Genomic DNA, 57671 nt, shown 5'->3' with positions numbered 1-57671 from the left:
TCCTCGCTCTTCACGGAGAGCTCCCCGATCAGCGCCGACAGCCGGGGATCGTCCGGGTGACAGCCCGCGGACATGCGCAGGCTGCTGACGACGTCGTACGCCTTCTGCTCCCACGGCACGAACAGCTCGCGGTACTCGGGCCTGAGAAAGACCAGCCGCGCCCAGTTCCGCTCCTGCACCGGCAGCTCCGACCAGTCCCCGAACACCGCCGCCGCCATCCGGTTCCAGGCCAGGATGTCCGCGTGCCGGCCACTGATGTACGCGGGGACCTCGATCGAGTCCACCAGCTGCCGCACGGTCCCGCGCACCTGCTCGGTCCGCGCCGTCGCCTTCTTCTTGCGCTGCTTGGGCCTGGCCAGATGGGTGAGATGCGCGTGCTCGGCGTCGGTCAGCCGCAGCGCGCGGGCGATGGCGTCCAGGACCTCCGACGAGACGTTCCGTCCGTTGCCCTGCTCCAGACGGGTGTAGTACGCCACGGACACGCCCGCCAGCTGCGCCAGCTCCTCGCGCCTGAGCCCCGGCACTCTGCGGTGCCGCCCGAAGTCCGGCAGCCCCACGTCCTCCGGCTTCAGCCGGGCCCGCCGGGTGCGCAGAAACTCGCTGAGCTCGGCACGCCGGTCCAGTGAGCCGCTTCCGGGCAGTTCCTCGGCCATCTCGGCCCTCTCGTCCATACGTCAAGTATTCATGGTCGTACGCCTGCGATCCTGTCCCCGCCAGTAGTAGGACCAGCGGACGTACGCAGAGCCGTGACCTGGGTGGATCGCGATTCATGGGGCAGGCTGGTGACCGTGCCCGGACGGATGGACAGACAGAAGGCAGCCGGGCACGGACCCCCCGCTAGGAGAACCCCCGGCATGACCACTGTCGCCGCATACGCCGCACCCGCCGCGAAGGCCCCCCTGGAGCGCACCACCATCGAGCGCCGTGCGGTCCGCGAGCACGACGTGCTGATCGACATCAAGTTCGCGGGCATCTGCCACTCCGACATCCACCAGGCCCGTGAGGGCTGGGGCGAGGCCATCTTCCCGATGGTCCCGGGCCACGAGATCGCAGGCGTCGTCTCCGAGGTCGGCCCCGGCGTCACCAAGTACAAGGTCGGCGACCGCGTGGGCGTCGGCTGCCTCGTCGACTCCTGCCGTGAGTGCGAGAACTGCAAGGCCGGCCAGGAGCAGCACTGCACCGGCGGTGGCGTCGGCACGTACAACGCCATCGGCAAGGACGGCGAGCCCACCTACGGCGGCTACTCCGAGAAGGTCGTCGTCGACGAGAACTACGTCGTCCGCATCCCGGACGGCCTCTCCCTCGACGTGGCCGCCCCGCTGCTGTGCGCCGGCATCACCACGTACTCCCCGCTCAAGCGCTGGGGCGCCGCCCCCGGCAAGAAGGTCGCCGTGATCGGCCTGGGCGGCCTTGGCCACATGGGCGTCAAGATCGCGCACGCGCTGGGCGCCGAGGTCACCGTCCTCTCCCAGTCGCTGCGCAAGAAGGACGACGGCCTCAAGCTGGGCGCCGACCACTACTACGCGACCAGCGACGAGAACACGTTCAAGGAGCTGGCCGGCTCCTTCGACCTGATCCTCTCCACGGTCTCCGCGCCCCTCGACTTCGGCGGCTACCTCGGCCTGCTCAAGGCGGGCGGCGCCCTGGTGAACGTCGGCGCCCCCGAGGAGCCGGTCTCCCTGAACCTCTTCTCCCTCATCGGCGGCAGCAAGACCCTCGCCGGTTCGGCCATCGGCGGCATCGCCGAGACCCAGGAGATGCTGGACTTCTGCGCGGGGCACGGCATCGGCGCGGAGATCGAGCTGATCGCCGCGTCCGAGATCAACGACGCGTACGAGCGCGTGGTCAACAGCGACGTGCGCTACCGCTTCGTGATCGACACGGCGACGATCTGATCCGACACCGATCGCTCAAGACGAAGGGCCCCGGCCGCGCGCCGGGGCCCTTCGGCGTACGACGGCGACCTGCGTCCCCGCCGTGACCGGTGCCGGTGGCTACGGCTGTCCGTGAGCCCTTCGGCCACGCCCCCCCTTCCGCTAGGGCCCCCCGCGCCCCCTCTCCGCTACGACCCTCCCGTCCCCGTCCCCGCCCAAGTCAGCGCACAGCCCCCCGCCGCCCCAGCAGCCACAGCAGATACGGCCCCCCGACCAGCGAGGTCAGCGCGCCCACCGGGATCTCCAGCGGAGGCAGCAGGGTCCGGGCCGCGAGATCGGCGGCGACCAGTACCACCGCGCCCGTCAACGCCGAGCACAGAAGGGGCAGTTGAGGCGTCCGGGTGAGTCGTCGGGCCAGCTGCGGTGAGGTCAGTGCGACGAACCCGATCGGTCCGGCCGCCCCGGTCGCGGTGGCGGCGAGCACGACCCCCAGCACGGTCAGCCCGAGCCGCGCCCGGTCCACCCGCACCCCGAGCGCGGCGGCGGTGTCCGGGTCCAGCCCGAGCGGTCGCGCCGCCCTGCTCGCCCACACCAGCGCGGGCAGACACAGCAGGAGTACGACGGTGAGGGGCGCCGCCTGCTCCCAGCCCCGCCCGTTGAGGCTGCCGGTGAGCCACAGCTTGACCTGCTCGGCGGCCTCCAGCTCGGAGTCGGTGAGATACAGCTGCACCACGGCCGACAGCGCGACTCCGATCCCGACCCCGGTGAGCACGAACCGGCTCGCCTGCATCCCGCGCCGCCAGGCCAGCACGTACACGAGGGCCGCCGCGAGGAGTCCGCCCACGACGGAGACGGCCGGCAGCGCGCCGGGCGAGGACACGACCCCGGTCGAGAGCGCGAGCACGGTGGCAGCGGCGGCACCGTGCCCCACGCCGATCACGTCAGGACTGGCCAGCGGATTCCGGGTGACGGTCTGGATCAGCGCCCCGGCCAGCCCGAGGGCGGCGCCCAGCAGGGCGCCGAGCGCGATGCGGGGGACACGGAGTTCGCCCACGACGAGGTCGTAGGGGCCGGTGCCGGTACGGAGGGTGTGCCACACGTCCGCGGGCGCGATGTAGGTCTGGCCGAGGGAGGCGGAGGCGGTCATGGCGGTGAGGAGGAGGCCGATGAGGGCCAGGGCGACGGCCACGGAACGACGATGCACGAGGAGGGAGACGCGGGGGTGAGGGCGGAGGACGGTCGTGGTGCGAGCACGGGCCGGTGGGGGTTGACCCTGACCGGGTGCAGTCGAAGAAAGTCCAGCCGTACCCACCCAGGGGCGCGGGGAACTGCGCGGCCGGCCACGACGCACCCGCAGCCGCGAGACCACCTGAAGTGGCACCTCCGTACGCGCACCCTCACGCCGAGCCCCCTTCACGAAACAGCCCCCCGACGCCGTACGAGAAACACCAGCACCGGCACCCCCACCAACGCCGTCATCACACCCGCCGGCACCTCCGCGGGGGCCCGCACCACCCGTCCCGCCACATCCGCCGCCACCAGCAACGCCGCCCCGAACAGCGCGGACAGCGGCAGTACCGCCCGATGCCCGCCCGACACGACCCGCCGGGCCAGATGCGGCACCGCGAGGCCCACGAACGCGATCGGTCCCGCCGCGGCCACCGCCGCCGCGGTCAGCAGCGTCGCGCCGAGCGCCGCGGACCCCCGTACCAGCGAAACCCGGTGCCCCAGCGCCCGGGCCGTCTCGTCGCCGAGGGCCAGCGCGTCGAGACCCCGGGCGCACGCCAGCACCAGCAGGGCTCCGACCAGCAGAAACGGCAGCATGCGTACGACGGTCCCGGCGTCGCGTCCGCTGAGGGAACCGACCTGCCAGAACCGGAACTGGTCCAGCGTGGCCGAACTGGACGTCAGCACCACGGTCGTCCCGCCCGCGGTCATCGCCGACAAGGCGGTTCCGGCCAGCGCCAGCTTCACCGGCGACGCCCCGCCCCGCCCGCGCGCGGCGATGCCGTACACCAGGCAGGCGGCGGCCACCGCACCGGCGAAGGCGTACCAGACGTACCCGGAGAAGCCGTCGGCGAGCCCGAGGCCGATGGCGAGTACGACGCCCGCCGCCGCGCCCTGGCTCAGCCCGAGGATGCCGGGGTCGGGGCGGGGGTTGCGGGTGACGGCCTGGAGCGCGGCGCCCGCGACACCGAGGGCGGCCCCGGCGGTGAGCCCGATCTCGGTGCGGGGCAGGCGCAGGGACCGTACGACGAGCGCGTCCGGCGAACCGCCGCCGTGCAGCAGGGCGTCCACGACGGCGGACAGCGGCACCGCGCGCGTGCCCACGGCGAGGCTGAGCACGCCGGCGGCGGCCACCGCGAGGACGGCCGCCGGCCAGGCGAGGCTTCTCGGGCTCACGCGCCGAGGTGCTCGGCGAGTTCCGAGATCACCAGACGTGCGGCGGTCGGACCGGCGTTGAGGTACCAGGGGTCGTCGTCGACCTTCACCGCCTGTCCGGCCCGCACCGCCTTCATCGACTTCCACAGCGGCCCGGCCACCACACTCGCCGCGTCAGTCCTGGACGCGTCGCCCTGCACGGAGTAGAAGATCCAGTCGCCGTCCGCGGTGTCGATGCTCTCCGCGCCGACATCCTCCGAAATGGCCTTGAACTGCTGGGACTTGGGCCGTGCGAGGCCCATGTCGACGGCGATGGACCCGGTGAAGGAGGAGACGCCGAACATCCGGGTGCGGTCCGGGGTGAAGCGGACCATGGAGACGGTCGGGTCGCCCTGGACCCGCTGCCCCTTCGTCCCGGCGTCGGCCACGATGCCGTCGAGGAGCTTCTGCGCCGCCCGGCCCTTGCCGAGCGCGTCGCCGACGAGCAGCAGGTCGCGCTTCCAGTTGATGCCGTTGCCCGCGGTGATCACGGTGGGCGCGATCTTCGAGAGCTTGGGGTAGAGGTCGCCGAGGGAGTCGTTGGCGAGGATGAGGTCGGGCTTCGCGGCGGCGAGGGTCTCCAGGTTGGGGGCCTGCCGGGTGCCCGCGTCGGTCATGCCGGCGAGCCGCTTCTTGTCCGCAGGGAAGGCGTCCGCGAGGTAGTCGGGCACGAGTCCGGCGTTGTCGGCGCGGGTGGTGGCGGTGGGGACGACACCGAGGGAGAGCAGGTCGTCGATCTGACCCGTGCTGAGCACGGCGATCCTCTTCGGCTCGCTCTTGAGCGTGGTGCTTCCCTCGAAGTGGGTGACCGTCCGCGGGAAGGTGCCGTCGGTGTCCTGGTCGGAGCCCATGCCGGCGGCGAGGGTGCTCGGGGCGGCGGAGGGGCCGGTGGAGGCGCCCATCACCGGGTTGCGGTCACCGGCGGCCTTCTTCTCGGCGCCGCTGCTGCCGCTGCCGCTGTCGGACGACGAACAGCCGGACAGCAGCCCTCCGACGACGGTCGCGGCCACGAGGGCCTTCACTGCTGCTGTACGCACTGCTGCTCCGGGAGGTACTGGTTCGCTGAGGTATTGATGCACTGCCGTCGCTTTGCTAAGGCAAGGCTTACCTTAACCGGTCCCGGAGTATCGTCGGGACGAGGAGGTCACGATGACCGTTCAGCTGAACCACACCATCGTCGCCGCACACGACAAGCACGCCTCGGCCCGCTTCCTGGCCGACATCCTGGGCCTGGAGGTGAGCCCGGAGTACGGCCCCTTCGTCCCCGTGGAGATCCCGAACGGCGTGACCCTCGACTTCGCCGACGCCTCCGGCGACATCACACCGCAGCACTACGCGTTCCTCGTCTCCGAGGGCGAGTTCGACACGATCTTCGGGCGTATCGAGGAGGCGGGGCTGACGTACTGGGCGGACCCCTTCCACCGCCGCCCCGGCGAGATCAACCGCAACGACGGCGGCCGGGGCACCTACTTCGACGACCCGAGCGGACACCGCCTGGAGATCCTCACGAGGCCGTACGGCAGCGGGAGTTGACACCCGCCCGCTCCCGCAGCCGTACGGCGTCCTGACCCGGCGGCCGGCCGAACGCGCGCCGGTACTCGCGGCTGAACTGCGACGCGCTGTCGTACCCCACCGCGAAGCCGACGGAGGCCACGTCGTCCGCACTGCTCATCAGCAGCAGCCGGGCCTCCTGGAGGCGGATGCGCTTCTGGTACTGGATCGGTGTCATCGCGGTCACCGCGCGGAAGTGCCGGTGGAAGGGCGAGACGCTCATCCCGGCCAGCCGGGCGAGATCCTCCACGCGCAGCGCGTCCGCGTGGTGGTCGCGGATCCAGTGGATCGCCCGTCCGATGTGCCGCAGCCGGCTGTCGGCCAGCCCGATCTGCCGTACCAGCGTGCCCTGTTCACCGGTGACCAGCCGCCACAGGATCTCCTTCTCGATCATCGGCGCGAGCACCGGGAGGTCGGCGGGGCGGTCGACGAGCCGCAGCATCCGCACGGTCGCGTCGACGAGTTCGGCGGGGGAGTCGCTGACGGCCAGGCCGGGAGGGGCAGTTGTGGCGGGCCTTCCCGAACCCCCGCTCTCCAGCAGCAGCGAGGCGATCCTCGACGGCTCCAGCGTCAGCCCGAACGCCAGAAACGGCTCCTCGGCACTCGCCTCGGTGTAGTGCCCGGTGACCGGCAGGTCCACCGAGACGACCAGGTACTGCCCGGTGCCGTAGTCATGGATGCGGTCCCCGAGCGTCAGCCGCTTCGAGCCCTGCGCGACCAGCGCCATCACCGGGTCGGCCATGGAGGCGGTCGGCGGGGTGGGGGCGTCGACCCGGGAGAGCAGGACGCGGTCGATGCCGGTCGGCCGGCCGGCATGGCGGGAGATCAGGTGGCGCAGCTCGTCGAGAGACACGTCTCCGATCCTGGTGAATCGAGCAGGATCGTGCAAGAGGTCGATGCGATCGCACTAACAACTGACCAGCTCACAGTGGTTCCCTCGAAGAGTCCGCGATTCCTGCGATCCCCTCCGGGAGCACTCCATGACACTCGACTCGTACGTCGGACTCGGCCGCTCCGGCCTCAAGGTGAGCCCCTTCTGCCTGGGCGCGATGAACTTCGGCGAGGACGGCGGCTTCGGCTGCGGGGTCGAGGACTCCGAGAAGATCCTCCAGACCTACCTCGACCACGGCGGCAACTTCCTCGACACCGCGAACTTCTACACCAACGGCCACTCGGAGGCGATCCTCGGCGACTTCCTCGCCGCCCGTCCCGGCCTGCGCGACCGGCTGGTCCTCGCGACCAAGTTCTACGGCAACCTCCACCTCGGCGACCCCAACGGCGGCGGCGCCGGACGCAAGGCGATCCTCGGCCAGCTGCACGAGTCGCTGCGCCGCCTGCGCACCGACCACGTCGACCTGTACTGGCTGCACAACCACGACCGCACCACCCCGGTCGAGGAGACCCTGCGCACCCTGGACGACCTGGTCACCGCGGGCAAGATCCGTCACGTCGGCTTCTCCGACACCCCGGCCTGGTTCACCGCCAAGGCCCACACCATGGCCCTGCTGCGCGGCTGGACCCCGGTCACCGCGCTCCAGATGGAGTACTCCCTGCTGGAACGCACCATCGAGGGCGAGCTGATCCCGCTCGCCCAGGACGCCGGGATGGGCGTACTGCCCTGGAGCCCCCTCAAGAGCGGCTTCCTCTCCGGGAAGTACCGCCGTGACACCGCCGTCCCCGCGGACACCCGGCGTTCGGCGGTGCTGGGCGGGCCGACCGAGGCCCAGTTCACGGTGATCGACGCGCTGATCGCCGTAGCGGAGGAGGTGGGGGCGAGCCCCGCCGCGGTGGCCCTCGCCTGGGTCCAGGCCCGCCCGGGCGTCACGTCCACCCTGATCGGCCCGCGGACCCCGGCCCACCTGGAGGCGAACCTGGCCGGCCTGTCGGTGCGCCTGACGCCGGCCCAGACCGCCGTACTGGACGAGGTCTCGACCCCCACCCTCAACTTCCCCCACGACCTCAACCAGCAGGTCGGCGCCATGCTCAAGTACGCGGGCGCCACGGTCGACGGTGTGCCGAGCGCGGTGTACCCGCCGTTGTTGCAGAGCGCGGCGCGCTACTGAGGGGCGGCTACGGAGTGCCGTTCCCGGCGAACGTCCACACGGCACGGCTGCCCGGGCCGACGGTCAGCGTCGAGTTGCCGATCCGCTCCACGTGCCGGTCCTTCACGGGCCGGTTGAGGGACATCTCTACCCGCTGGTACCCGGCTCGTTCGCGCGCGACGGCGTCGAGGCGGATCGTGGTGCCGCCGCCCTCGGCGACCACCCCACCGCCGGCCGTGTCCTTGACGGCGAATCCGCCCGCGCGCAGCAGCGGCACGGTGTCGGCGAGGTCGCCCTCGGTGAGCGCGATGCGGACCGAGGTCACGTCCCGCATCTGGTGTGTGCGGTAGTCGTCGGACAGGTAGCGTTCCCGGCCCACGTCACCGGGGAAGCTCGCCGGCTCGGTGTTGCCGCGCGGATCGGCGAAGTACTCCGGCCGGTACTCCATCGCCCACGCGCTGAAGGCGTCGTACTCGGTGGCGGTCAGGAGGGCGTCGAACCACGGCACGGGCACCCCGTCGCCGAAGTCCCGCGTCTGGAGGAACTCGATGGGGTCGGCCCCTGCGGCCTTCATCCGCTCCTCGACCGTCGCGAGATCCCCGTCCCGCTCGGTCGACACCCCCAGCCCGGCGGCCCCGAGCGTGCCGTCCGCCCCCGGAAGATCACCGACCCCGAACAACTCCAGATAGGTCTCCCGCCCCATCAGATACCGTCCGGTCCAGGTCTGCCCACCGCTGCCGGTAGTGGTGCGCACCTGGAAATTGGCGAACTCCCGCAAATACGCGGAGTGTTCGATGGCATCCGCGGTCTCCCGATCGAGAACCCCGTACGAGTGGTTGTAGAACAACAACTGCCGCCCGTACGACCCCCCACCCCCCTCTCCGGCCTGCGCCACCCCCACAGCCCCTCCGAACGCTCCGACGAGAGCCAGAGCGAACACGACGATCATCCGTAATGTCCGACGAATCAGCATGCCGGTGATCGTAGGGCGGGGTGACGGGGGGTGCGATTCGTTTTCGGTGTGGCTGAAATGGGGCTGAAATGCTTGACAGGGGGCGGGGGTTGGGGGTGCGGGCGGTGGCCCGGCGACAGCGGCTGGTTGCCCGCCGACCGTCGTCTCAAAGACCGGCGGGGTTTCGAGGCAGCCAGTCTTGATGGCTGTCACGCATCCGGTCGCGTTCCGCGGAACTCGTCGCGATGACGTCCGCGCCGCCGTCGTACGGATGGTGGATGCGGCTGAGTTCGCTGTCGGTGATGATCACTCCACTGAGTACGTCGTCCGCCACTTTGCGGAGGACACCGTCGACCGTGCCTTTCCGCCAGGGGCGGCGGTCGGCGTAGAGGTGCGTGTAGCTGTGGAGTTCGGGGTCGGGATCATCGTCGAAAGCGAGCGTCGTCCATCGGGTGCCTTGAGGGTGAGCCTGGTGCCGCTCCGGCGGGCTTTCCGGTCCGCCTCGTTCCCAGGACCAGGCCACGGTCACGACGTAGATCTCGGTGCCTGCGAAGAGTTCGTCCAGGACCGTGTTGTACCGGTGGAGAGCGATGGCGTACTCGCCCTCTGTCTGCGGGTAGCGCTTCGAGCCCGGCAGGCTGTGGAAGCGCACCCAGCGGTCACCGTAGGCAGCGCGCAGTTCGTGGGCGATGGGAGGCCCTTTCGGATACCGGCGCTGCCACAGTGCGGACAGGTGGTCCCTGTCGAGGCCGCTGCTCATCCCTCAGCCGGCGCCACACCGATCGGGCAGGAGACCCCCGTGCCGCCGATCCCGCAGTAGCCCGCCGGGTTCTTGTCCAGGTACTGCTGGTGGTACGCCTCGGCCGGGTAGAAGGTGCGGCCCTCCGCCGGCAGGATCTCGGTGCTGATCGTGCCGTGGCCGGAGGCGGTGAGGACCTGCTGGTAGGCGGCCCGGGAGGACTCGGCGATCGCGGCCTGCTCCGGGGTGTGGGTGTAGATCGCCGAGCGGTACTGCGTGCCGACGTCGTTGCCCTGGCGGAAGCCCTGCGTCGGGTCGTGGGACTCCCAGAAGGTCTTCAGGAGGCGCTCGTACGAGATGAGGGCGGGGTCGAACACCACGCGGACCGCCTCCGTGTGGCCGGTGAGGCCCGAGCAGACCTCCTCGTAGGTGGGGTTCTCGGTGTGGCCGCCCTGGTAGCCGACCAGGGTCGTCCAGACACCCGCGGGGAGCTGCCAGAACTTGCGCTCGGCGCCCCAGAAGCAGCCGAGGCCGAAGTCGGCGGTCTGGTAGCCCTCCGGGTACGGGCCGAGCAGCGGGGTGCCGAGGACGGTGTGGCGGTCGGGGACCGTGAAGATCGGCTCGGGGCGGCCCTTCAGCGCCTGCTCGGGGGTGGGCAGGACGGGCGTACGGCCGAACATCATGACGCGGACTCCTTCGTTCGTGCGCGCGTGCCGGGCATGGATGCCTGGGCGCACCGAGAACAACGTTTCCGCCCCGTCCGGCATTCCGGCAAGCCTGGAGGCAGGGGCAGGGGCAGGGGCAGGGGCAGCGCGGCAGGGGCTGGGCCTGCGTCCGGCGCCGGTCGTCGTCGCCGTGCCGGTGTCACCGCGTGGGCGCCATCGCACCCGCGTCCCCCGCACCCACGTCCCTCACACCCGCGTCCCCCTCACTGCGTCAACGTCGCCGGACTCCCCCCGTTCGCCTCGTACCCCGCCACCGCGAGCGCCCGGTATACCGCGAACTCCGCGGCCGGGTCGGCGGACAGGGTCCAGGGGAGGGCTCCGACGTGGCCGTCGATGTGGACGAGCTGGTTCATCGCCTCGGCCCAGCGCTCTCCGCGGACCAGGAAGAAGACCAGCAGATGGCGGACGTGGGCCAGCATCGGGTCGTCCGCGCGGGCCGAGTGGACCGCGTGCAGCGCGCCGTGGATCGCCTTGGTGACGACCTCGCTCTGGTAGAAGCCACTGACCAGGTTCACCTCGGGCAGGTGCTCGAAGACTGCGAACAGAGGCATCGCGGCGAGCAGCGAGCCGTGCGGGGCGCGGGCGGCGGCCGCCTCGGCGAAGCCGTACGCCAGCTCCCGCGAGCCGTGCCACTTCTCGCACCAGTAGTGCAGCGCGGCCAGATGCGCGCCCATGTGGGCCGGGGCGCGGTCCAGGATCTTCAGCCACAGCTGCTCGAACTCCGGCTGCGAATAGGCCAGTCCACGCGCGACGGAGAGTTCGACGATGTACGGGATCGGGTCGCCGGGGGCGAGCAGGGCCGCCGCGCCGCAGGCCGCCTTGGCCTCCTCCATGATGATCCGGAACTCGTCCGTGCCCGGCGTCGAGGTCCGCCACGCCTGCTGCACCAGGAACTCCGCGTGCACGGCCGCGCCGCCCGCGTCCTTGGGCTGCTCGGCCCGCCACACCCGCAGCCACTGCCCGCCCGGCGAGTCGCTGACCCCGCCCGGCCGCTGCTGGAGCTCCAGCGAGGCCGCCCCGGCGAAGGCCTGCACCCGCTGCCAGCGCGGCTCGCCCTCCCGCTCGGTGCCGGCGAGCAGCTGCGAGGCCGCCTTGTAGTCCTGGGTGCGCTGCACCAGGTCCAGCACGTCCAGCAGGTCCTGGTCGGGACCGGGCATCCGGACGTCCAGCTCCTCCTGGCGTACGAAGCCGTAGTCCGCCGGGTCCGCGGCGTCCGGGTGGCCCGCCGGCACCTGTTCGATCCCGCCCCGCCTGCGCCGCAGGAACGGGAGCAGGACGAAGCCCAGCAGGAGCACCGCCATCAGGACCCAGAGAATTTCCATGCCTCAAGGGTTCCAGACGCCGCCGACAATTGACCAACCCGCCCACCCGCCCTGTGGAAAACTCCCGCGACGGCCCCGCTCCGCCTGTGGAAAACCCGCCGAAGCGGTGCGCACGGCCATGTGGATATGTGCCGCTCCGGCCCGCACGCCTTGGGGAAAACCCTTCCGTCCGGCCCTCTGACGCCCGCCGGCCGTCATCGGTCCCCCGAGCGGACTACCCTCGGAGCCCATGAGCGACAGGCACATCAGTCAGCACTTCGAGACTCTCGCGATCCACGCGGGCAACACCGCGGACCCCCTCACCGGTGCGGTGGTCCCCCCGATCTACCAGGTCTCGACCTACAAGCAGGACGGCGTCGGCGGCCTGCGCGGCGGTTACGAGTACAGCCGCAGCGCCAACCCGACCCGCACCGCCCTGGAGGAGAACCTCGCCGCCCTCGAAGGCGGCCGCCGGGGCCTCGCGTTCGCGTCCGGACTGGCGGCCGAGGACTGCCTGCTGCGTACGCTGCTCAGCCCCGGCGACCATGTGGTCATCCCCAACGACGCGTACGGCGGCACCTTCCGGCTGTTCGCGAAGGTCGTCGCCCGGTGGGGCGTCGAGTGGTCGGTCGCCGACACCAGCGACCCGGCCGCCGTACGGGCCGCGATCACCCCGAAGACCAAGGCCGTGTGGGTGGAGACCCCCTCCAACCCGCTGCTCGGCATCACCGACATCGCCGCCGTCGCCCAGGTCTCCCGGGACGCCGGCGCGAAGCTCGTCGTCGACAACACCTTCGCCACGCCCTACCTCCAGCAGCCGCTGTCGCTCGGCGCCGACGTCGTCGTCCACTCGCTGACCAAGTACATGGGCGGGCACTCCGACGTCGTGGGCGGCGCCCTGGTCACCGCCGACGAGGCGCTCGGCGAGGAACTGGCGTACCACCAGAACGCGATGGGCGCGGTCGCCGGGCCCTTCGACTCCTGGCTGGTGCTGCGCGGCGCCAAGACGCTGTCGGTGCGCATGGACCGGCACAGCGAGAACGCCACCAAGGTCGCCGACATGCTGACCCGGCACGCGCGCGTGACGAAGGTGCTCTACCCGGGTCTGGAGGAGCACCCCGGCCACGAGGTCGCCGCCAAGCAGATGCGGTCCTTCGGCGGCATGGTCTCCTTCCGCGTGGAGGGCGGCGAGGAGGCGGCCGTGGAGGTCTGCAACCGCGCCAAGATCTTCACGCTGGGCGAGTCCCTCGGCGGTGTCGAGTCGCTGATCGAGCACCCCGGCCGGATGACGCACGCGTCCGTGGCGGGCTCGGCGCTCGAGGTCCCCGGTGACCTCGTCCGCCTGTCCGTGGGCATCGAGAACGTCGACGACCTGCTGGAGGACCTCCAGCAGGCGCTGGCCAAGTAGGACCGGCCGGGCTCACCAGCCCGTCAGGGGTGGGGTCGTCTCCGAGGGCGGCTCCACCCAGGGGCGTGCCGTCAGCGCCCACACCACGAAGGCCACGCTCGCGGCGAACAGCAGCAGCCACATGATCCGGCGGGCCGCCGTCCGGCGCCGCAGCATGCGCGAGCCGCGCCGCACCACGTCGCCGTAGAGCTCGGGTGGCACCTGGGGCGTGGCGCCCTCCATGACCTGCCGTACGGCGGCCTCCCGCTGCGCCCGATTCATCCGCGCCTCCCGGATCCGGGCGACTCGGCCACGAGCCGACCCGCCTCGCCGCACCGCCCCATGACGGGGCCCGTCCCGCCCATGACGGGGCCGGTCCCCCTCACGACGCCGCCACCTTCGCCCCCACCACCGCCGGTGCGGGCCCCCGCGGCGGATGCAGCAGGGTCGCCGTCGCCCGGTCGCAGATGGTGTGGACGCGTTCCGTGGGCAGGCCCAGGAGAGCCGCCGCCTGCTCCTCGGCGACCCCCTCGTACAGGCGCAGCACCAGGATCAGACGCTCCTGCGGGGCGAGCCGGGCCAGCGGCCCGACGGGGTGCTGGCGGCCGGGGAGGAGGCCGTGGCGGCGCCAGGCCCCGTGCGCGAAACGCAGCGCCAGATACTGCCGGGCACGGTCGTAGGGGTCCTCACCGCGCAGCCGGTCCCAGCACGCGTACGTGTGGGCGAGCGAGAGCGTCAGCAGGCGCCGCGCGCGGGGGTTGTCGTCCGGCGCCTCCGCCGTCAGCAGTGTCGCGGCGTGCAGCAGTCGCCCCGCCGCTCCCGCGACGAACGCCTCGAACTCCCGGGCGCGACGCGTGCCCTGGGACGCCTGTCGTTGCCGCACCGCACCTCCCCGTCTGCGGATGGCCGTACGACGGCTTCGTACGACCGCGAGGACCCGGTCTCATATGAGGCCCGGCACGGCCGTCCGGTCAAGAGGCGGGGCGGCACACGCGTGTGGACCGTGCTACGAGGACTGCACTGCAAGGACTGCACTGCAAGGACTGCACTACAAGGACCGCGCTACGAGGACTGCGCCTCCGGGCCCGGTACGCCCTGTACCGCCATCCGGGAGGAGAGCGCGGTGTTGAAGCGTGTGAGGAGCGTACAGAAGGCCTCGCGCTCCTCGGGCGCCCAGTCGTCCGTCAGCTCGGCCATCAACTGACGCCTGGAGGAACGCACTTCCTCCAGACGGGCCTGCCCGCGCGGGGACAGCTGGAGCACCACCGCGCGCCCGTCCTCGGGGTGCGAGGTCCGCTTGACCAGTCCGGTGTCGACGAGCGGCGCCACCTGCCGGGTGACGGTCGACGAGTCGATCCCCATGCTCGCCGCGAGCGCCTTGACGCCCATCGGGCCTTCCTTGTCCAGCCGGTTGAGCAGCAGGTACGCGGCGCGGTCCATGGAGTTGCGCACCTGCCCCACCCCGCCGAGCCGGGTCTGTTCGGCACGACGGGCGAAGACCGCCACCTCGTGCTGGAGCGTGTCGAGAAGACCGGTGTCACCGACGGTCGTCATGTCCATCGACATTTCTGGTGTTGTGGGCATGGCCGGGGGCTCACTTCATGAAGGGCTGCAAGGTTGGGGGACAGGGTACGCGGCCGGAAGGCGAGCCGTACCAGCGCTGCGCAAACCCGTCTCGGACGTTGGTCACAGCGCGAGCGCGCGCGTGTGAACTGCGAGACTTGAGTCATGAACTACCGCAAGGCCCGCCCCGTGCCGCCGGTGACGCTCGACGACGTGCGCGGCGCGCAGAAGATGCTGACGGGCGTGGCGCGGGTGACGGCGATGGAGGGCAGCCGCCATCTCACCCACCTGGTGGGCGCGCCGGTGCACTTCAAGTGCGAGAACCTCCAGCGGACCGGGTCGTTCAAACTCCGCGGCGCCTACGTGCGGATCGCCGGACTGCTCCCCGAGGAGCGGGCCGCGGGCGTGGTCGCCGCTAGCGCCGGCAACCACGCGCAGGGCGTCGCGCTGGCGTCCACCCTGCTCGGCGTGCGCTCCACGGTGTTCATGCCCAAGGGCGCCCCGCTGCCGAAGATCAGCGCCACCCGGGAGTACGGCGCCGAGGTGCGCCTGCACGGCCAGGTGGTCGACGAGACGCTGGCCGCCGCCCAGGAGTACGCGGCCGAGACGGGCGCGGTGTTCATCCACCCCTTCGACCACCCGGACGTCATCGCCGGCCAGGGCACGGTGGGCCTGGAGATCCTGGACCAGTGCCCCGAGGTGCGCACGGTCGTCCTCGGCATCGGCGGCGGCGGACTCGCGGCCGGGGTCGCCATCGCGGTGAAGGCGCTGCGGCCCGACGTGCGGATCATCGGCGTCCAGGCGGCGGGCGCCGCCGCGTACCCGCCCTCGCTGGCGGCCGGGCGCCCGGTGTCGGTCGACAACCCCGTGACGATGGCCGACGGCATGAAGGTCGGGCGGCCGGGCGACGTGCCGTTCGCGATCGTGGAGGAACTCGTCGACGAGGTCCGCACGGTCTCGGAGGACGAGCTGTCCGCCGCCCTGCTGCTCTGCCTGGAGCGGGCCAAGCTGGTCGTCGAACCGGCCGGGGCGAGCCCGGTCGCGGCTCTGCTGAGCGACCCCGGCTCCTTCGAGGGACCGGTGGTCGCGCTGCTCTCCGGCGGCAACGTCGACCCGGTGCTGCTCCAGCGGGTGCTGCGCCACGGCATGGCCGCGCAGGGCCGCTACCTGGCCGTCCGGCTCCGGCTGACGGACCGCCCGGGCGCCCTCGCGACGCTTCTCGGGGTGTTGTCAGTGGTCGACGCTAATGTCCTGGACGTGAGCCACGTCCGGACCGATCCACGGCTCGGGCTCGCGGAGGCGGAGGTCGAGCTGCACCTGGAGACGAAGGGCCCGGAGCACTGTGCCGAGGTCGGCCGCGCCCTGCGCGAGGCGGGTTACACGGTCATCGACTGAGGTCGGGACCCGGTTCGGAACTCAGGCGTCACTCGTTCGGGTAAGTCCGTTGAGAGACGCGATACATCGCGTTATGGTGTGTCGCATGCCGATCCCCGCTCCGCCCTTCGCCGGGCGGAGGAAATCGCACAAACCTAGGCTTTCCAGAGAATCCCCGACGACGTGGAGACTTATATGCCAGGCGCCATCTATGCCGAAGGTCTGGTCAAGACCTTCGGTGACGTACGAGCTCTGGACGGCGTCGACCTCGACGTCCCGGAGGGCACCGTCCTGGGCCTCCTCGGACCGAACGGCGCGGGCAAGACGACAGCCGTCCGCTGTCTGACGACCCTCCTGCGCCCCGACAGCGGCAGGGCCGTGGTCGCCGGACTCGACGTGCTCAAGCAGCCCGACGAGGTACGGCGCTCCATCGGACTGTCCGGCCAGTTCGCGGCGGTCGACGAATACCTCACCGGCCGCGAGAACCTCCAGATGGTCGGACAGCTCTACCAGATGAAGGCCCAGGCGGCGAAGGCCCGCGCGGCCGAGCTGCTGGAGCAGTTCGACCTCGTGGACGCGGCCGACCGCCCCACCAAGACCTACTCCGGCGGTATGCGCCGCCGCCTCGACCTCGCGGCCGCCCTCGTGGTCTCACCGCCCGTGATGTTCATGGACGAACCGACCACCGGCCTCGACCCCCGCAACCGGCAGCTGCTGTGGGAGGTCATCAAGCGGCTGGTCTCGGGCGGCACCACCCTCCTCTTGACCACCCAGTACTTGGAGGAGGCCGACCACCTCGCCCATGACATCGCCGTCGTCGACCACGGCCATGTCATCGCCCAGGGCACCTCCGACCAGCTCAAGGCCCGCACCGGCGGCGAGCGCGTCGAGGTCGTGGTGCACGAGCGCGCTCACATCCAGGCCGCCTCCGAGGTGCTGCGCGGCTTCGGCAAGGGCGACACCACCGTCGAGGACCACATGCGCAAGCTCACCGTGCCCGTCACCGGTGGCGCCAAGCTCCTCGCCGAGGTCATCCGCGAACTCGACAGCCGCGGCATCGAGATCGACGACATCGGCCTGCGCCGCCCCACCCTCGACGACGTCTTCCTGTCCCTGACAGGTCACGCGGCCGAGGTCAAGGACGAGGAGAGCGACAAGGAGACCACCAAGTGAGCAGCGTGAACGACTCCCTGGTCATCGCCCGCCGGAACCTGATCAGGATGACCCGGATCCCCGAGATGATCCTGTTCGGCCTGGTCCAGCCCATCATGTTCGTGGTGCTGTTCACATACGTCTTCGGCGGCTCGATGAAGATCGGCGACAGCACCGACCCGGACGTCTACAAGAACTTCCTGATGGCGGGCATCTTCGCGCAGACCGTCACGTTCGCCACCGCGGGCGCCGGCGCGGGCATCGCCGACGACATGCACAAGGGGCTCATCGACCGGTTCCGGTCGCTGCCGATGGCGCGCGGCGCGGTGCTGACCGGCCGTACCGTCGCCGACCTCGTGCAGACGGCCCTGACGCTCCTGGTCCTCGCCCTGGTCGCACTGCTCGTGGGCTGGCGCCCCGGCTCCGTGGACTCGACCAACATCGGCAAGATCCTGGGCGGCTTCGGCCTGCTGCTCCTGCTCGGATACGCCTTCACCTGGATCGGCGCGCTGATCGGCCTGTCCGTGCGCACCCCGGAGGCGGCCACCTCGGGAGGACTGATCTGGCTGTTCCCGGTGACGTTCATCTCGAACGCCTTCGTGGACACCGGCCAGATGACGCCCTGGCTGCGGCATGTCGCCGAGTGGAACCCGTTCAGCGCGACCGTCCAGGCCTCCCGCAAGCTCTTCGGCGACCCCGGTCTGTCCGAGTCCGGCGCCTGGCCCATGCAGCACCCGGTCTGGGCCTCGCTGATCTACTCGGTCCTGATCATCGTCGTCTTCCGCACCCTCGCGGTCCGCAAGTACCGCTCGGCCACCGCATGACGAGACCCCCGGCGCCACGAGGGCGCCGGGGGTCCGGCAAGGGCGAAGGGGTCGGCCGGGGTCAGCCGCTGTAGGCCTCGGCCTTGAGGATGGTGACGGAGGCCTTCCTGCCGTTCGGCAGTTCGTACTCCGCGTCCTCGCCGACCTTGTGTCCGATCACGCCGGAGCCCAGCGGGGACTGCGGCGAGTAGGTCTCGACGTCCGCGCTCGCGTATTCGCGCGAGGCGAGCAGGAAGGTCATGGTGTCGTCCTTGTCGCCGTCGAAGGCGATCGTCACGACCATGCCCGGCGCCACCGCGCCGTCCGCCGATGCCGGAGCCTCGCCGACCTTGGCCTTCTCCAGGAGCTGGGTCAGCTGGCGGATGCGGAGCTCCTGCTTGCCCTGCTCTTCCTTGGCCGCGTGGTACCCGCCGTTCTCGCGCAGGTCGCCCTCCTCGCGCGCGGCCGCGATCTTCGCGGTCACTTCCTCGCGCGCGGGACCAGACAGGTACGCCAGCTCTTCCTTGAGCTTGGTGTACGCCTCCTGCGTAAGCCAGGTGACGTCTTCGCTGGTCTGGGTCACAGGTGCTCCTCGTAGGTACTGGGAATACAAAGCATCGCCCTACCCAGAAGAATGTTCCTTCAGGGGTGGGCGAAACCACGAGCCTAACAATTCAGCGGCCGAAGGGGGAGGACATAAGCCATCAGAAAAACGTCGGCGCAGGTCAGCCGCCGGGTATCGAGGGTGATGTCAGTCGGCGTGACAGCCGAGCAGCTCGGCCGTGGTGCCCGGGGCCGTCGTACGGAGGGTGACGAGCCGGTCGATGCGGGTGGAGTCCCCGTCGAAGCGGAAGTCGGCCCGGCCGACCTCGGCGCCGTCCGCGGCCTGGGAGCGGACCGTGCAGTACCCGGAGGTGCCGGAGTCCTTGCGGACCTCCAGATGCACCTCGACCACGGACTTCTTCGCGTCGAAGGCGATCACCTCGCCGCTGATCTTGTTCTGGCCCACGTAGTGATAGGCGAAGTAGCCGATCAGCACCACCACGAGGGCGCCGAGCACGGCACCGGCGATCTTGAGCTTGTGGTCGGCGCGCTCGTCCGAGGAGCGGCCGTAGCGGCCCTCGGGCAGTCGTGTGCTCGCCGTACTCATGATCGTCTCCCTGGGAAACCAGGCCGTGGAATTAATCGCCCCCCGATTCGGTCACTATAGAAGCCGCCGTTCGCGCCCGAAGACACCGGGGGCGCCGACTTACGAGGATTGAGTCTTGACTGACCAGCTGCGACTGATGGCCGTGCACGCCCACCCCGACGACGAGTCGAGCAAGGGCGCGGCCACCATGGCGAAGTACGTGTCCGAGGGGGTGGACGTGCTGGTCGTGACCTGCACGGGCGGGGAGCGCGGATCCATCCTCAATCCGAAGCTTCAGGGCGACAAGTACATCGAGGAGCACATCCACGAGGTACGCAAGAAGGAGATGGACGAGGCCCGCGAGATCCTCGGCGTCAAGCAGGAGTGGCTCGGCTTCGTCGACTCGGGCCTGCCCGAGGGCGACCCGCTGCCGCCGCTGCCCGAGGGCTGCTTCGCACTCGAGGACGTCGACAAGGCGGCCGGCGAGCTGGTGAAGCAGATCCGCTCCTTCCGTCCGCAGGTGATCACCACCTACGACGAGAACGGCGGCTACCCGCACCCCGACCACATCATGACCCACAAGATCTCGATGGTGGCCTTCGAGGGCGCGGCCGACACCGAGAAGTACCCGGAGTCGGAGTACGGCCCGGCGTACCAGCCGCAGAAGCTCTACTACAACCAGGGCTTCAACCGTCCGCGCACCGAGGCGCTGCACCACGCCCTGATCGCGCGGGGCCTGGACTCGCCGTACGGGGACTGGCTCAAGCGCTGGGACGACTCGCCGATCAGCGACCGCACCCTGACCACGCATGTTCCGTGCGCCGACTTCTACGAGATCCGCGACAAGGCCCTGATCGCGCACGCCACCCAGATCGACCCCGACGGCGGCTGGTTCAAGGTCCCGCTGGACCTCCAGAAGGAGGTCTGGCCGACGGAGGAGTACGAGCTGGCGAAGTCGCTCGTCGATACCTCCCTCCCCGAGGACGACCTCTTCGCGGGCGTCCGGGACAATGCCTGACATGAGCGCAAGCGCAAGCCTGGCAATGACGCACTTCGTGACCTTCGCCAAGGAGGTCGACGAGGACAAGGTCACCCCCGGCGTCCTCGGCTTCATCGTCTTCGCGGCGATGGCCCTGGCGGTGTGGGTCCTGATGAAGTCCATGAGCAAGCACATGGGCAAGGTCGACTTCAAGGAGACCCCGGACGAGGACACCTCCGCCAAGGAGACCGCGGAGACCTCCTCGGGCACGGCGTCGTCCGCCAAGGGCTGACCCAGAGGCACCCCGAGGGCTGATCCACGGCTGCACCAGGGCCCGTAGCGGCCCCGGAGGCCGGAACCGGTGGCCCGGTCGAGTCGCGAGTGCGTCGCGCCGACCGGGCCGCGGGTGACGTATGCCGTGCCGGGGTGCCCCGGCCCCCGCCCCTCAGCGCCCCGGCCCCCGCACCTCAGTGCGCCGGCGTCACCCCCACCCCCATCACCTCCCGGGCATGCCGGTTGGGCACCATTCCCAGGCGCCATGCCTGCCAGCCGGTGTCCAGGTCCACCCCGCGTTCCAGGAGCAGCCCGTACGCGGTCACGTAGTCGTCGAGTTTCTCGTCGCGTGTGTCGTGGTGGCGGTCGGCCAGCTGGGTGAGTTCCTCCTGGGCCACGGCCGAGCCGATCTCCACGCCGCCCGGGGCCGCGTAGGGCAGGAGGGTGCAGCGGAGGAAGCGGGCCCAGTCCTCGCCGCGGCGGTCGGTGTACGAGGTGAAGAGGGTGATCGCCTCGTCGCAGAGGGTCAGGGCCTGGGGGGTGCGGCCGTTGCCCGCGTCGACCACGGCCAGTTCGAGGCAGGTCCAGGCCTCGCCGTGGGCGACGCCGATGCGCTGGAAGTCGGCGCGGGCGTCGACCAGCAGCTGTCTGGCGAAGCCGGAGTTGCGCAACGAGCCGGTCTGGGCGGCGCGCTGGTCACGGGTGACGCGGGCCGAGTGGTGGCGGGCGCAGGCCAGGCCGTAGACGTCGCGCATCCGGGAGAACATCGTGCGGGAGCGCTCCAGTTCGCGCACCGCGAGATCGAGGTTGCCGGTCTCCTCCAGGGACTGGCCCAGGTAGTAGACCGTCCACGCCTCGCCGCGCGCGTCCTCGTTGTCGCGGTGCCGGGACGCCGCCTGGCGCAGTCCGTCGACCGCCGCCGACGGGTCGCCCGCCACCAGCCGGGCCCGGGCCAGCTGCGTCAGCGCCCACGCCTCGCCGCGGGCGTCGCGGGTACGGCCGTACAGATCGAGGGCCGTGCGCAGTTCGGTCTCCGCGCGCGGTACGTCGCCCATGCGCAGGCCGAGTTGGCCGAGCTGGAAGTGGGCCCACGCCTCGCCGTGCACGGATTCGCCGGCGCGGTGCAGGACCAGGGAGCGGGTCAGCAGGTCCAGCGACTCCGCCACGCGGCCGCGGTCGCGTTCCACCGCAGCCAGGGCGTGCATCGTCCAGGCGCGGTCCGTGGCCAGCTCGGGCGGCGCCTGGAGGTCCAGGGCCTCCTGGAGCTTCGCCGCCGCCTCGGTCAGCTGGCCCTGGTGGTGCAGGGTGATGCCGAGGGAGCACAGCGCCCTTGCCGCGCCCGCGTCGTGATGGGCCTCCATGTACAGGTCGACCACCGAGGTCAGCGTCGTGCGCGCCTTGTCCAGCTCGCCCAGCTGGCGGGCCGCTATACCCGTACGCCACTGCACCGAACGCACCAGCAGGCCCTGGTCCACGGCCTGCGCCAACTCGCTGATCTCGCCCAGCCGGTAGAGGTCGCCGCGCAGCAGGCAGTAGTCGCACAGCGCGCCCAGGAGGTTCAGGACCGCCCCCTGGTTCACGCCCTCCGCGTGTCTGAGCGCCGCCGTGATGAAGCTCGACTCGTCGTCCAGCCAGCGCAGCGCCTCGTCGAGGGAGGTGAAGCCGTGCGGGCTGAAACGGTCCGAGCGGGTCGACATGTTGCCGTCGACCAGCCGCAGCACCGAGTCGGCGAGATCGGCGTAGTTCACGATGAGACGTTCCTGCGCGGCCGTGCGCTCGGCGGGCTCCTCCTCGTCCAGCAGCCTGGCCTGGGCGAACGCGCGGACCACGTCATGGACGCGGTACCGGCTGCCGCGGACGTGGTCGATCAGGCCCGCGCGGGCCAGCGCCTCCAGATGCCGGGTCGCCTCCGTCTCGTCCGTGGCCAGCAGCGCGGCCGCCGCGGCGGCGCCGAGCGAGGCCCGGCCGGCCAGCGCGAGCCGGCGCAGGAGTCTGCGGGCCGGCTCCGACTGGTCGGTGTAACGCAGCCACAGGACCCGCTCGACGGGCTCGACCGGGCCGTACGCCCCCAGATCCGTGGCCAGTTGGCGCGGCGAGCGCGGGCCGAGGGCGGAGCCCGCGATACGCAGGGCCAGCGGCAGGCCGCCGCACAACTCCCTGATGAGGTCGGTGGATTGGGCGTCGTACGGGCCGGTGCCCGACTGGGCGGCCGCGTCCAGGAGTTCCTCCGCGCCCGCCGCGTCCATGGTCTCGACCGGCAGTTCGTACACCCGGGCGGCCAGCTCCGACGGCAGGCCGAGCGGGCCGCGCGCGGTCACCAGGACCAGGCTGTCGGAGCGCTCGGGGACCAGGGTGCGGACCTGCTCGGCGTCCGAGGCGTCGTCCAGCACGATGGTCACGGACACACCGGTCAGATGCTGCTGATACAGCTCGCTCAGCCGCTTGACCTGCTGGTCCGGCGACGAACGCTCACGGAACAGCAGCTGCTCGCGCGGGGCGCCGAGCCGGTTCAGCAGATGCAGCAGCGCGTCCCGGGTGGTCAGCGGGGACTCCTCCGGGCTGTCGCCGCGCAGATCCACCACGCACGCGCCGCGGAAGTAGTCCTTGAGGTCGTGCGCCGCGCGTACGGCGAGTGCCGTACGGCCGCTGCCGGGCGGTCCGTGCAGCACGACCACCGTGGGCCGGGTGTCCGTGGTCGCCCGCGAGGCCTGCACCCACTGCCGGATGCGCCCCATCTCCGCCCGCCGGTCCGCGAACTCGCCGACCGGTTCCGGTAGTTGACCGAACGACTGCTCCAGCACACTCCGCCCGCGAGCCGCCGCGCTCTTGTCCGTGCCGCGCAGCCGGGGCCCCGGCTTCTTCGGCCCGGTGGACGCGCTCAGCACCCGCTGCTGGTCGAGGAAGGGCCGGATGCCCCGTACCTCCAGGGCGGTCAGCCACTGGAGCCGGAGCTGCTCGGGGCCGCCCGGCTGGGTGATCGCCCCCGCCCGGTGATGCGCGGCCGGCAGATGCGACCCGGCGACCTTCACCACCGTCGCCGCCGCGCCCACGACCCCCACGACCACGCCCGCGCCCAGCGCGGTGCCGGTGTCGGTGCCGAGCGCCAGGTCGGCGACGGCGGCAGCGACCGCGGCGACCGCCGCCACCAGCAGGGGAGTTCCGGACGCCTCCTTCGAGTACCGCTGTCCGAAGGTGAGTTGACCGGCCTGCGCCTCGTCCAGCGCGTGCGTGTAGCTCTCGTACTCCTCTGCCGCGGTCTGCGCCATCGCGTCCAGCGACCCACGCGCCCGCGACAGCAGCACACCCCCGTCGGTACGCCCGCCCGAACGCCGTACCTCTTCCTCCACGGCCCGCACCAACAGCCGTTCGGCTTCCGCCCGATGGCTGTCCCGCATGTCACTTCCCCCTCCGGCGGCAACGGCTTTCTTGGTCAAGTGTGCGGGTGACGGGGCATCGGGGCGAGGGGGCGCGGTCGGAACGTCGTCGTGGAGGGCCGGTGAACCAGGGTCGTGGGGCGCCTGGCGCCTGATCGGCGGGGTACTGCGGCAGGATGGACCCCATGCCGAACCGACTGGCCCACGAGACGTCCCCCTACCTCCTCCAGCACGCGGACAACCCCGTCGACTGGTGGCCCTGGTCGGCCGAGGCTTTCGAGGAGGCCCGGAAGGCGAACAAACCGCTGCTGCTGAGCGTCGGGTACTCCAGCTGCCACTGGTGCCACGTCATGGCCCACGAGTCCTTCGAGGACCAGGCCACCGCGGACTTCCTGAACGAGCACTTCGTCAGTGTCAAGGTCGACCGTGAGGAGCGGCCCGATGTCGACGCGGTGTACATGGAGGCCGTGCAGGCCGCCACCGGGCAGGGCGGCTGGCCCATGACCGTGTTTCTCACCCCGGACACCGAGCCCTTCTACTTCGGCACCTACTTCCCGCCCGCGCCCCGCCAGGGCATGCCGTCCTTCCGCCAGGTCCTGGAGGGCGTGAGCAGTGCCTGGACCGACCGGCGGGACGAGGTCGCCGAGGTCGCCGGGAAGATCGTGCGGGACCTCGCCGGACGGGAGATCTCCTACGGCGACTCGCAGGCACCCGGCGAGGAGCAGCTCGGCGCGGCCCTGCTCGGTCTGACCAGGGAGTACGACGCCCAGCGCGGCGGATTCGGCGGGGCACCGAAGTTCCCGCCGTCCATGGTGGTCGAGTTCCTGCTGCGGCACCACGCCCGCACCGGCGCCGAGGGCGCGCTCCAGATGGCCCAGGACACCTGTGAGCGGATGGCCCGCGGCGGCATCCACGACCAGCTCGGCGGCGGCTTCGCCCGCTACTCCGTCGACCGCGACTGGGTCGTGCCGCACTTCGAGAAGATGCTGTACGACAACGCCCTGCTGTGCCGCGTCTACGCCCACCTGTGGCGGACCACCGGCTCCGACCTCGCCCGGCGCGTCGCGCTCGACACCGCCGACTTCATGGTGCGTGAACTGCGCACCGTCGAGGGCGGGTTCGCCTCCGCGCTCGACGCCGACAGCGACGACGGAACCGGTGAGCACGTCGAGGGCGCCTACTACGTGTGGACCCCGGCGCAGTTGCGCGAGGTCCTCGGCGAGCAGGACGCCGACCTCGCCGCCCGGTACTTCGGCGTCACCGAGGAGGGCACCTTCGAGCACGGGCAGTCCGTCCTCCAACTCCCGCAGCAGGAAACGGTGTTCGACGCCGAGAAGGTCGAGTCCGTCCGGCGGCGGCTGCTCGACGCGCGGGCTGAGCGGCCCGCCCCCGGCCGGGACGACAAGGTCGTCGCCGCCTGGAACGGGCTCGCCATCGCCGCGCTCGCCGAGACCGGCGCGTACTTCGACCGGCCGGACCTGGTCGAGGCCGCCGTATCGGCCGGTGACCTTCTCGTACGGCTGCACATGGACGAGCAGGCCCGGCTGTCCCGTACCAGCAAGGACGGCCAAGTCGGCGCCAACGCCGGGGTGCTGGAGGACTACGCCGATGTCGCCGAGGGGTTCCTCGCGCTCGCGTCGGTGACCGGGGAGGGGGTCTGGCTCGACTTCGCCGGGTTCCTGCTCGACCATGTGCTGAGCCGGTTCACGGGGGAGGACGGGGCGCTGTTCGACACCGCGGCGGACGCGGAGCGGTTGATCCGGCGGCCACAGGATCCCACCGACAACGCGGTGCCCTCCGGGTGGACGGCGGCTGCGGGGGCGTTGCTGTCGTACGCCGCGCAGACGGGTGCCGAGCCGCATCGGGCCGCCGCGGAGAAGGCACTGGGGGTGGTGAAGGCGCTCGGGCCCCGGGTGCCGCGGTTCATCGGATGGGGGCTCGCGGTGGCCGAGGCGTTCCTGGACGGGCCGCGGGAGGTCGCCGTCGTGGGGTCCTCTCCGGCCGACCCCGCGGCAAGGGCCCTGCACCGTACGGCACTTCTGGGGAACGCGCCGGGGGCGGTCGTAGCCTTCGGGACTCCCGGCAGTGACGAACTGCCCTTGCTCGCCGACCGGGTGCTCGTCGACGGCGAACCCACCGCGTACGTCTGCCGGCACTTCACGTGTGACGCGCCGACCACTGACGCGGACGCGTTGCGGGTGGCCTTGGGGGGCTGAGCGGTGGCCTCCTTGAGGGCCCCTTGAGCTCCCCGGCCTCGGTGCGCCGGCCTCAGCCCTTCTTGATGGGCAGACCGTGCTCGATGACCGTGAGCGCGCGGTCGAGGAGGTCGGAGAGGTCGTCCTGGAAGTCGTTCTCGGCCCAGTACAGGGAGATCTCCGCGAGGCCGCCGATCAAGCACTTCGTGTAGACCCGGACCTCCAGGTCGTCCTCGGGCCGGCCGGTGCGCTCGGCGACGGCCTCGGCGAGCATCCGGCCGGTGACCGACATGCTCTCCAGCATCCGGGAGCGCACGGCCGGGACCTGGACCATGAGGTGGGAGCGGAGCCGGGTGGCCTCCCCGTCCTCCGCGAGCCCGACCTCGATGGCCTTGCGCATCACGTACCGCAGCGACTCCATCCAGGGTTCGCCCACCGGCCGGTCGCGCAGTTCCGCCACCAGGATCGGGTCGTACTCGTCGGTGAGGACGATGTCCTCCTTGGTGGGGAAGTAGCGGAAGACCGTGGACGGCGACACCTCGGCACGCTCGGCGATCTGCTCGACCGTGGTGGCGTCGTAGCCCTGTTCCTTGATGAGGGCGTACGTCGCGTCGCGGATCGCGATACGGGTCTTGATCTTCTTCCGCTCGCGAAGTCCCAGTTGGGGGCTGTCGGAGAGAGGGAAGGAGCGTGCCGGTGTCATGGGAGTCATTGTCGGGCATCGGCCTCCTCGGCAGCCATGTCCGGGGCTGTGGAGGTCTCGGCGGGGCGCGGTGTGGACGGCAGGAAGGCCGCGGCGAGCAGTGCGGCGACCAGGGCCGCGATCCCGCAGACCAGCAGGACCACGCCCATGCCGTGGACGTACGCGCTGTTCGCCGAGGCCAGCAGATCGGCCGAGCCGGTGCGCTCGGCGACCAGGTGAGCGGCGACCACGGACTCCCCGGCGGTGTCGGCGGCCCTGGCGGGCAGCCCGGTGACGTCGAGGCGGTCCCGGAAGGTACTGGAGAGCAGGCTGCCGAGCAGGGCGATGCCGATCGCGCCGCCGACCTGACGCATGGTCATCAGCAGGCCGGAGCCGCTGCCCGCGCGGTCGCGGGGCAGGGCGCTGAGGCCGCCGTTCATGGCGGGGATGAGCGAGAGGCCGAAGCCGAAGCCGGTGAGGGAGAGCCACAGCGCGACGAATCCATAGCCGGAGTCCATGGTCGTACGGCTGCCCAGGAGCCCGGCGAAGGCCAGCACCACCAGGCCGGCGCTCACCGTGGCGCGGGCGCCGAAGCGGGCGACGACCTTCGGGGCGAGGCGGGAGGCGACGAGCAGTCCGCCCATCATCGGCAGCAGGCGGACGCCGGTGCCGAGGGCGTCGTGGCCGAGGACCGCCTGGAGGAAGGGCGGCAGCACGAAGAGCAGGCCGGAGAGGATGAAGTTCACCAGGGTCGCGGCGACGGTGTTGAACAGGAAGCCGCGGTGGGCGAGCAGGGTCATGTCGAGCATGGGGCGCCGCACCCGGCGTTCACGCACCACCAGAGCGGCGATCAGGGCGAGGGACGCGGCCAGCATGCCCAGGACCAGGGGGTCGCCCCAGCCGCGGGTGGGTGCCTCGATGATCGCGTAGACCAGGGCGCCGAGGCCGGTCACGGTGAGCGCGGTGGAGAGGGCGTCGACCCGGGGCGAGGCGGGGTCGCGGGTCTCCGGGAGGAGGAAGACGCAGGCGGCGATGCCGATCGCGGCCATCGGGACGTTGACCAGGAAGACCGAGCCCCACCAGAAGTGGTTCAGCAGCCAGCCGCCGATGATCGGGCCGAGCGGCAGGCCGAGCGCGGAGGCGGCGGAGACGATGCCGACGGCCTTGGTGCGCTCGTCGGGGGCGAAGAGCGTGGGCAGCACGGAGAGCGCGAGCGGGGTGACGAGGGCGCCGCCGACGCCCATCGCCGCGCGGGCGGCGATCACCGCGTTCACGTCGCCGGCGAGGGCGCCGACCAGGGAGCCGGCCAGGAAGATCACGAGGCCGGTGATCAGCATCCGGCGCCGCCCGAAGCGGTCGCCGAGCAGGCCCGCCGGGAGCATCAGGGCCGCGAAGACGACGACGTAGGCGTCCGCCATCCACTGCTGTGCGCCGGTGCCGGCGTCGAGGTCGGCGGCCATCGTCGGCAGCGCCACATTGAGGATCGTCAGGTCGAAGCCCAGCGTCAGCATGCTCGCGACGAGGGCTCCGAGGGCCCACCAGCGGCGGGGATCTGGAGTGAGAGTGTCCATGAAATGAGAGTAGCTCTCAAAAGGTAGAGAGTGTCAATCCAAGGAGGCATGCAAAAAGGGCCACGGCTCGGTGCCGTGGCCCTGGAAGAGTCCGGGGAGGGGTTACGCGTGCTGGTACGCCACCAGCGAGATGCCGACGTAGTGGACGACGAACGCGGCGAGGGTGAACGAGTGGAAGACCTCGTGGAAGCCGAAGTAGCGCGGTGACGGGTTCGGCCGCTTGATGCCGTAGATCACCCCGCCCGCGCTGTAGAGCAGGCCGCCGACGATGACCAGGACCAGGACCGCGATGCCGCCCGTGCGCATGAAGTCCGGAAGGAAGAAGACGGCCGCCCAGCCCATCGCGATGTAGCACGGGGTGTAGAGCCAGCGCGGGGCCCCGACCCAGAAGACCCGGAAGATGATGCCGGCCAGCGCGGCGCCCCAGATGCCCCACAGCAGCCACTGCCCCTTGGCGCCCGGCAGGAGCAGCATCGTCAGCGGGGTGTAGGTGCCCGCGATGATCAGGAAGATGTTGGCGTGATCCAGCCGTCGCAGGACGCCGTCCATGCGCGGGCTCCAGTTGCCCCGGTGGTACAGCGCGCTGACACCGAAGAGCAGACAGGCCGTCAGGGCGAAGATCCCGCAGGCGATACGGCCTCTGGTGGAGTCGGCGAGGGCGGTGAGGACCAGCCCTGAGACGAGGACGGCCGGAAACATACCGAGATGCAGCCAGCCGCGCAGCTTGGGCTTGATCGGCTCCGCGAGCTGCTGGGCGTGCTGCTTGATCTGGTGCGGCAGAGAGGGCGCTTCGGCGTCGTGGGCGGGCGGCGTCATGCCCGGCATCGTACCTACGGAACCGTAAGTTACGCGTGAGTGCGGGATGAGGAACGGCCAAGAGTGGCCATCATCTCACGGGAGTTGACCAGTAAAGAGTCGGTCAGCCGAACTCTACGTGCACGCAAATAAACGCGCTGTGCACAAAGAGAGCGTGGCGATCCTCACTCCGCTCACCTGTGATGCCCTCTGGACAGATGGGCGCTACGGTCGGATGATCAAATGAGTGCGGTCGGCACCGGATGAGCGCCAAGGTCACCACCGAGAAGCATCCGGGTCGCAGCCCCCACGGGGCCTCCAACAAAAAATCCCTCATCTAGGAGCAATCGTGGCGCGCGACATCGCGGCTCCCCTGGTCATCCCCACCCAGCACAAGGAACTGATCTCGTGGGTGAACGAGATCGCAGAACTGACCCAGCCGGACAGCGTGGTCTGGTGCGACGGATCCGAAGCCGAGTACGAGCGCCTGTGCGAGGAGCTCGTCGCGAAGGGCACGTTCCGCAAGCTCGACCCGATCAAGCGCCCCAACTCCTACTACGCGGCCTCCGACCCGACCGACGTCGCGCGCGTCGAGGACCGGACCTTCATCTGCTCCGAGAAGGAGGAGGACGCGGGACCGACGAACCACTGGAAGGCCCCGGGGGAGATGCGGGAGATCTTCGCGGGGGAGAAGGGCCTGTTCCGCGGCTCCATGCGCGGCCGCACCCTGTACGTCGTGCCGTTCTGCATGGGGCCGCTCGGCTCGCCGCTGTCCGCGATCGGCGTCGAGATCACCGACTCCGCGTACGTCGCCGTCTCCATGCGCACGATGACCCGCATGGGACAGCCCGTCCTGGACGAGCTCGGCTCCGAGGGCTTCTTCGTCAAGGCCGTCCACACCCTGGGCGCCCCGCTGGCCGACGGAGAGGCCGACGTGCCGTGGCCCTGCAACTCCACCAAGTACATCTCGCACTTCCCCGAGGACCGCGAGATCTGGTCCTACGGCTCCGGCTACGGCGGCAACGCCCTGCTCGGCAAGAAGTGCTACGCCCTGCGCATCGCCTCCGTGATGGCCCGTGACGAGGGCTGGCTCGCCGAGCACATGCTCATCCTCAAGCTCACCCCGCCGCAGGGCGAGTCCAAGTACGTCGCCGCCGCGTTCCCCTCCGCCTGCGGCAAGACCAACCTCGCCATGCTGGAGCCCACGATCTCCGGCTGGACCGTCGAGACCATCGGCGACGACATCGCCTGGATGCGGTTCGGCGAGGACGGCCGTCTCTACGCCATCAACCCCGAGGCCGGCTTCTTCGGCGTCGCGCCCGGCACCGGTGAGCACACCAACGCCAACGCGATGAAGACGCTGTGGGGCAACTCCGTCTTCACCAACGTGGCGCTGACCGACGACAACGACATCTGGTGGGAGGGGATGACGGAGGAGACCCCGGCCCACCTCACCGACTGGAAGGGCAACGACTGGACGCCGTCGTCGGACGTCCCGGCCGCCCACCCCAACGCCCGCTTCACCACCCCCGCCGCGCAGTGCCCGATCATCGCGCCCGAGTGGGAGGACCCGCGCGGTGTGCCGATCTCGGCGATCCTCTTCGGCGGGCGCCGCGCCTCGGCGGTGCCGCTGGTGACCGAGTCCTTCGACTGGAACCACGGCGTCTTCCTCGGCGCGAACGTCGCCAGCGAGAAGACCGCGGCGGCCGAGGGCAAGGTCGGTGAGCTGCGCCGCGACCCCTTCGCCATGCTGCCGTTCTGCGACTACAACATGGGCGACTACATGGGGCACTGGGTCGACGTCGCCAAGGGCAAGGACCAGGCGAAACTCCCGAAGATCTACTACGTCAACTGGTTCCGCAAGAACGACGCGGGCAAGTTCGTGTGGCCCGGGTTCGGTGAGAACAGCCGCGTCCTGAAGTGGATCGTGGAGCGGCTGGACGGCAAGGCGGAGGGTGTGGAGACGGCGATCGGCGTCCTGCCGACGGCTGCCGCGCTGGACACGGCCGGGCTGGAACTGGCCGACTCCGACCTGGAGTTCCTGCTGACGGTGGACAAGGAGGTCTGGCGGGAGGAGGCGGCTCTGGTGCCGGATCACCTGAACACGTTTGGGGAGCACACGCCGAAGGAGCTGTGGGACGAGTACCGGGCGCTGGTGCAGCGGCTGGGGTGACGTTCGTTCCGCTACGGCGAGGCCGCGCACAATGAGGTGTGTGGTTCTGGGCCCGCCACCTTGTTCCCGTCCGCCCCGACGGGGAGGGGGTGGTGGGCCTTCGCCGCCCCTGGGTCACTGACCTGACCGTTCCTCCAAGTAGCGGGTGTGGGTCTCCTGTCGCCTGGCCTCTGTGTCCCTCAGGCCCTTCGCCAGGTGCTCGGCGTCCTTCTTCATGAGGCTCAGCTGCTGTTCCAGGTGGAGTTCGGGGGACTCCGTGCCCGGGGTCATCCTTGTCCACCAGCGTGTTCGGGCGAAGCTGTCCACTGCCTCCGGTAGATCTCTGCGGACGATACGGGACAGGGCGTGCACACCCTCCGGGTCCTGCGCCAGCAGCTCCGTGCTCCAGCCCCGGTCCAGCAACGCCGAGAGCAGTTCGGTGAGTTCGCGCAGGCGGGCCGCCGCCGTGACGGACAGGTCGATGTCCGTGAGGTAGGTCTGTAGTTTCTCGAAGTCGGTGCGGACCTCGTCCAGTTGGGCCGACGGGTCAGGAAAGGCCGGTGGGGCGGGGCGTTCCGGTGGGGCGATCAGGGCGCCGGCGCCGTAGAGGCCGGCCACGACCACCGGCCAGTACGGGCCCGCCACTCCGGTGAAGGTGAGCACCAGGCCGACCAGGCCGCACGCGCTGCCCGTGATGTTCTTCCGGGACTCGAGGTACTTACTGATAGCCACGGATCTCCTCGAAGGCGCCGTCCAGTGAGCCCTTCTGGGCGTCGAAGAGGCGGCCGCCGGTCAGGTCGGCGATGTGGGCCAGCTCCGAGCGGTCGGAGTCGCCGAAGAGGATGGGGAAGACGGGGATGTCCTGGGCGTCCCGGCCGAGCCGGGAGTAGAAGGCGTCGAAGTCCTTCGCCTTCGCGCCGGCCGTGTTCTCACCGTCCGTCATCAGCACGATCGAGGTGAACGTGTCGCGGTCGGTGCCGAGATGGTCGTACGCCTTCTCCAGCGAGGTGTAGATCGCGGTGTCGCCGTCGGCGGAGAGCGCCGAGGTGTCCTCGCGGATCGCTTTCAGGCCGGTCTGCGGGTCCGCCGGGTCGACGACGTGGGTGCGTACGTCCTTCACCTCCGAGCCGAACGGCATCAGCGTGACCTCCTCGCGGTCGCGGAAGTCGCCGGTCAGGTCGGTGAGGGCCGTCTTGAGGCGGCTCAGGCGGTCGCCGTCCATCGAGCCCGAGGTGTCCAGGACGTACACGGTCCGGGAGGGGCGGCGCAGTTCGTTCTCGTAGGAGTCGAGCAGGCCGTCGGCCACCGATCGGGTGCCGGGGAAGGGGAGTTCGCGGCGCCGGGTCGTGTCGAGGCCGGCGGCCGGCCGGACCGAGGTGACGACCGGGCGGCGGTGCGTGCGCTCGGTGATCAGCCGCTGGATCTTCTCGGTGCGCAGGTCCTCCGCCACCCGGCGGACGTCCTCGCGGGTCTGTGCGCTCGTCGACTTGAGCGAGGTGACCGGGTAGTCGGCGGTGATCACTCCGTCGCGGGGGCGGATCACGGTCAGGCCCGGGATGCCCTTGAGGACGGACTCGTAGTTGAGCAGCGCGTCGACGTCACCGCGCCGGTCGTAGGCCGCGGCCAGCCAGCCCGAGGAACCCGAGGTGAGCTTCTGCCCCTTGAAGAACTCCTTCAGCCGGGGCGTGGCCTTGGTGACGTCCGCGTCGGTGAGCGCCGACTGGGCGCCGGAGAGCGCGGAGGCCACCGAGACCAGCGTGGAGAAGCCGGAGTTGGAACGGGCCGGGTCGGTCATGCCGTACGTCAGCCTGCCGTCCTGGACGGCCTGTTCGACCTGGGACCAGGTGACGTCGGCGGGCTTCCAGCCGAGCGCCTCGACGGTCGCCGGCTTCACGCCGATCGCGACCGGGCTGGACATGACGGGTGTCTCGGAGACCACCTTGCTCGCCGCGTCGGGGCGCAGCCGGAGGTAGTCGTTCGAGGACAGCCACAGGGCGTCGTACCGGCCGTCGGTCTTCCCCTTCGCCAGCATTTCCACGGCGTCCAGGGTGCCGATGGGGTTCAGTTCGACCTTGACGCCGGTGTCCTTCTCGACCTGTTCGAGGACCGGGGCCATGTCGCTCAGCTCGCTGGAGGCGAGCACGCGGAGGGTGCCGGGCTCGGCGGGGCCGGGGACGCCGGGCGTCGGGATGTCGGCCCCCGGCTCGCCCTGTGCGGTGCAGGCGGTGAGCAGGCCGAGGGCGGCCAGGCAGGTGACCAGCGCGCGTCTCATCCGAGGCCCCCCTCCAGCGCGCCGCGCGACCGGCTGCGCTCCAAGTAGACGCTCGCGCCCTGGAGTTCGGTGGTCAGTGACTCCACGGTCGCCGCCATCGCCTCGGTCGCCTGGACCTTGTAGGTGTCGATCGCGTCGAGGGTCCGGTAGATCTGCTGGAACGCGGAGCGCAGGGTCTCGGCGCCGACCGCCGGGTCGGCGGCGATGCGCTGGATCTCCCCGCTCTGGGTCGACAGCATCTCGGCGTTGCCCCGGATCAGGTCCTCGGTCGTCCCGCGCAACGCGTTGACCTGCTCGATGACCTTTTTCTGGTTGTCGAGCGCGGAGGCCAGCATCACGGAGATCCGCAGGGCCGAGACGGTCGTCGTGGCCGCCCGGTCGACGCCCTTGATCAGCTCGTCGTTGTTGCGGCGTACGACGTCCATGGCGAGGTAGCCCTGTGCGCAGACGGCGAGCTGGGTCAGCAGGTCCTGGTGCTTCTGCCGGACCGGGAAGAGCACGTCGGCACGGAGACCGTCGGCCTCCTGGGGGTCGGGGACGCCCGCGATGTGCTGCTCGACGGCCGTGTCCAGGGCCTCCGTGAGCACGACGTACTCCTGGAGCTTGCCCATGGTCTCCCACAGCCGTACCCGCTCGGTCTGCAACGAGGCGTTGTCCCGGCGCAGTTCGTCCTGGCCGCCGCGCAGCGAGCCCACGATCCTGTTCAACGTGCCCTGTGCGGAGGCGTACTTGGCGACGTGGTCGCGCAGCTTGTTGCCGCCGGGAAGTCTGGAGAGGAACTTGCGGCCCTTGGCGGCCGGCAGGTCCCGCGGGTCCAGGTCCTCGACCACCCGACGCAGTTCGACGAGCGAACCGGCCACCTGGGACTGGGCGTCACCGCCCTTCGAGGGCAGGCTGCGGACCGTCCGCTCCAGCATCCGGTTGGACTGCGCGGCGGCGCTGCGCATCTCGCCGGCGCCGAGCGCGGTGATCTCGCCGACCTTGCCGGCGAACTCGGGGGAGCGGGCGTCGAGCGCCGCGAGCCCCTCGACGTAGGCGGAGGCCTTCTCGGCCATGCCGGTGCGGACCGAGTCGTCGACGGGGACCAGCCCGCCGGCCTTCTCCCGGGGCACGGCGGCCACGGGCTCGGGCGGTGTCAGGACGAAGGTGTCCTCGGTGTTGTCGCTCATGTGCGCTGTCCCCCCTTATCCGCGCGCCCGTCGCGCCAGCTCGTGCAGCACCTTGGAGGTGGGCACGGGCGCCTGGCGGACGCCGGTCAGTTCCTGCTTGAGATAGGTGCCGGCCGACGCGAACTCGGTGGCCTCGCCCTGCGGCCGGAACCCGTGCCGCACCTCCAGCTTCCGCAACTGCGGGTCGGTGGAGAGGAGTTCGGCGAGGGCCGTGCCGTTGTCGGTCAGCGGTACGACGGTGTGGTCGCTGTTGACCGTGGTGTCCGGGTAGAGCACGACCAGGTCGTCGGGCCGCTGTCCGTCCGCGAGAAGCGCGGCGACCTGGGACTCGTAGACCAGGACGAGCGGATTGCCGGCGCCGCTGACGAAGTCCCGGAACGCCGCGTCCGTGCTGGACTGCTGGGCGCCCTGCACGCTGACGAGCTTGTGCAGCAGGGGAGTTGCCTTCTCGACCTCGGCGTCGCTCGCGACGACCTTGCCGCCGTTGGCCACGTAGGAGGTGGCGGCGAGGTAGAGAGCGCCGGAGTTGGAGGTCTCCGGGTCGGTGCTGGAGAGGTAGAGGGTGCCGGTCAACTCCCCGTACTTGGCGGCGCCCTTGAGCTGCTGCCAGGTGCGGTCGTCGCGGGCCGCGGCCACATAGGCGGCCATCTTCAGCGTGCCGCGGTGTTCCGCGTCCAGGGTGGCCAGGCCGTTGCTCGCCAGGACCTCGGCGGCGCTCTTGTGCGCCACGACGACGAGGGGCGAGTAGAAGGGGCGGGGGAGGGTCCCCCGTACCTTGTACTTCGCGGCGAGCTCGGTGGCCGGTGCCTGGCTGGACGGGAAGGCGAAGTCGTACCCGCCCAGGTCCAGCCCTTCCATGGCCCAGGACCCGGAGGTCTCGGCCTTCACGGTCCAGCCCTTGGCGGCGAGGGCCTTCACCACGTCGGGATCGGCGAAGAACTCGGCCTTCTCCGACCCGATCACACCCCGCACGGTCTTCGTTGCCGTGCCCTTGTCCTCATCGCTGCGCCCCGCCACGACAGCCGCCACCACGCCGCCGATCAGCAGAACCGCGAGGACGATTCCTGCGATTCGTCTCACGCCGGGGAGCGTGCTCGCGGAACGGTAAGTTCCTGGGCGAACTGGGTGAACGGGAGGTGTAGTGCCGGTCCCGGATCGAAACGACCGCTCTTGTTAAGGGGCGGGCCGTATCAGTGGGCGGCGAGTTCGCGCGGCTCGGCCAGCGCGGCGGCGTGCGCGTCCATCCGCTCCGCCGCCAGGATCGCCGATGCGGTGTCCGCCCGGGACGCCGCCACGAGCAGTGCTCGGCCCGCCACCGCGTGGGCGTGCCGGTGCAGGTCGGTCACCTCGGAGCTCGCGATCAGGGTCGCGCGGACCGGAGCCCCTCCGCCCCGCAGCAGGGTCACCTGCCCGGCGAGCCGCTCGGCCGCGGTGTCCAGGTCGGCGGACGGTGCCAGTGCGCGCAGCTCGTCGGTGACGGCGAGCAGTGCGGCGAGATGGCCCGCGAGCTGGATGTCCAGCTCTTCCTCACGTGACCGGTGGGGGAAGTCGGAGGTGGTGCCGGCCATCGTGCTGTGGACCGACTTGGTACGGATCGGCTCGTACATGGGATGGCCTCCTGTGCTGTCAGGAAACCATCCTAGCTTAGATTCTGTCTAAAGTTGGCTATAGCCATCGAGGAAGTTCGAGATCCGCCCCACCGCGTCCCGCAGATCCCCGACCGTCGGCAGGGTCACCACCCGGAAGTGATCGGGCTCGGGCCAGTTGAAGCCGGAACCCTGGACGACCATGATCTTCTCCTGCCGGAGCAGGTCCAGGACCATCCGCCGGTCGTCCTTGATCTTGAACACCTTGGGGTCGAGCCGCGGGAAGAGATACAGCGCCCCCTTCGGCTTCACGCAGCTCACCCCGGGGATCTGGGTCAGCAGCTCGTACGCCACGTCCCGCTGCTCGACGAGCCGCCCTCCCGGCAGTACGAGATCCTTGATCGACTGGCGTCCGCTGAGCGCGGCGACCACTCCGTGCTGCCCCGGCATGTTCGCGCACAGGCGCATGTTGGCCAGGATGGTCAGACCCTCGATGTAGGAGTCGGCGTGCGCGCGGGGGCCGGAGATCGACATCCAGCCGACCCGGTAGCCGGCGACCCGGTACGCCTTCGACATGCCGTTGAAGGTGAGGGTGAGGAGATCCGGGGCGATCGACGCCGTCGGGGTGTGCGTGGCGCCGTCGTAGAGGATCTTGTCGTAGATCTCGTCCGAGCAGACCAGCAGGTTGTGCCGGCGGGCGATGTCGGTCAGCCCCTTCAGCATCGCCTCGTCGTACACCGCGCCCGTGGGGTTGTTGGGGTTGATGATGACGATCGCCTTGGTGCGGTCGGTGACCTTGCGCTCGACGTCCGCGAGGTCGGGCATCCAGTCCGCCTGCTCGTCGCAGCGGTAGTGCACGGCCGTACCGCCGGACAGCGACACGGCGGCCGTCCACAGCGGGTAGTCGGGCGCCGGAACGAGGACCTCGTCGCCGTCGTCGAGCAGGCCCTGCATGGCCATCACGATCAGCTCGGAGACGCCGTTGCCGATGAAGACGTGCTCGACGTCGGTCTCGATGCCGATGGTCTGGTTGTGCATCACGACCGCCCGGCGCGCGGCGAGCAGTCCCTTCGCGTCGCCGTAGCCGTGGGCCGTCGACACGTTCCGGAGGACGTCCTCCAGGATCTCGGGCGGCGCCTCGAACCCGAACGCGGCCGGGTTCCCGGTGTTCAGCTTCAGGATGCGGTGCCCTGCCGCCTCCAGGCGCATCGCCTCCTCGAGAACCGGTCCCCGGATCTCGTAACAGACATTGGCGAGCTTGGTCGACTGGATCACCTGCATGTCTGGGAGCTTACGGCCCGGTAACGCGGCCCGGCTGGTGTTTTCCGCCACTTGAGACAGCGCGGCACGTGACGGCGGGGGTGGCTGGAAATGGCCGCTTGTCCTGGGGCCCCTGTGCATTGAAGATGCACATGACAAATCGGTGGGTGGCCGGAAGATCTCCGGTCACCCTCGTCACGCAGAGGACCCCCACATGAAGAAGCCTCTCGCCGCCGCGCTGCTCGCCCTGGTGATCGCCGGGGCGGGTGCGGCGCCCGCGGTCGCGGCGCCCGCGCCCGTGGACCAGGGCAGCGGTACGGCGGTGTCGGCCAAGGCCGCGTCGCCCACGCTCCAGGCGGTCACCCTCGCCGGTACCGTCGCGCTCAGCAACTGCTCCGGCTCGGTCGTGCGGTTCCCGAACTCCCTGGACAGCGACCCGGCGCTGGTGCTCAGCAACGGGCACTGCCTCACCACCGGCTTCCCCGAGCCCGGTGAGGTGCTCACCAACCAGGCGTCCAGCCGGACCTTCGGGCTGCTCAACTCCGCCGGTACGCGCGTCGCGACCCTGCGGGCCAGCAAGCTCGCCTACGGCACGATGACCGACACGGACGTCTCGATCTACCAGCTCACCTCCACGTACGCCTCGATCAAGAGCGCGTACGGGATCTCCGCGCTCACCGTGCAGGACACGCACCCGACCGCCGGGACCGCGATCACCGTGGCCTCCGGGTACTGGAAGCGGCTGTACAGCTGCAGCATCGACGGGTTCGTGTACCGGCTCAAGGAGGGGGACTGGACCTGGAAGGACTCGGTCCGCTACACCTCCGCCTGCCAGACCATCGGCGGCACCTCGGGCTCGCCCGTCATCGACCAGGCCACCGGCAAGGTCGTCGCGGTCAACAACACCGGGAACGAGGACGGGCAGCGGTGCACGGAGAACAACCCGTGCGAGGTCGACGCCAACGGCAACGTGACCGTTCGCGAGGGCATCAACTACGCGCAGGAGATCTACAACATCCCGGCCTGCTTCACGACGGGGAACCAGCTGAACCTCAACGCGAGCGCGTGCACCCTGCCCAAGCCGTGAGGACCGAACAGTAAGGCGCGAGGTGTTCCGTCACATGGGACTGCGACGGACCGCCCTGCCCGCCAGGACATCGGTGCGGCGGCCGTCCTCGATCACGAACCGGCCGTCGACCAGGACATGCGGGATGCCGTACGGCAGTCTGCGCGGGTCCTCGAACGTCGAACCCGGCGCCACCGTCCGGGGGTCGAACAGGACCAGGTCGGCCCGGTAGCCCTCCTTGACCAGGCCTCGGTCCGGGAGGCGGAGTCGGGCCGCCGGGCGTGAGGTGAGGTGGGCCACGCAGTCCTCCAGGGACAGCACCCCCAACTCCCGCACATACGTGCCGAGATACTGCGGGAACGTGCCGTAGGCCCGGGGATGCGGTTTCGCGCCCTGGAGGATGCCGTCCGAGCCGCCGGTGTGGACCCGGTGCCGCATGATCGTGCGGACGTTCTCCTCGTGGCCGACGTGCTGGAGGATCGAGGGGGCCAGGCGGTCCGCGAGCAGCAGATGCCGTGCGGTCGCCCAACTGTCCAGACGGCGGCCCACGTAGCGCGACAGCGAGGGATCGGCGACCCCCGCGATCTCGATCGTGTCCCACTCCATCGGTACCCCGTGGCAGCCGTCCGAGCCGATGACCTCAAGGTGGTGGCGGATGCGCTCCGCGGTCCCGTCGTCCGCGAGCCGCTTCAGGATCTTCTCCGGGCCGCCCTCGCTCGCCCAACTCGGGAGCATGGCGACGAGGGTGGTGCAGCCGGGGGTGTAGGGGTAGGTGTCCAGGCTGATGTCCGCGCCCGACTCCAGCGCCTCGTCCAGCAGCGCGACCAGCTCCGGTGCCCGGCCCTTGTTCACGCCGAAGTTCATGGTGGCGTGGGCGAGATGGAGGGAGCAGCCGGCCTCCCGGGTCAGGGCGACCATCTCCTCGTACGCCTCAAGGGCGCCCGCGCCGTAGGAGCGGTGGTGCGGGCAGTAGTAGCCGCCGTACCGCGCCACCACCCGGCACAGTTCGGTGAGTTCGGCGTCCTTGGCGTACATGCCGGGGGTGTAGGTCAGGCCCGAGGACATGCCGAGCGCGCCCTGCTCCATGCCTTCGGCGACCAGCTCGCGCATACGGTCCAGCTCCCGGGGAGTCGCCTCGCGGTCCTCCCAGCCGACGGCGAGCGCGCGGACCGTGCCCTGGGGGATCAGATAGGCCGCGTTCACCGCGATGCCCCGGTCCAGGCGGTCCAGGTACTCGCCGACCGAGCGCCAGTCGAAGTCGATGTCGTCGCCGTAGCCGTTCCAGCCGGTGATGGCCCGGCGGACCTCCTCCAGGGTGCGGTCGTCGACCGGGGCGTACGACAGCCCGTCCTGGCCCAGGACTTCGAGCGTGACCCCCTGCGCGGCCTTGGCGCTGTGGTCCGGGTCGCGCAGCAGCGCCAGGTCGCTGTGGGCGTGCATGTCGATGAAGCCGGGGGAGAGGACCAGGCCCTCCGCGTCCAACTCACGCCGGGCCCTGGGGCGTTGACAGCCCGCGTCGGCCGCCTCCTTGACGATCGACACGATCCGGCCGCCGTCCACGACCACGTCGGCGCGGTACGAGTCGGCGCCGCTGCCGTCGACGACGTCCGCGTCCCGGATGACGAGCTCTTCCATGCCGGTCCTCCCGCTGTCTCTAGAAGAAGGTACGGATGTAGTCGACTACGGTGCCGTCGGCCTCCGCCACCGGGATCAGCTGCCACTTGTCGAACGACGTGCACGGGTGCGAGAGACCCAGGCCGAGCCAGTCGCCGACCTCCAGGTCCGCCTCGGGTGCCGTGCGCAGCCAGGCGTGCTGGTCGGAGAGGGCGGTCACCTCGATGCCGGTCGCGGGGCGCTCGGCACCGGCGCGGCGGACCACCTGGGCGAAGGGGAGGTCGAGGTCGTAGGCCGCGTCCCGCTTGCCCGCGTTGGCGAAGGCCTGCTCGGGGGAGGGGCGGGAGACGATCTGCGTCCAGAGGCGGAACGCGGGCTCCAGCGCGCCTTCCTCGGGGACCCGGTTGAAGGGGGTCAGCTTGCGGTAGTGGCCGTCGTCGTGCGAGACGTAGGCGCCGGAGCGGAGCAACTTCAGTACGGGCAGGGAGAGTTCGGGGATCTCGGCGAAGACGTCGGCGACCGCGTCGAACCAGGCGCTGCCGCCCGCGCTGATCACGATCTCGTCCAGCCCTGCCGCGGTGAACCGTCCCGCCTTGTCGAACTCCGCCGCCAGCGCGACGAGTCGGCGCAGCCAGGCGTGCACGCGCTCCGGGTCCGCCCGCGGGACCTCGCCCTCGTAACCGGCGACGCCGACGAGCCGTAGCGTCCCGGTGGCCGCGACCGCGTCGGCGATCGCCGCGCACTCCGCCTCCGTACGGGTGCCGGTGCGGGCGCCCTCTCCGGCGGCGAGTTCCACGACGACGTCCACGGGGCGGGTGGCGCCGCGCAGGGCCGCGTCCATCAGTTCCACCGCGCGCACGGAGTCGACGTAGCAGACGAAGCGGAAGGCGGGGTCGGCGTCGAGCTGTGCGGCGACCCACCTCAGCGCGGCCGGGTCCACGAGTTCGTTCGCGAGGAAGATCCGCTGGACGCCGTACGCCCGCGCGACCCGTACCTGGTGGGGGACGGCGAGGGTGATGCCCCAGGCGCCGTGGTCGATCTGCCGCTGGAAGAGCTGGGGGGCCATGGTCGTCTTGCCGTGCGGGGCGAAGGCGAGGCCGTGGCGGGTGGCGTACGTCTCCATGAGCGCGAGGTTGTGCTCCAGGCGCTCGGCGGACAGGGCCAGGACGGGGGTGGTGAAGCCGTCGGTGAAGAGGTTGCGGCGCTGGGCGGTCAGCTCGGCGACGGTCAGGCCGTCCGCGTCCGGGGGGAGGCCCTTGAAGCGGTGGTCGACACGGTCCTCTGCGAGGCGGGCGAGCGCTTCGGTGCCGGTTCCTGCGGACACGGGGCCTCCCTGATCAGGTGAGTTGCAGTGTCTGCAACGGTCATTGCGTATATCGCTTACTGCTGTCTAACATCCACGCCAACGCCAGGTCAATGAAGGAGTCACGACCATCGTGAATGCCCCCGACGCCGTGGACGTCGTCGCGCTCGGCGAGTCCATGGTCACGTTCCTGCCCAGCCGCGCGGGCCGGCTCGCCGACGTGCCGTCCTTCGAGCGGGCGATCGGCGGGGCGGAGTCGAACGTGGCATGCGGGTTGGCTGCCGCCGGCTTCGTGGTGCGGTGGGTCAGCCGGGTCGGGGTGGACGGGTTCGGGGATCACCTGGTCGAGACGGTCGGGGGGTACGGGGTCGATGTCTCGGCCGTCGGGCGTGATTCCTCGCGGCCTACGGGGGTGTACTTCCGTACGGCGGGGGAGCGCGGCTCGGACGCACATGAGGTCGCGTACTACCGGGCGGGGTCGGCGGCTTCGGCGATGTCGGTCGAGAACGTGGATCTGCCGGTGGTGCGGGCGGGGCGGGTACTGCATCTGTCGGGGATCACCGCGGCTCTGTCGGACGACTGTCTGGGGTTGCTGCGTGAGTTGACGGCTCCTGGCGCGGATCGGCCGCTCGTGTCCTTCGACGTCAACCACCGGGCCGGGCTGTGGCGGGACGCGGACGGTCCGCGGGTGCTGCTGGAACTGGCCCGGGGGGCCGACATCGTGTTCGTGGGGGAGGACGAGGCCGAGGAGGCGTGGGGGGTGGCGGGGGGTCCGGCCGCGGTCCGGGCGGTGCTGCCCGAGCCTTCGGTGCTGGTGGTGAAGCAGGGGTCCGTGGGGGCTACTGCCTTCGTCTCGGCCGCGGGCAGTGGTGGGCTGGCCGCGCAGTTCCCCGCGCCCCTGGCCGGGTCCCCGGCTCCGTCAGTCGATACGCCCGCCTCGTCGGGCACCTTCGTACCCGCCCTCTCCGTCGACGTCGTCGCCACCACCGGTGCCGGGGACGCCTTCGCCGCCGGGTTCCTCTCCGCGACCCTTCGGGGGCTTCCCCTCCGCGACCGCCTCCGGCACGGTCACCTCTGGGCCGCCGCCGCGCTCACCGTCCCCGGGGACCTCGCCGTACCCCCCTCCCGCGCACACGCCGATCGCCTCGTCGCCGTCGGGGACGACACGTGGGGGACACTTCGACTCGGCCCCGGCTGGACGCAAGCCGGTACGGCCCCGGAGGAGGTACGTAGTCCATGAGTCAGACCGTCGATCGGGCGCTGAGCATCCTGCCGTTGCTCGCCGAGGGGCCCGCCGATCTGGGGCAGGTCGCCGACCGGCTCGGTGTCCACAAGTCCACCGCGCTGCGACTCCTGCGTACGCTCCACGAGCACGGCATGGTCTACCGCCAGTCCGACCAGCGCTACCGTCTCGGCGCCCGGCTCATCGCCCTCGCCCAGGAGGCGATGGAGAACCTCGACATCCGCGAGATCGCCCACCCCCACCTCGTACGGCTGAACGAGCAGTGCGGGCACACCGTCCACCTCGCCGTGTACGAGGAGGACGAGGTGCTGTACATCGACAAGGTGGAGAGCCGGTACCCGGTGCGGATGTACTCGCGGATCGGCAAGCCCGTCGCCATCACCGTCGCCGCGGTCGCGAAGCTGCTGCTCGCCGACCTTCCCGAGGCCGAGCGCAACGCCCTCGCGGACCAGCTCGACTACCCCATGTACACGGCCCGTTCGACGCCCAGCGCCCCCGCCTTCCTCAAGGAGCTGGAGCGCGTGCGCGAACAGGGCTGGGCCACCGACCTCGGTGGCCACGAGGAGTCCATCAACTGCGTCGCGGCCCCCATCCGCGGTGCCGACGGCAGGGTCGTCGCCGCGATGTCGGTCTCCGCGCCGAACGTCGTCGTCACCGCCGAGGAACTTCTCACCCTGCTTCCACAGGTCCGCCGTACGGCCGATGCCGTCAGCGGCGAGTACTCGGGCAGAACCACAGGAAAGGAATCCGTATGACGGACAAGATCGCGCTCACCCCCAAGACCCACACCACCCCGCCGGCGAAGTTCTCCCACGGGGTCAGGAAGGGCAACATCCTCCAGGTCGCCGGGCAGGTCGGGTTCCTCCCGGCGGAGGAGGGCAAGCCGCCCACGCCCGCCGGGCCCACCCTGCGTGAGCAGACCCTCCAGACGCTCGCCAACGTCAAGGCGATCCTGGAGGAGGGCGGCGCCTCCTGGGACGACGTGATGATGATCCGCGTCTATCTGACGGACGTCGACCACTTCGCCGAGATGAACTCGATCTACAACACCTACTTCGAGGAGCAGGGCCTCACCGCGCCCCCGGCCGCCCGTACGACGGTCTACGTCGGCCTGCCCGCCGGACTGCTCATCGAGATCGACGCGCTCGCCGTCCTCGGCTGACGCACCCGGGCCGACGGCCCCTCAACTCCCGCACGCCGTAACCGGCATGACCCCCTCACGGGCGGTCATGCCGCGATCCCCCCTGCCCGAAAGCCGGATGTACTTACCCAGAGGACCCCCATGTCGTCCCTCCCGCTCGCCGCCACCGCCCCCGAGGCCCCACCCCACACCGGTGGCCTGCTCCTCCTGATCGACGGCACCGCCGGTCTGCTGACCGTCGCCGCCATCGGTATCGCCCTGCTGCTCTTCCTGATCATCAAGGTGAGACTCCAGCCCTTCGTGGCGCTGCTCGGCGTCTCCATAGCCGTCGGACTGCTCGCGGGTCTCTCGGTCACCGAACTCTTCGGCACGGTCCAGCGGTCGGACGCGGTGTCCACGATCGAGTCCGGGATGGGCGGCATCCTCGGGCACGTCGCGATCATCATCGGCCTCGGCACGATGCTCGGGGCGATCCTCGAAGTCAGCGGTGGGGCGGAGGTGCTGGCGTCCCGGCTGCTGAACCTGTTCGGGGAGAAGCGCGCGCCCCTCGCGATGGGCCTGACCGGTCTGATCTTCGGTATCCCGGTCTTCTTCGACGTCGGCATCTTCGTGCTCGCGCCGATCGTGTACGCGGCGGCGAAGCGGAGCGGCAAGTCGATCCTGCTCTACTGTCTGCCGCTGCTGGCGGGCCTGTCGATGACCCACGCGTTCCTGCCGCCGCACCCGGGTCCGGTCGCGGCCGCGGGTCTGCTGCACGTGGACCTCGGCTGGGTGATCCTCATGGGCATCATCTGCGGCATCCCGGCGGTGCTGGCCGCGTGGGCGTACTCCGCGTGGATCGGGCGGCGGATCTTCGTCGCCGTGCCGCAGGACATGGTGGAGGCGGCCGCGGAGGCCAAGCAGGCGGTGATCGAGGAGCAGCGGACGCAGGGTGTCGTACCGCGTGAGGACCCCGTCCCGCTGGGCACGGTCCTCGGCATCATCGGTACGCCGCTGATCCTGATCCTCGCCGCCACGTTCTCCTCGATCGCGCTGGACCCGTCCACGGGCCGTTCGGTGATCGAGTTCTTCGGCAGCCCCTTCGTCGCCCTGACCATCGCCCTGGTCCTCGCGTACTACCTGCTCGGCATCCGCCGCGGCTGGTCCCGCAAGTCCCTCGAGACGGTCTCCACGGCCTCCCTCAAGCCGGTCGGCAACATCCTGCTCGTCGTCGGCGCGGGCGGGGTCTTCGGCGCGATCCTCAAGGCCAGCGGGGTCGCTCAGGCCCTCTCCGACACCTTCAACGACGTCGGTCTCCCCGTGATCGTCCTGTCGTACCTGATCTCAGTGGTCCTGCGTGTGGCCCAGGGCTCGGCGACGGTCGCCATCGTCACCACGGCCGGCATCGTGGCCCCCCTCCTCTCCGAGGGCCACCACTCCCAGGCCTTCGTCGCCCTCGTCATCATGGCCATCTCCGCCGGCTCCATCTTCGCCTCCCACGTCAACGACGGCGGCTTCTGGATGGTCGCCAAGTACTTCGGCATCAGCGAACGCGACACCCTGAAGACGTGGACGGTGCTGGAGACGGTCCTGTCGGTGGCGGGGTTCGTGGTGGCGGCGGTGTTGAGCGTGTTCGTGTAGGGGGGAGTGGGGGCGGGGCGGTGGTGGCGACGGTGCCGGTGGCGTGCGGCTCGCGATCTGCGGGGCCTGGTCGAGGCCGGAGCGGTGGGCGCGGTGGGCGCGCCAAGGAGGCTTCCCGGCCGCGCCCGCTCCCAAGTCCCGCCCCCCTGGCTCTGCTCAGCACGCCGCACACAAGGACCACCGCGTTGAGCAGGGCCGGCGCGGCGAACTGACGCTGAGGTGCCGACGGGCGACCAGGGAGTCCAGGGCGCGGGTCGAGCGGTCGGCGCCGCGGGGTGGCACCGGGGCGGCGGGCGCGTCCGACTCCTCCTCGGCGAGGGCGGGACTGCCGGATCGCAGGCAACCACGTCCCCGGGCGGGACCGCGCCCCGCGCCCGCGTCGGCGGCTCTTGTCGGCCCTTCAACTCCCCCTGCCCGCCTCGCGATTCCCAGGTCTGGTCCTTCAACTTCCCGCGCGCGCTTCCCGGTTCCGATTCCGGTCTCCGGCTGATGGCCCCCGGTGCCTGCGCCCTTCAGTGATGCCACCGCACCCGGCCCCTCTTCCAGCCCCTCTCCCGGCCTGCGGCTTCCCGCGCGTGCTTCCCGGTTTCGACTCCGGTCTCCGGCTGATGGCCCCCGGGCGCCCGCGTCCTTCAGCGATCCCACCGAGCCCTGCCCCCTCCGACCCGCCTCTTGCCCTTCGGCTTCCCGCGCCTCCCAGCACCGGCCCCGATCTCCGGCCGACGCCCCTGGCGCCCTGCGCCCCCGCGCCCCGCGCCCTTCAGCGATCCCACCCGCCCCCCACCCCCCCCCCTGCCCACCCCCACCCGCCCCGAATCCGCCCTGAACACACCCCCGTTCACGCCCAGCCCGTGCGGTGGAATGGAAGGGCGGAACGGGCTTGTGGGGTGTGGGTGGCGGTGCGATGCTGATCGTCATGCCGTCGTCTCCTCCCGTGCCCGATCATGGAGCGGTTCTCGCGGAGGTGCGGAAGGTGCGGCGGGCCGGAGTCGTGAGGCTTCGGGGGCTCGACGTACCGGTGCTTGCCGGGGTCGCTCGTGGAGTGCCGCGGGGAGACGGCGAGTTGCCTGGGGGGCCGGTGGAGAAGGTGTTACGGCTCGCCGTCTCCCGGATGGGGGGCGGCACTCTGCAGACCGCCGCCGAGTACAGCCTCGGGCTCGCCCAGGGCACCCGCGACTGGCCCGCCTCCGACCGGCGCAGGCGAGCCGCCCAGGTGTACGGCGTGAGCGTCGAACGGTTCCGCAAGCACCACGAGTTGATGGTCCTCGGGCAGGTCGCCGAGCAGGTCGTCGCACTGCACCGCGACGGCACACCCGGCGGCGCCGAGAACAGCCCGGTGCCGTACGACCGCATGCCCGCAGCCCACCGCACCCTGCACGTGAGGGTGCACGACCGCACGGTCCCCGTGACCCTGCACGTCCACTCCGTCGACCTGGTCCGCGACATCGACGTGGTGGTCTCGCCGACCAACATCTACTTCGCGCTGCCCGCCCCCTACAAGTCGTCCGTCTCGGCCACCCTGCGCCGCGCGGGCGCGCACCGGGACCCCGTCGGGGGACTCGTCGAAGACAGGATCGACGACGAGCTACGGGGCTGGACCGCCCGGCACGGGGCTCCCGGCCGGGCGGCACAGCCCGGCACTGTCGCCGCCACCTCCGCCGGCGTCCTCGACGGCCAGGGCATCCGCCGCATCTACCACGTCGCCGTCGCCGTACCGCGTCCGGAGACCAACGACTACGACGTCCAGCCCGCCGACATCACCAGAGGCGTCGCCCGCGTCTTCGCGCTGCTCGCCGAGGAGTCCGGCCGCCACGACCCGCCGCTGCGCTCGGTGTGCCTGCCCCTGCTCGGCGCGGGCCGCGGCGGGCTCACCCCGCTGGAGAGCTTCGGCGCGCTGTGGGCCGCCGTCGAGGCCGAACTCGCCCGCGGGGCCGACTGGGAGATCCACTTCGTCGTACGCCGACACGCCCGCGCCGACCTGCTGGAACGCCTGCTCGCGCCCAGGGAGGACTGATGGGACACCCGCCGCCCCCGCATCTCGACCCGGAGAGCGGGGAGCCCGTCGACGCGTACGTCGTGCTCGCCTCCGCCGCCGCCAAGTGGGGCCTGGTCGCCGGCCGGCTCGGACGGGACACCCGCGACCGGCTCGCCGCCCTGCTCGGTCTCGTCCGGGCCGGCGACGGCGACCCCGGCATCCGGCTCGACGCCGCGCGGGAGGCGGCGGGGCTGCTGCGGGAGCGGGTGCCGGAGGAGTTCGGGGCCGACGAGGGCGCCCGGCCGGTCGCCACCCCGGCCGCGGGCGGACGGGTGACCGTGCAGGGGTACGCCCCCGAGGACCTCGCCGTCCTGCTCATCGACGGGCACCGCATGGTCGGCCCGGTGCTCGGCCCGGTCCGTGACCGGCTCCTCGCCGAACCCGCCCTGGACGCCGAGGACCTGCTGCGCAACGGCGGTTCACCCTTCGCGCCCGACCTGATCCGGCTGCGGGGCGAGGGCGGCCGGGTGCGGCTGCCGCGCTTCCAGTTCTCCGAGGACACCCTGCCCTGGCCGGTCGTCCTGGAGGTCAACGGCCTGCTGTCCGCCGACCGCGATCCGTGGGGCGCCGCCGACTGGTGGCTGTCCGCCAACGCCTGGCTCGGTACCAGCCCCGCGAGCCTGCTCGGCACCGGCCGCGACCGCCAACTCGCGGACACCGCACGGTTCCTGATGGAGAGTGAGTGACCGTGCCCCACTACCGGCCGCCCGACACCCTGACCGGCACCCCCGGTAAGGTCACCCTGCCCCGCGGCACCCTGCTGTACCGCATCCACTCCTCCCGCAGAACCGCGACGGACTTCAACCCCCGCCCCGCGCACTGCCTCTACGGCGGCGGCCGCTTCGACGCCACCTCCTGCGACCGCTACGGCTATCTGTACGCCGGTCTCGGCCCCGCGGCCGCGGTCTGCGAGACCCTGCTGCGCTCGCTGCCCTTCGACCCCACCGGCGCCCCCCGGCTGCTGCCGCACCGCGCAGTCGAGGGCCGCCGGATGAGCACCCTGCGGCTCACCGCCGACCTCACCGTCCTGCCGCTGATGAGCGCCCGCGACCTGGCCGCCGTCCACCAGGACACCTGGCTGGTGCACGCCGAGGCGCAGGAGTACCCGTACACCCGCGACTGGGCGCACTGGATCCGCCGGCACGCCGGGGACTGGGCGCAGGGGATGGTGTGGCCGTCGAAGCGGGAGCCGATGGAACGCACGGTGGTGCTGTTCGGCGACCGCGGCGGCCTGGACGGGACGCTGCCCGCCGACGAGGAGGACGTCATGGACTTCGACACCGCCGACGGCCTCGCCTGGCTCGACTCGGTGCTCGGCGCCTACGGCGTCCAACTCGCCCCCTGAATGTCGCATTCACCGGTTCGGTCCCCCCGCGTTCCTGGAAAGCTCGCCTCGTGACAGCTGAGACACCGACGTCGGCCCCCGAAGAGATCCGCGAACTCCGCGACCGGCGCGAGGAGATCCTCGACACCCTCGCGCACACCGCCTCCGACGACCCGGAGGTACCCCGTCTGTGCGGGCTGGCCGGCGAACTCAGCTACCGGCTCCTGCTCCTCGACGGCCCCGAGGAGCATCTGCCGCTGGCCGCCGAGGCGTTCGGACACGCCTTCCGGGCCCCGGGCGACGACGGCGACTGGGCCGCCTGGCGGATCCTCTACGGGCACGTCCGGGCCTTCCAGTACGACAGCGAGCCGGACCCCGGACTCCTCGACGCCATGTGGGAGCTGCTGCGGGACGGAGTCGCCGGGCTGCCCGCAGGGGACGACGACTACGACCTCGTGCACGACCTCGGACGCCAGCTGCTCGCGTCCTGCGCCAAGCAGCGCTACCTGGCCTGCGAGGAGGCGGTCGAGCGGCGCCTCGAACTCCTCGACGAGGCACTGCGGTTGTACGCGGACGCCGCCGCGACAGTGGAGCCCGGCAGCGAGGAGGCGGTCGAACTCGACGTGTCCCGGGGCTATCTGCACCTGGACCGGGTCGAGCTGTCCTCCGAGCCCGCCGACGCGGAGGCCGCCGCCCGGCACTACGGCGCCGCGCTGGCCGCCGAACCGCTCGGCGGCGACCTGCCGTTGCTGCGCCACAGCCACGGACTCGCGCTCATGACGCACGGCCGGATGACCCGCGACCGGGACGAACTGGAGCTGGCCAGGGAGGCGTTCGGCACCGCGCTCCTCGAAGCCCGCCAGCGGGAGGGCGAACCGCCCACCTGGGCCTGGGAGGCCGAGATCCGCAGCGCGTTCGTCCGCACCCTCATCTGGGCCACCTGGAAGGACCAGGCGCAGGCCGCCGCGGCCGAGGTGGAACTCGCCGGACTGCTCGCCGACCCCGCCGACGTCGACCGGCTGCCCCCGGTGTACCTCGACTGCTTCGGCCGGCTGCTCTTCGAACGCGGCGGGGTCCGCCGGGACGTGACCGTGCAGGACCGGGGCATCGCCCTGATCCGCAAGTCCCTCGACGAGTGGGAGGCCGACCGCGACGGCCCGGTCAGCACCACCGCCCTGATGCTCGCCGTCTTCCAGCAGAGCCGCTACCAGGACGACCCCGAGGAACGCCGGCTGCGCGATGTCGCCGAGGCCGCCGCCCTGGTCCTCGCCGACGAGGAGTTCGACGACCAACTGCGCCAGATGGCCCGGATGATGGGCAGCTGGGCCTGGTTCACCCTGGAGGACACCGGCGCCACCGGTGCCGAGCCGCCCGCCGGGATGGGCGCCGACGAGGCCCGGCAGGCGTACGTCGACATGCTCAGGGACCTCGAACAGGGGCGCGGCTTCCTCGACTTCAGCGGCACCAGCGACGACTTCCCCGGCATCTTCAAGGGCTTCGGCGGACTCGACCGGCTCGCCGAGGGCTTCGACCAGGGATTCGCGCGCTACCGCGCCCTGGAGGAGGGCGCGGGCCGGGCGTTCTTCGCCCTCGCCCTGCTCTCCCACACCATGCTCCTCGACCCGCACGGCACCCATGTCGCCGCCGAGCAGAAGGAGGAGCTGATCGACTGCGTCCTCGCGCACGGACAGGACGACCCGGAGTGGCAGCGCAAGGCCCACGCGGTGGTCGCCCAGACCCGGCTGCGGGACGAACTCGCGGGCAGCGGGCGGGGCATGGACACCGTCCTCGACCATCTCGCCCGCGCCGAGGCGATCGGCGGCGACGAACAGCTCGGCCACGGCATCGACCTCGCCCGCGCCGCAGCCACCACCCACCGGGGGCAGACCGCGGGCACCGGCGACGACGTCGAGGCCGGGGCCGCGATGTGGCGCAAGCTGCGCGAGAGCCCCCAGCTCAGCCCGCACATGCGCCAGGTCCTGGACGCCCAGCAGTCCGCGCTCGACGCGCAGGCCGCCGCCCAGCGCGGTGACCTCGCCGGCACCGACCGGCACCTCGCCGAACTCCTCGCCGTCCACGCGGACCTCGACCCCGAGGACCCGGCCCGCATCGAGCTGTGGACCCACCTGGAGAACGCCCGCTCCGCCCGCGACCGCCTCGCCGGACTCCTCGGGGCACCGCCCGCGCCACCCCTGGTCGGCCGCCCGTCCCTGTTCCAACTGCGGCGCGCCGCCAAGCAGTTGCCGCGCGACCACCGCGCCTGGGTGCTCGGCGACAACGGCATCACCCGCTTCATCCGGGCCGGTGAGAAACGCGACGCCGAGATGCTCGCCGAGGCCATGGAACTGCTCCAGGAGGCCTACGACCTGGTCGACGAGGGCAGCGACAGCCGGCTGCGCTACGCCCACTGCCTCGGCAGCGGCCACTGCGCGCTCGCCGAGATGCACCGGCTGCCCTCCGTCCGCACCCGGCACCTCACCCGGGGCATCACCATGCTGGAGGAGTCGCTGCGCATGTGCGGCGGCCCCGAGCACCGCCTCTACGCCGCCTGCGGACTCGCCCTCGGCCGCGCCTACCGGGTCCGCGGCGAACTGCGCCGGGACGACCGCGGCGCCGGCCGCCGCACCGGCCTCGACGCGCTGCGCGGCCACGCCTGGGCCGCGCTGCTCCAGTCCGGCACCGAGCACGCGGCGCACGCCGTGCGGGAGGCCACCGACACCGCGTTCGAGGTCGCGGGCTGGTGCCTGCGGGACAACGCCCCCGAGGACGCCGTACGCGCCCTCGACGCCTGCCGCGGTCTCGTCCTGCACGCCGCCACCACCTCCCGGACGGTCCCCGAACGCCTGGTCGCGGCCGGGCACGGCGACCTCGCCGACGAGTGGCACGCGGCCGGTCTCGGCAGCACGGCGGCCGACCCGCTCACCGCGCTCCGCGCCGCCGTCACCGTCCCCAGCAGCCTGCGCCGCCGGGTCCTGGCCGCCCTCACCGGCGCGCACTCCGTCCAGGACCGGCTCCTGGACCCGCCCTCGCCCGAGGAGATCGGCGAGGCGCTGCGCACCCTGCGCAAGGACGCCCTCGTCTACCTCGTCCCCGCCGGTGAGGACACCCCCGGCAGCGCCGTCGTCGTCACCTCCAGGGGGGACGTGCACAGCGTGCCGCTGCCGACGCTGAAGGCGGACGCGGCGGCCCTGCGGGAGTACGCGCAGCCCCGAGGAGGCGGTACGGACCGGGACATGGGCCCGGTGCCGGGACATGCCGCCGCCGCGGGCCCGTCGCTGCGGCAACGCCTGGACCGGCTGTGCGGATGGGCCTGGTACGCGGGGATGCGCCCGCTGCTCGACATGTTCGACACCCGGACCGGACGGGTGCCGCGGCTGGTGTTCGTGCCGATGGACACCCTCAGCCTGGTCCCCTGGCACGCCGCGTGGGGGACCGGCCCGGACGACGAACGCCGGTACGCGCTCCAGGAGGCGGAGATCTCCTACGCCGCCTCCGCCCGCCTGCTGTGCGACGTCGCCGCCCGCCCCGCCGTCACCCACGCCGGCCCCGCCCTCGTCGTCGGCAACCCGACCGGGGACCTCCGGTACGCGGGTGAGGAGGCCGACGCCGTCCAGCGCGCCTTCTACCCGCGCGGTCGCTTCCTGGGCCGCCGGGAGACGGGCGAGGCGGACGGGCCCGGGACGCCGGGGGAGGTGCTGGAGTGGCTGACGCGCGCCGCCTCCGGGGACGAGACCGCCGTAGCGGAAGCGGAAGGCGGGGAAGAGCGGGACCGCGACGCCCCGCGGGACGGTGCCGTGCTGCATCTCGCCTGTCACGCGGCCATCGCGCGGGACACCCGGCGGACCTCTCATCTCGCGCTGCACGGCGGTGAGTTGGCGGCCGAGGAGCTGACCGAGGCGGTCGGCGGGGCCGGGCGGGGGCGGCTCGGGATCGTGCTGCTCGCCGCGTGCCGCAGCCATGTGTCGGGGCGGGGGTACAACGAGGCGTACAGCCTGGCCACCGCGTTCCTGGTGGCCGGTGCCCGGTCCGTGGTCGGCTCGCTGTGGCCGGTGCCGGACGACGCGACCTCGGTGCTGATGTTCCTCACCCACCACTACCTGCGCACCGGGAACGAACCGCCCGCGCGTGCCCTGCGCCGGGCCCAGCTGTGGATGCTGGACCCGGCCCGCGAACTCCCCGCCGACCTGCCCGCCCGCCTCGCCGAGCGGGTCCCGCACATCGACCCCGACGACCTCAGCGCCTGGGCGGGCTTCACCCACCTCGGTCAGTAGCCGCCCGCCGGTACGACGGTCCGCAGGGTCACCGTGCGGGTGGCCCACCGCCCCGCCGCGCCCTGCGGGACCCGACCGGCCTCCCGGGGGCCGGGAGCGGGCCGTACCGGCGCGTCGAACCGCAGTACACCGCTGACCTCGTCGCCGTCCCCGCGGCTGCCCGGCGTCCGCTCCGCGTCCCAGGCCCGCATCCGGAACGGCGCCGTGTTCAACTCGCCCTCCGCCACGATGAGTTTGAGCCAGTCCCTGACCTCAGCCCCGGGCACGGCGGGCCGCGATTCCGGCAGGAAGAGCCGCACCGGCTCGCCGTCGAGGGCGTACCCCGTCCGTCCGGGCCCGATGAAGTGGCCCTGGAACAGCGCCGGATCGGCCGCCCAGCTGTCGGTGAGGTCGAGCAGGACGCACCACAGCGGGCGCTGCGAGCGGTTGTGCAGCCGGATCTGCACCCACGGCTCCCGCGGACCCGTCGCGTCCGGCCGGTACTCGCAGACGATCTCGCCCCGCCCGTCCGGCACCAGCGCGGGCCCGTCGGGCGCCTCCCACGGCACGATCTCCACCCGCACCTGGCTGTCGAAGACCGAGGGCCGGGCGGTGAGATCCCGCAGCCGGTGCCAACGGGCCAGATGGGTGAGGCAGTCGACGACCCGGCGGGCGTCGGCGTCCGCCGCCCGCGGCACCACGGACCCGCCCTCCCCGAACCGCAGCGGCGCCACGAACTCCGTCCCGTCCCGCCCCAACACCCGGGCCGCGCCGTCCGCCACGACCACCCGGAAGTGCGGGTCGCCCTGCTCCTCCGGCGCGTCGACGAGCCGTACGAGAGGCGCGGGCCCGCCGCCGGGACCGTACGACGCGAGGGCCGCCCGCAGCCGTCCGTCCGGCCCCTCCACGCTCACCGTCGCGGGCGCCGACGCCAGCGCGGTCAGGGCCACTGGGTAGGCCAGCTCGGGGTCCGGCGTCCACCGCACCGGGTCCACCAGGCACCGGTCGGCCCGCACCACCCGCGCCCGTACGACCGCCCCCGCGGCCGGGCCCTCGCCGACCACCCCGAACTCCGTGCCGTCGGCGCCCGCGCCGTCCCGCAGCCCGTGCCCGCTGCCGCAGTCCACCTCCCAGCCGTCCGGCCCCCGGCGCAGCAGATACCCGCTCGCCACGCCCGCGACCGCGCCCGCCAGGAACGGCAGGTCGGCGAGGCCCGGCGACGGCGGGAACAGCACCGGCTGCTGCCGCCCGCCGGACCGCCGTACCCGCGCGTCCGCCGCCGCCAGCAGCTGCCGGTACGTGGCGTCGGGGCCCGCCGCCCGCACCGCGCTCAGCAGCGCGTGGGTGAAGACGCCGTGTCTGACGCCGTCGAAGTACCCCTCGAACGACAGCTGGTCGAGCCTGCTGGCCGCCAACAGCAGGTGACGCCCGGCCTCTTGGTCCGGTACGGCGTCCCGGTCCGCGGTCACCGTCCGCCACTCCGGCCGGGGCGGCGCGAACCGGGCGGTCAGGTCCGCCGGGACCGGGCCGTCCTCCCGGGTGGCGCCCCCGGAGTAGCAGCAGTCGAGCACCGCCACCACCTGGACCCCGCGGGCCGCGACCGCGTCCAGCAGCGCGCCGACCCGCTTGTCGGGCAGCGGGCCGTCCGCGCAGACCAGCGCCTGGTTCCAGCCCGTCGCCTCGACCAGCAGGTCGCCGCCGCCGGCGGGGCGCCGGGTGCCGTGGCCCGAGAACCAGAACAGCGCCGTGTCCCCGGACCCGGCCGACCCCAGGAAGTCACGGATGCCGTCCTCCAGGGCCGCCGCCGTGGCCTCGCCGTCCAGCGCCGTCCGCACCTCGACCGCGCCCCCGGTCCGCTCCACCAGCAGCCGACGGGCCGCGCGGATGTCGTTGACGCAGCCCGTGAGCGGAGTGGCGACATGCGCCGGATAGTCGTTGATGCCTGCCATGAACGCGTAGATCGACCCCATGGCGGGAAGTCTCGCAGCCGGGCCGGTCAACGATTCCAGGGAACTGGTCGGTAACGGGGCGGTTCCGGGCTTCAATTCGGTCGTACGGGTGTGAAGTGCTCCGTGTGGTCGCACTATTGACTCGACGTCACTATTCTTCACCTTTTCGCGGAACGCGTGCCAGAACTCGAGTCGGGGGACACATGGGCCAGTTCGAGCGGCCTCGGCGCATCGTGCGACCAGGAACGGCCGGCACACCCTCCACGTCGTCGGACGCCCTGCGCGCCACCGACCAGGGCCTCACCACGGGCGGCCCGCGCCGCACCGTCGGGGCGCCGGGGCCCGCCGGCCCGCTGCGCCGCGAGCGCCTGGCCGCCCGGCCGCAGCAACTGCGCGAGGCCGTGGGCCGCCTCGACGCGGGCCTGGACGAGAACGCCCGCAGGCAGCTCGCGGAGTGGATCGCCGGGGAGTACCGGACCAGTTACGGCGAGATCCCGCTCGGCTTCCTCGCCCGCTGCTATCTCGGTCCGCCCTACGTCGACCACCAGCTCGACCTCTTCCAGGTGATCGTCCGCCACTTCGCCCCCTCCGACCAGGTGCCCGAGCCCTTCGCGGACGCCCGGATGCTGGTGCGCTCCGGCGGCTACGCCTTCGTCGAGGTCTACTCCGGCGGGCTGCTCCTGCCGGTGCTCGACGACGGGACGGTCGTCCGTCCCTGACGCCGTCCGTTCCTGGCGCTGTCCGTTCCCGGCGCTGTCCGTCCCTGATGCCGTTCGTCCCCGACGCCCTCCGTCCCTCACGCCGTCCGTCCCGAGTGATCCCCGTGTGATTCGTACCGTTCGATCGGAGAAACCGCATGTCCGAGGTGGACTACGCCCTTCACCGGAAGGTGCAGCAGGTCAGCAACCTCGTGGTCCGGCTCAGCGAGCAGGTCGGCTCGGTGTCCGGCCAGGTCTCGGCGGTCGAGGCCAACCAGCAGCAGACCCGCGGCGAACTGGCGCAACTGCGCGACGAGTTCCTCGCCTTCGTCAAGACCGCCCAGCTCACCGCGAACGTCCAGCGCGCCGAGACCCGCGTCGGCGTCATCCAGGACCAGGTGGACCACGAGTTCGGCCACCACAAGACCGTACGGCGCACCGCGACCGGCATGCTCCAGGCCTTCGACCTCGGACTGGTCTCCGAGGAGAACGTCCGGGCCGTCGGCGACCAGTTGATGATCCAGACGCCCCGCTACTGGCTGGCGCCCGCCCTGGTCGCGCTCGCCTCCTGGTCCGCCGACGACCGCACGCTGTGCGACAAGGCCGTCGAGGAAGCATTCCGCCGCTCCCCGGACCGCACCTCGCTGTTCTTCGCGCTGGTGCTGCGCCGCCAGGACCGCAAGGACGCGTCGGTGCGCTGGCTGCGGCACTATCTGATCGCCCAGGACCCCGCGGCCCTCGGCCGGGAGTTCGCGGTCATCCTGGAGTCCATCGCCCAGGGCGCGTTCGGGCTCGCCGGCCGCGAACTGCTCACCGGCACGCTGACCGGCTGGCGCGAGCAGCTCATGGACAGCACCGAGACCCAGCAGCGCCAGATCACCCGCTGGCGCGAGGAGATCGACTCCCTCGCCGCGCCGTCCGCCGCCGCCGAGTTCCCCCGGCTGGTCCAGGTCTGCCCGCAGTGGCCGCAGCTCGACGCCATCCTGGGCCGGGCCCGCGCCCAGCGGACGGTCCTCGACAAGTACGAGGCGGTCATGTCCCGCGAGTTCCAGCCCTCCGCGCGGCTGGAGGACGAGATCGACGACATCCTCGACCGGCTCGTCTCCGAGTACGACAACGAAGAGCTGCCGCTCCGCCGCGAACTGGCCTTCAACCACGCGGTGATCGACCACGCCGGCGACCTGGACCAGGCGCGCCGCACCGCCGACGCGGACTCGGCGTCGTACGACGAGACGCTCGACTACCTGACCGTGCAGACCACCGCGGCGCTCAACCCGTCGGCGATCGGCACCTCGCCCGCCACCCAGCGGCTGGCCGTCGCCGCCTGCCACGAGTGGTTCCTCCAGGCGCACGCCCAGTTCACCCGGGACTACCGGGCCGCGGTGCCGCAGGACGTCCAGGCGCGCTACGGCACCGCGTACACGGTGGCCGCGCAGACCTTCCAACTGCCGCCGTGGACCGGGTCGTTCACCCAGCAGCTGCCCGAGCTGGAGCGGTCGCTGGCCGCGCACTGGGACCAGCACATGGCGCCTTTCATCGCCTCCTACGCCTACCCGTGGGTCAAGAAGGCGACGCCGCTCGCCCTGGTGCTGCTGGGCATCCTGGTGGTCATCGGGTCCATCCACATCGGGTACGCCCTCGTGATCGCCGCGATCGTCGGCGGGGTGTGGGGGCTCATCCTCCACAACGGCGCCCAGGCCGCCGGGCGGCTCCAGGACAACGCCCGCGGGATCCTGGAGGCGGCCAAGCTGGAGTCGCTGCACCATCTGCGCGCCGCGTCCGCCGAACTCACCGACTGGAACGCCAAGTTGCGGGACGCCGACGCCGTCGAGCCGCGCTGCCGGGAGCTGATCCAGTCCCTGGCCACCGCGGCGACCGGCGGCTCACCGTTCGACGGCCGCACCGTGGCCAAGGAGGAGGACGCATCATGAGCAGCACCGGCCCGGACTCCGACCCGTACGCGGCCCCGCCGCCACCGCGCAGACCGGCGGGGGACCCGCAGTGGTCCGCGACGGGCGCCCCGACACCTGCCGACGGGGTCCAGGCCCCGGCCCAGCCGCCCGCCGCTGCCGACGGGGTGCGGGCGCCGTCGCCGCCGCCCGCCGCG

General features: G+C 71.6%; 49 protein-coding genes and 1 pseudogene (1 of these 50 running past the window's edge). 23 read left to right on the top strand and 27 right to left on the bottom strand.

What is annotated here, in order from left to right:
- Positions 1–671, bottom strand: partial view of a helix-turn-helix transcriptional regulator gene (locus G3I78_RS11540; protein WP_164423219.1) — the 5' portion only. The gene continues 241 nt to the left of window position 1, outside the view; the window shows 671 of its 912 coding nt (coding positions 1–671); its start codon is at positions 669–671; the stop codon falls past the left edge of the window.
- Between the two features lie 183 nt (positions 672–854).
- Between G3I78_RS11540 and G3I78_RS11535 the strand changes: the two genes are divergently transcribed.
- On the top strand, positions 855–1895 hold the full coding sequence (locus tag G3I78_RS11535) for an NAD(P)-dependent alcohol dehydrogenase (protein ID WP_164423217.1): 1041 nt from the start codon (positions 855–857) through the stop codon (positions 1893–1895).
- 199 nt (positions 1896–2094) lie between these two features.
- Here the strand turns inward: G3I78_RS11535 and G3I78_RS11530 are convergent, their stop codons facing one another.
- The 3 genes from G3I78_RS11530 to G3I78_RS11520 form a co-directional block, all read right to left on the bottom strand.
- A complete protein-coding gene (locus G3I78_RS11530; RefSeq protein ID WP_343243721.1) occupies positions 2095–3078 on the bottom strand; it encodes an iron ABC transporter permease in 984 nt (327 codons plus the stop codon).
- 209 nt (positions 3079–3287) lie between these two features.
- On the bottom strand, positions 3288–4277 hold the full coding sequence (locus tag G3I78_RS11525; RefSeq protein ID WP_164423215.1) for an iron ABC transporter permease: 990 nt from the start codon (positions 4275–4277) through the stop codon (positions 3288–3290).
- A complete protein-coding gene (locus tag G3I78_RS11520) occupies positions 4274–5332 on the bottom strand; it encodes an iron-siderophore ABC transporter substrate-binding protein (RefSeq protein ID WP_164423213.1) in 1059 nt (352 codons plus the stop codon). The genes G3I78_RS11525 and G3I78_RS11520 overlap by 4 nt, the downstream gene beginning before the upstream one ends.
- A 112-nt stretch (positions 5333–5444) precedes the next feature.
- Here G3I78_RS11520 and G3I78_RS11515 point away from each other — a divergent pair, with 112 nt between their 5' ends.
- Positions 5445–5828, top strand: a complete 384-nt coding sequence (locus G3I78_RS11515; protein ID WP_164423211.1) for a VOC family protein — start codon at positions 5445–5447, stop codon at positions 5826–5828.
- Here G3I78_RS11515 and G3I78_RS11510 read toward each other — a convergent pair.
- On the bottom strand, positions 5800–6699 hold the full coding sequence (locus tag G3I78_RS11510; RefSeq protein ID WP_164423209.1) for an AraC family transcriptional regulator: 900 nt from the start codon (positions 6697–6699) through the stop codon (positions 5800–5802). The two genes, G3I78_RS11515 and G3I78_RS11510, sit on opposite strands and share 29 nt — an antisense overlap.
- Positions 6700–6826: 127 nt before the next feature.
- On the opposite strand from G3I78_RS11510, the gene G3I78_RS11505 reads away from it, so the two are divergent.
- A complete protein-coding gene (locus G3I78_RS11505; protein WP_164423207.1) occupies positions 6827–7909 on the top strand; it encodes an aldo/keto reductase in 1083 nt (360 codons plus the stop codon).
- A gap of 7 nt (positions 7910–7916) precedes the next feature.
- Here the strand turns inward: G3I78_RS11505 and G3I78_RS11500 are convergent, their stop codons facing one another.
- The 4 genes from G3I78_RS11500 to G3I78_RS11485 all read right to left on the bottom strand — a co-directional run bounded on the left by G3I78_RS11500 (position 7917) and on the right by G3I78_RS11485 (position 11626).
- On the bottom strand, positions 7917–8837 hold the full coding sequence (locus G3I78_RS11500) for a DUF5829 family protein (RefSeq protein ID WP_164423204.1): 921 nt from the start codon (positions 8835–8837) through the stop codon (positions 7917–7919).
- 169 nt (positions 8838–9006) lie between these two features.
- Complete coding sequence (locus G3I78_RS11495) at positions 9007–9600, bottom strand: hypothetical protein (protein WP_239157773.1); 594 nt, start codon at positions 9598–9600, stop codon at positions 9007–9009.
- Positions 9597–10262, bottom strand: coding sequence for a peptide-methionine (S)-S-oxide reductase MsrA (gene msrA / locus G3I78_RS11490; RefSeq protein WP_164423202.1), 666 nt, complete (start codon positions 10260–10262; stop codon positions 9597–9599). The genes G3I78_RS11495 and msrA overlap by 4 nt, the downstream gene beginning before the upstream one ends.
- Positions 10263–10507: 245 nt before the next feature.
- The gene (locus G3I78_RS11485; RefSeq protein WP_164423200.1) at positions 10508–11626 is read right to left on the bottom strand and encodes a hypothetical protein; all 1119 of its coding nucleotides are present in this window, start codon (positions 11624–11626) and stop codon (positions 10508–10510) included.
- Positions 11627–11855: 229 nt separating this feature from the next.
- On the opposite strand from G3I78_RS11485, the gene G3I78_RS11480 reads away from it, so the two are divergent.
- On the top strand, positions 11856–13013 hold the full coding sequence (locus G3I78_RS11480; RefSeq protein WP_164423198.1) for a cystathionine gamma-synthase: 1158 nt from the start codon (positions 11856–11858) through the stop codon (positions 13011–13013).
- Between the two features lie 12 nt (positions 13014–13025).
- Here G3I78_RS11480 and G3I78_RS11475 read toward each other — a convergent pair whose 3' ends face one another.
- From G3I78_RS11475 to G3I78_RS11465, 3 genes are all read right to left on the bottom strand, one after another.
- On the bottom strand, positions 13026–13274 hold the full coding sequence (locus G3I78_RS11475; RefSeq protein ID WP_164423196.1) for a hypothetical protein: 249 nt from the start codon (positions 13272–13274) through the stop codon (positions 13026–13028).
- Positions 13275–13374: 100 nt separating this feature from the next.
- Positions 13375–13875: a sigma factor-like helix-turn-helix DNA-binding protein gene (locus tag G3I78_RS11470; RefSeq protein ID WP_164423194.1), complete on the bottom strand. Its 501-nt coding sequence runs from the start codon at positions 13873–13875 to the stop codon at positions 13375–13377.
- Positions 13876–14054: 179 nt separating this feature from the next.
- A complete protein-coding gene (locus tag G3I78_RS11465; protein WP_203614845.1) occupies positions 14055–14558 on the bottom strand; it encodes a MarR family transcriptional regulator in 504 nt (167 codons plus the stop codon).
- 162 nt (positions 14559–14720) lie between these two features.
- Here G3I78_RS11465 and ilvA point away from each other — a divergent pair, with 162 nt between their 5' ends.
- The 3 genes from ilvA (at position 14721) to G3I78_RS11450 (ending at position 17905) form a co-directional block, all read left to right on the top strand.
- Complete coding sequence (gene ilvA, locus G3I78_RS11460) at positions 14721–15950, top strand: threonine ammonia-lyase (RefSeq protein WP_164423192.1); 1230 nt, start codon at positions 14721–14723, stop codon at positions 15948–15950.
- Positions 15951–16124: 174 nt separating this feature from the next.
- Positions 16125–17102 (top strand): ATP-binding cassette domain-containing protein, encoded by a 978-nt coding sequence (locus G3I78_RS11455; protein WP_164423190.1) that lies wholly within the window; start codon positions 16125–16127, stop codon positions 17100–17102.
- Entirely contained in the window at positions 17099–17905 is an 807-nt protein-coding gene (locus tag G3I78_RS11450; protein WP_164423188.1) for an ABC transporter permease, read from the top strand. Before G3I78_RS11455 ends, G3I78_RS11450 begins: the two co-directional genes overlap by 4 nt.
- 61 nt (positions 17906–17966) lie before the next feature.
- On the opposite strand, the gene greA is transcribed toward G3I78_RS11450, so the two are convergent.
- Both greA and G3I78_RS11440 read right to left on the bottom strand, forming a co-directional pair.
- Entirely contained in the window at positions 17967–18467 is a 501-nt protein-coding gene (gene greA / locus G3I78_RS11445; protein WP_164423186.1) for a transcription elongation factor GreA, read from the bottom strand.
- Between the two features lie 168 nt (positions 18468–18635).
- Positions 18636–19034 (bottom strand): DUF4307 domain-containing protein, encoded by a 399-nt coding sequence (locus tag G3I78_RS11440; RefSeq protein ID WP_164423184.1) that lies wholly within the window; start codon positions 19032–19034, stop codon positions 18636–18638.
- Positions 19035–19170: 136 nt separating this feature from the next.
- Between G3I78_RS11440 and mca the strand changes: the two genes are divergently transcribed.
- Both mca and G3I78_RS11430 read left to right on the top strand, forming a co-directional pair.
- Entirely contained in the window at positions 19171–20031 is an 861-nt protein-coding gene (mca, locus tag G3I78_RS11435) for a mycothiol conjugate amidase Mca (protein ID WP_164424124.1), read from the top strand.
- On the top strand, positions 20024–20284 hold the full coding sequence (locus G3I78_RS11430) for a hypothetical protein (RefSeq protein WP_164423182.1): 261 nt from the start codon (positions 20024–20026) through the stop codon (positions 20282–20284). Before mca ends, G3I78_RS11430 begins: the two co-directional genes overlap by 8 nt.
- A gap of 175 nt (positions 20285–20459) precedes the next feature.
- On the opposite strand, the gene G3I78_RS11425 is transcribed toward G3I78_RS11430, so the two are convergent.
- Positions 20460–23660, bottom strand: coding sequence for a tetratricopeptide repeat protein (locus tag G3I78_RS11425; RefSeq protein WP_164423180.1), 3201 nt, complete (start codon positions 23658–23660; stop codon positions 20460–20462).
- A 164-nt stretch (positions 23661–23824) separates the two neighbouring features.
- Between G3I78_RS11425 and G3I78_RS11420 the strand changes: the two genes are divergently transcribed.
- Positions 23825–25855, top strand: coding sequence for a thioredoxin domain-containing protein (locus G3I78_RS11420; protein WP_164423178.1), 2031 nt, complete (start codon positions 23825–23827; stop codon positions 25853–25855).
- Positions 25856–25907: 52 nt separating this feature from the next.
- On the opposite strand, the gene G3I78_RS11415 is transcribed toward G3I78_RS11420, so the two are convergent.
- The 3 genes from G3I78_RS11415 to G3I78_RS11405 all read right to left on the bottom strand — a co-directional run bounded on the left by G3I78_RS11415 (position 25908) and on the right by G3I78_RS11405 (position 28903).
- The gene (locus G3I78_RS11415; RefSeq protein WP_203614843.1) at positions 25908–26537 is read right to left on the bottom strand and encodes a TetR family transcriptional regulator; all 630 of its coding nucleotides are present in this window, start codon (positions 26535–26537) and stop codon (positions 25908–25910) included.
- 5 nt (positions 26538–26542) lie between these two features.
- Entirely contained in the window at positions 26543–28087 is a 1545-nt protein-coding gene (locus tag G3I78_RS11410; RefSeq protein ID WP_164423174.1) for an MFS transporter, read from the bottom strand.
- Positions 28088–28189: 102 nt separating this feature from the next.
- The gene (locus tag G3I78_RS11405) at positions 28190–28903 is read right to left on the bottom strand and encodes a hemolysin III family protein (protein WP_164423172.1); all 714 of its coding nucleotides are present in this window, start codon (positions 28901–28903) and stop codon (positions 28190–28192) included.
- A gap of 328 nt (positions 28904–29231) precedes the next feature.
- Here G3I78_RS11405 and G3I78_RS11400 point away from each other — a divergent pair, with 328 nt between their 5' ends.
- The gene (locus G3I78_RS11400; protein WP_164423170.1) at positions 29232–31055 is read left to right on the top strand and encodes a phosphoenolpyruvate carboxykinase (GTP); all 1824 of its coding nucleotides are present in this window, start codon (positions 29232–29234) and stop codon (positions 31053–31055) included.
- A gap of 114 nt (positions 31056–31169) precedes the next feature.
- Here the strand turns inward: G3I78_RS11400 and G3I78_RS11395 are convergent, their stop codons facing one another.
- From G3I78_RS11395 to G3I78_RS11370, 6 genes are all read right to left on the bottom strand, one after another.
- Positions 31170–31766 (bottom strand): hypothetical protein, encoded by a 597-nt coding sequence (locus G3I78_RS11395; RefSeq protein ID WP_164423168.1) that lies wholly within the window; start codon positions 31764–31766, stop codon positions 31170–31172.
- On the bottom strand, positions 31753–33306 hold the full coding sequence (locus G3I78_RS11390) for a VWA domain-containing protein (RefSeq protein WP_164423166.1): 1554 nt from the start codon (positions 33304–33306) through the stop codon (positions 31753–31755). Before G3I78_RS11390 ends, G3I78_RS11395 begins: the two co-directional genes overlap by 14 nt.
- Entirely contained in the window at positions 33303–34475 is a 1173-nt protein-coding gene (locus G3I78_RS11385; protein ID WP_164423164.1) for a toxic anion resistance protein, read from the bottom strand. Before G3I78_RS11385 ends, G3I78_RS11390 begins: the two co-directional genes overlap by 4 nt.
- Before the next feature lie 15 nt (positions 34476–34490).
- A complete protein-coding gene (locus tag G3I78_RS11380) occupies positions 34491–35555 on the bottom strand; it encodes a hypothetical protein (RefSeq protein ID WP_164423162.1) in 1065 nt (354 codons plus the stop codon).
- A gap of 110 nt (positions 35556–35665) precedes the next feature.
- Complete coding sequence (locus G3I78_RS11375; protein WP_164423160.1) at positions 35666–36082, bottom strand: hypothetical protein; 417 nt, start codon at positions 36080–36082, stop codon at positions 35666–35668.
- A gap of 48 nt (positions 36083–36130) precedes the next feature.
- Positions 36131–37342: a pyridoxal phosphate-dependent aminotransferase gene (locus tag G3I78_RS11370; RefSeq protein ID WP_164423158.1), complete on the bottom strand. Its 1212-nt coding sequence runs from the start codon at positions 37340–37342 to the stop codon at positions 36131–36133.
- A gap of 193 nt (positions 37343–37535) precedes the next feature.
- On the opposite strand from G3I78_RS11370, the gene G3I78_RS11365 reads away from it, so the two are divergent.
- Entirely contained in the window at positions 37536–38408 is an 873-nt protein-coding gene (locus G3I78_RS11365; protein WP_164423156.1) for a serine protease, read from the top strand.
- 30 nt (positions 38409–38438) lie between these two features.
- Here the strand turns inward: G3I78_RS11365 and G3I78_RS11360 are convergent, their stop codons facing one another.
- A complete protein-coding gene (locus tag G3I78_RS11360; RefSeq protein ID WP_164423154.1) occupies positions 38439–40022 on the bottom strand; it encodes a D-aminoacylase in 1584 nt (527 codons plus the stop codon).
- Positions 40023–40041: 19 nt separating this feature from the next.
- Positions 40042–41325, bottom strand: coding sequence for an amino acid deaminase (locus G3I78_RS11355; protein WP_164423152.1), 1284 nt, complete (start codon positions 41323–41325; stop codon positions 40042–40044).
- A 112-nt stretch (positions 41326–41437) separates the two neighbouring features.
- Between G3I78_RS11355 and G3I78_RS11350 the strand changes: the two genes are divergently transcribed.
- The 8 genes from G3I78_RS11350 (at position 41438) to G3I78_RS53175 (ending at position 52938) form a co-directional block, all read left to right on the top strand.
- Positions 41438–42544, top strand: coding sequence for a sugar kinase (locus tag G3I78_RS11350; RefSeq protein WP_164423150.1), 1107 nt, complete (start codon positions 41438–41440; stop codon positions 42542–42544).
- Positions 42541–43302, top strand: a complete 762-nt coding sequence (locus G3I78_RS11345; RefSeq protein ID WP_164423147.1) for an IclR family transcriptional regulator — start codon at positions 42541–42543, stop codon at positions 43300–43302. Before G3I78_RS11350 ends, G3I78_RS11345 begins: the two co-directional genes overlap by 4 nt.
- Positions 43299–43709, top strand: coding sequence for a RidA family protein (locus G3I78_RS11340; protein WP_037720011.1), 411 nt, complete (start codon positions 43299–43301; stop codon positions 43707–43709). The genes G3I78_RS11345 and G3I78_RS11340 overlap by 4 nt, the downstream gene beginning before the upstream one ends.
- A gap of 120 nt (positions 43710–43829) precedes the next feature.
- Positions 43830–45308 (top strand): gluconate:H+ symporter, encoded by a 1479-nt coding sequence (locus G3I78_RS11335; RefSeq protein ID WP_164423145.1) that lies wholly within the window; start codon positions 43830–43832, stop codon positions 45306–45308.
- 1078 nt (positions 45309–46386) lie between these two features.
- Entirely contained in the window at positions 46387–47322 is a 936-nt protein-coding gene (locus tag G3I78_RS11330; RefSeq protein ID WP_343243720.1) for a hypothetical protein, read from the top strand.
- A complete protein-coding gene (locus G3I78_RS11325) occupies positions 47322–48029 on the top strand; it encodes a hypothetical protein (protein WP_164423141.1) in 708 nt (235 codons plus the stop codon). The genes G3I78_RS11330 and G3I78_RS11325 overlap by 1 nt, the downstream gene beginning before the upstream one ends.
- On the top strand, positions 48026–48688 hold the full coding sequence (locus G3I78_RS11320) for an RES family NAD+ phosphorylase (protein ID WP_343243719.1): 663 nt from the start codon (positions 48026–48028) through the stop codon (positions 48686–48688). Before G3I78_RS11325 ends, G3I78_RS11320 begins: the two co-directional genes overlap by 4 nt.
- A gap of 50 nt (positions 48689–48738) precedes the next feature.
- Positions 48739–52938, top strand: coding sequence for a CHAT domain-containing protein (locus G3I78_RS53175; RefSeq protein WP_164423139.1), 4200 nt, complete (start codon positions 48739–48741; stop codon positions 52936–52938).
- On the opposite strand, the gene G3I78_RS11310 is transcribed toward G3I78_RS53175, so the two are convergent.
- Positions 52932–54887, bottom strand: coding sequence for a caspase family protein (locus G3I78_RS11310; RefSeq protein WP_164423136.1), 1956 nt, complete (start codon positions 54885–54887; stop codon positions 52932–52934). The two genes, G3I78_RS53175 and G3I78_RS11310, sit on opposite strands and share 7 nt — an antisense overlap.
- Before the next feature lie 182 nt (positions 54888–55069).
- Here G3I78_RS11310 and G3I78_RS11305 point away from each other — a divergent pair, with 182 nt between their 5' ends.
- The 3 genes and pseudogenes from G3I78_RS11305 to G3I78_RS11295 all read left to right on the top strand — a co-directional run.
- A complete protein-coding gene (locus tag G3I78_RS11305) occupies positions 55070–55585 on the top strand; it encodes a hypothetical protein (RefSeq protein ID WP_164423134.1) in 516 nt (171 codons plus the stop codon).
- Positions 55586–55722: 137 nt separating this feature from the next.
- A complete protein-coding gene (locus tag G3I78_RS11300; RefSeq protein ID WP_164423132.1) occupies positions 55723–57495 on the top strand; it encodes a hypothetical protein in 1773 nt (590 codons plus the stop codon).
- Positions 57492–57671, top strand: a pseudogene (locus G3I78_RS11295) (hypothetical protein); the annotation flags it as partial. The gene G3I78_RS11300 and the pseudogene G3I78_RS11295, both read left to right, overlap by 4 nt.

The organism is Streptomyces sp. SID13726 (assembly GCF_010548375.1).
Lineage (GTDB): Bacteria > Actinomycetota > Actinomycetes > Streptomycetales > Streptomycetaceae > Streptomyces.
The sequence above is the reverse complement of the archived record's forward strand: the minus strand, read 5'-3'. Positions and strand labels throughout refer to the sequence as shown.

Bases quoted from the DNA above. Each gene is read 5' to 3' on its own strand.
- G3I78_RS11535 (WP_164423217.1), top strand. From the start codon at position 855: ATGACCACTGTCGCCGCATACGCCGCACCCGCCGCGAAGGCCCCCCTG.
- G3I78_RS11515 (WP_164423211.1), top strand. From the start codon at position 5,445: ATGACCGTTCAGCTGAACCACACCATCGTCGCCGCACACGACAAGCAC.
- G3I78_RS11505 (WP_164423207.1), top strand. From the start codon at position 6,827: ATGACACTCGACTCGTACGTCGGACTCGGCCGCTCCGGCCTCAAGGTG.
- G3I78_RS11500 (WP_164423204.1), bottom strand. From the start codon at position 8,837: ATGATCGTCGTGTTCGCTCTGGCTCTCGTCGGAGCGTTCGGAGGGGCT.
- G3I78_RS11495 (WP_239157773.1), bottom strand. From the start codon at position 9,600: ATGAGCAGCGGCCTCGACAGGGACCACCTGTCCGCACTGTGGCAGCGC.
- msrA (WP_164423202.1), bottom strand. From the start codon at position 10,262: ATGATGTTCGGCCGTACGCCCGTCCTGCCCACCCCCGAGCAGGCGCTG.
- G3I78_RS11485 (WP_164423200.1), bottom strand. From the start codon at position 11,626: ATGGAAATTCTCTGGGTCCTGATGGCGGTGCTCCTGCTGGGCTTCGTC.
- G3I78_RS11480 (WP_164423198.1), top strand. From the start codon at position 11,856: ATGAGCGACAGGCACATCAGTCAGCACTTCGAGACTCTCGCGATCCAC.
- G3I78_RS11475 (WP_164423196.1), bottom strand. From the start codon at position 13,274: ATGAATCGGGCGCAGCGGGAGGCCGCCGTACGGCAGGTCATGGAGGGC.
- G3I78_RS11465 (WP_203614845.1), bottom strand. From the start codon at position 14,558: ATGTCGATGGACATGACGACCGTCGGTGACACCGGTCTTCTCGACACG.
- ilvA (WP_164423192.1), top strand. From the start codon at position 14,721: ATGAACTACCGCAAGGCCCGCCCCGTGCCGCCGGTGACGCTCGACGAC.
- G3I78_RS11455 (WP_164423190.1), top strand. From the start codon at position 16,125: ATGCCAGGCGCCATCTATGCCGAAGGTCTGGTCAAGACCTTCGGTGAC.
- G3I78_RS11440 (WP_164423184.1), bottom strand. From the start codon at position 19,034: ATGAGTACGGCGAGCACACGACTGCCCGAGGGCCGCTACGGCCGCTCC.
- mca (WP_164424124.1), top strand. From the start codon at position 19,171: ATGGCCGTGCACGCCCACCCCGACGACGAGTCGAGCAAGGGCGCGGCC.
- G3I78_RS11430 (WP_164423182.1), top strand. From the start codon at position 20,024: ATGCCTGACATGAGCGCAAGCGCAAGCCTGGCAATGACGCACTTCGTG.
- G3I78_RS11425 (WP_164423180.1), bottom strand. From the start codon at position 23,660: ATGCGGGACAGCCATCGGGCGGAAGCCGAACGGCTGTTGGTGCGGGCC.
- G3I78_RS11420 (WP_164423178.1), top strand. From the start codon at position 23,825: ATGCCGAACCGACTGGCCCACGAGACGTCCCCCTACCTCCTCCAGCAC.
- G3I78_RS11415 (WP_203614843.1), bottom strand. From the start codon at position 26,537: ATGACACCGGCACGCTCCTTCCCTCTCTCCGACAGCCCCCAACTGGGA.
- G3I78_RS11410 (WP_164423174.1), bottom strand. From the start codon at position 28,087: ATGGACACTCTCACTCCAGATCCCCGCCGCTGGTGGGCCCTCGGAGCC.
- G3I78_RS11405 (WP_164423172.1), bottom strand. From the start codon at position 28,903: ATGACGCCGCCCGCCCACGACGCCGAAGCGCCCTCTCTGCCGCACCAG.
- G3I78_RS11390 (WP_164423166.1), bottom strand. From the start codon at position 33,306: ATGAGACGCGCGCTGGTCACCTGCCTGGCCGCCCTCGGCCTGCTCACC.
- G3I78_RS11385 (WP_164423164.1), bottom strand. From the start codon at position 34,475: ATGAGCGACAACACCGAGGACACCTTCGTCCTGACACCGCCCGAGCCC.
- G3I78_RS11375 (WP_164423160.1), bottom strand. From the start codon at position 36,082: ATGTACGAGCCGATCCGTACCAAGTCGGTCCACAGCACGATGGCCGGC.
- G3I78_RS11370 (WP_164423158.1), bottom strand. From the start codon at position 37,342: ATGCAGGTGATCCAGTCGACCAAGCTCGCCAATGTCTGTTACGAGATC.
- G3I78_RS11365 (WP_164423156.1), top strand. From the start codon at position 37,536: ATGAAGAAGCCTCTCGCCGCCGCGCTGCTCGCCCTGGTGATCGCCGGG.
- G3I78_RS11360 (WP_164423154.1), bottom strand. From the start codon at position 40,022: ATGGAAGAGCTCGTCATCCGGGACGCGGACGTCGTCGACGGCAGCGGC.
- G3I78_RS11345 (WP_164423147.1), top strand. From the start codon at position 42,541: ATGAGTCAGACCGTCGATCGGGCGCTGAGCATCCTGCCGTTGCTCGCC.
- G3I78_RS11340 (WP_037720011.1), top strand. From the start codon at position 43,299: ATGACGGACAAGATCGCGCTCACCCCCAAGACCCACACCACCCCGCCG.
- G3I78_RS11335 (WP_164423145.1), top strand. From the start codon at position 43,830: ATGTCGTCCCTCCCGCTCGCCGCCACCGCCCCCGAGGCCCCACCCCAC.
- G3I78_RS11325 (WP_164423141.1), top strand. From the start codon at position 47,322: ATGGGACACCCGCCGCCCCCGCATCTCGACCCGGAGAGCGGGGAGCCC.
- G3I78_RS11310 (WP_164423136.1), bottom strand. From the start codon at position 54,887: ATGGGGTCGATCTACGCGTTCATGGCAGGCATCAACGACTATCCGGCG.
- G3I78_RS11305 (WP_164423134.1), top strand. From the start codon at position 55,070: ATGGGCCAGTTCGAGCGGCCTCGGCGCATCGTGCGACCAGGAACGGCC.
- G3I78_RS11300 (WP_164423132.1), top strand. From the start codon at position 55,723: ATGTCCGAGGTGGACTACGCCCTTCACCGGAAGGTGCAGCAGGTCAGC.